Source organism: Pseudorhodobacter sp. (assembly GCF_034675685.1).
Lineage (GTDB): Bacteria > Pseudomonadota > Alphaproteobacteria > Rhodobacterales > Rhodobacteraceae > Pseudorhodobacter.
The window spans coordinates 287,088-343,286 of sequence record NZ_JAUCDA010000016.1; the positions used below are offsets into that span (position 1 = coordinate 287,088).

Consider the following 56,199-nt stretch of genomic DNA (forward strand, 5'->3'; position numbering starts at 1 on the left):
AACAACAGTATATGGACGGCCTGATCACTCAGGGCGAAAAATACAACAAGGTTGTCGATGCCTGGTCGAAGTGTTCGGACAAGGTCGCCAGCGAGATGATGGATGAAATTTCCGCCGTCCGTTACAGCGATGCTGGCGTCGAGCAAGAACCGAACTCGGTTTATATGATGTCGCACTCTGGGGCGCGTGGTTCGCCAGCGCAGATGAAACAGTTGGGCGGGATGCGTGGTTTGATGGCCAAGCCGAACGGCGAGATCATTGAAACACCGATCATCTCGAACTTTAAAGAAGGTCTGACCGTGTTGGAGTACTTCAACTCTACCCACGGTGCCCGTAAGGGCCTTGCGGATACGGCTTTGAAGACGGCCAACTCGGGCTACCTGACGCGGCGGCTGGTTGATGTTGCACAAGATTGCATCATTCGGGCGCATGATTGCGGAACAGAAAACAGCATAACCGCCTCGGCGGCGGTGAATGATGGTGAGGTCGTGTCCTCGCTGTCTGAACGTGTGCTGGGCCGTGTGGCCGCCGAGGATATCCTTGTTCCGGGTCAGGATGAGGTGATCGTGGCGCGCGGCGAGCTGATCAACGAGCGCACCGCTGATCTGATTGATATGGCTGGTGTTGCCTCGGCGCGCATCCGCAGCCCGCTGACCTGTGAAGCCGAAGAAGGGGTCTGCGCCCAGTGCTATGGCCGCGACTTGGCCCGTGGTACGTTGGTGAACCAGGGTGAGGCTGTCGGCATCATCGCCGCGCAGTCGATCGGTGAGCCGGGCACACAGCTGACGATGCGGACGTTCCACATCGGCGGTATTGCGCAGGGTGGGCAGCAGTCGTTCCTCGAAGCATCCCAGGAAGGCAAGGTTGAGTTCCGCAACGCGAACTTGCTGGAAAACCATGGGGGTGAGCAGGTTGTCATGGGCCGGGCGATGCAGATCGCCATCATCGACGAGGCTGGTCAGGATCGGGCAACGCACAAGGTTTCCTACGGTGCCAAGGTTCACGTCAAGGATGGCCAGGCGGTCAAACGTGGCGCGAAGCTGTTCGAATGGGACCCCTACACCCTGCCGATCATTGCCGAAAAAGCCGGTGTCGCGCGGTTTGTAGATCTGATTTCGGGCATTTCGGTGCGCGAAGATACGGATGATGCAACCGGCATGACCCAGCGGATCGTTTCTGACTGGCGGTCGGCGCCGAAAGGCAGCGACCTGAAACCCGAAGTCATCATCATGGATGAAAACGGTGAACCGGTGCGCAACGAAGCCGGCAATCCGATTTCCTACCCGATGTCGGTCGACGCGATTTTGTCGGTCGAAGACGGTCAGGATATTCGCCCCGGCGACGTGGTTGCGCGTATTCCGCGCGAAGGTGCCAAGACCAAGGACATCACCGGGGGTCTTCCCCGTGTGGCAGAATTGTTTGAGGCACGGCGCCCGAAGGATAACGCGATCATCGCGGAATCCGATGGCTATGTGCGGTTCGGCAAAGACTATAAGAACAAGCGCCGCATCACGCTGGAACCGCTGGATGACAGCCTTCAGCCGCTGGAATACATGGTGCCCAAGGGCAAGCATATTCCGGTACAAGAGGGTGATTTTGTCCAGAAGGGCGATTACATCATGGACGGCAACCCGGCCCCGCATGACATTCTGCGGATCCTGGGGGTCGAGGCGCTTGCCAACTACATGATCGACGAAGTGCAGGACGTGTATCGTTTGCAGGGCGTGAAGATCAACGACAAGCATATTGAGGTGATCGTTCGCCAGATGTTGCAAAAGTTCGAGGTTCTCGAACTCGGGCCAGACCACGCTGCTGAAGGGCGAAAACGTCGATAAGACGGAATTGGATGAGGCCAACGCCAAGGCGCATAAGTTGGGGGTCCGTCCCGCAACCGCCGAGCCGATCTTGTTGGGCATCACCAAGGCCAGCTTGCAAACGCGCAGCTTTATTTCTGCGGCGTCGTTCCAGGAAACCACGCGGGTTCTGACCGAGGCATCGGTTCAGGGCAAGCGCGACAAACTGGTCGGCCTGAAAGAAAACGTCATTGTCGGGCGCCTTATCCCGGCAGGGACGGGCGGGGCAACAAGCCGCGTCAAGCGGATTGCGGCAGAACGTGACCAAAAGGTCGTGGAAAACCGCCGGGCAGAAGCCGAACAGGCCGCAGCTTTGGCGGCACCTGTGCCGGTTAGTGCCGCTCCGGTCGACGGCCTCGGCGAGTAAACCTCGGCACTGAAATGAAAAGGCCTCTCGCATGAATTTGCGGGGGGCCTTTTTTCTATTTGTGCGGGATACAATAATCAGCGCGTGTGGGCCTTGACCTTGGCTGCCCGGCACTGAAATGCTTTGCCTGCGGCCAGAGGGGATTGCTTTGACTTTTACAGACAATACGCGCGGGATCATTTTCATGGCGGTGGCCATGGCCACATTTACCGTGAATGACAGCTTCATGAAGGCGGTTACGCAGGTATTGCCCTTGTCCGAGGCGATCGTGATCCGCGGGGTGATGACCCTGGCTGCGTTGCTGGTCTTGGCTTGGGCGATGGGCATGAAAAGCATCTGGATATCACCTGACGACCGTGCCCTTTTGGGCTGGCGCACGGCGGCTGAATTGGGGGCAACGATCACCTTTTTGCTGGCCTTGCGGCAGATGCCCTTGGCAAATCTGTCGGCGATCATGCAATCTTTGCCGCTGGCGGTGACGCTTGGCGCGGCGATTGCGTTGAAAGAGCCGGTTGGCTGGAGGCGGATGACGGCGATTGCCGTGGGCTTTGCGGGCGTCTTGCTGATCGTGCGGCCGGGGACCGACGGTTTTAACATCTGGTCGGTGGTGGCGCTGATATCCGTTGCCTTTGTCGTGGTGCGGGATTTGACAACGCGGCAGTTTTCAACCGGGTTGCCATCGGTGACCATTGCAATCTACACCTCGATTGCGGTGACGTTGATGGGCCTGTCCGGGTTGGCAATCGAAGAGTGGACGCCGGTTGAACCGCAGGTTCTGGCCATGCTGGCCGGGGCTTCGGTGATGCTTATTCTGGGGTATTTGTTCATCGTCATGGCGATGCGTGTGGGCGATGTGGGTGTTGTCGCACCGTTTCGCTACTCTGCGTTGATCTGGGCGATCTTGTTGGGCTGGCTGGTGTTTGACGATTTCCCAAGGGGGCTGACACTGCTGGGGGCCGCGATCATCGTTGCAACCGGGCTTTATACCTATCTGCGTGAACACCAGTTGCAGCGTCGAATTTCTGCCAGCAGGGCCTCGCTGACCGGGACCGCCACACCCGATAGATAGGGCAGGGCCCACCCGCGGGGCAAGTGTTGACATTGCTTGCGACTCCCCCTATACGCCCAGACACCTGACGTATGTGCAAGCATGTCCGAAGGTCTCAAAGACTGAAGTGGTCACGATCCGGGCCGTAAAACGCCCCGATCCTCTGGAATTCCACCGCACCGTTACCCGCAGGGGTGACGACTGCGGTTTTGGTGTTTTGTGAAGGCACAAGATGCCGTCGAGAAGCAGTGTGCCGGATATGACCGGCGCGAGTATTGACAGTTGCAACACGAGGAACGTGAATGCCAACGATCCAACAGCTAATCCGCAACCCGCGCGAACCGCGCGTGAAGCGGTCCAAGTCGATGCACTTGGAATCCTGCCCGCAAAAACGTGGCGTGTGTACACGCGTTTACACAACAACCCCGAAAAAGCCGAACTCGGCCATGCGGAAAGTCGCAAAAGTGCGTCTGACCAATGGTTTTGAGGTTATTTGCTACATTCCGGGTGAAAAGCACAACCTTCAGGAACACTCTGTTGTCCTGATCCGCGGCGGTCGTATCAAAGACCTTCCGGGTGTCCGTTATCACATCCTGCGCGGTGTGCTGGATACCCAAGGTGTTAAAGATCGTCGTCAGCGTCGTTCGAAATACGGCGCAAAGCGGCCGAAGTGAGGGGATAAGATATGTCACGTCGTCACGCCGCTGAAAAACGCGAGATTCTGCCCGACGCCAAATATGGCGATAAGGTTCTGACAAAGTTCATGAACAACCTGATGATTGACGGCAAAAAATCTATTGCCGAATCCATCGTCTATAACGCGCTGAGCCGCGTTGAAGAGCGCCTGAAGCGCGCCCCGATCGAGTGCTTCCACGAAGCGCTTGAAAACGTGAAGCCGTCCGTCGAAGTACGGTCGCGCCGCGTTGGTGGTGCCACCTATCAGGTGCCGGTTGATGTGCGCGTTGAGCGCCGCGAAGCATTGGCCATTCGCTGGCTGATCATTGCTGCCCGCAAGCGCAACGAAAACACCATGGAAGAACGTCTGGCCGCCGAGCTTTCGGATGCCGTCAACAACCGTGGTACTGCCGTTAAGAAACGGGAAGATACACACAAAATGGCCGACGCAAACAAAGCGTTCAGCCATTACCGCTGGTAAGGGGGCATCATGGCTCGCGATTTTTCAATCGACCACTACCGCAACATCGGGATTATGGCGCATATCGACGCGGGTAAAACCACGACGACCGAGCGTATTTTGTTCTATACAGGCAAAAACCACAAAATGGGCGAGACGCATGACGGCTCTGCTACCATGGACTGGATGGAGCAAGAGCAAGAGCGCGGCATCACGATCACTTCCGCTGCGACCACAACTTCGTGGCAGCGTCAGGAAGACCCGACCAATGAAGGCACCAATGAAACGAAATATCGTTTCAACATCATCGACACCCCCGGCCACGTTGACTTCACAATTGAGGTTGAGCGTTCGCTGGCGGTTCTGGATGGTGCGATCTGCTTGCTGGACGCCAACGCTGGTGTAGAGCCGCAGACCGAAACCGTTTGGCGCCAGGCTGATCGCTACAAGGTTCCGCGTATCGTCTTTGTCAACAAGATGGACAAGGTCGGCGCTGATTTCTTTAACTGCGTCAAGATGATCAAGGACCGCACCGGTGCGACCCCGCTGCCAATCGCCTTGCCGATTGGTTCCGAGGACAAGCTGGAAGGCGTCATCGACCTTTTGAAGATGGAAGAATGGGTTTGGAAGGGCGAAGATGTCGGCGCTTCCTGGACTCGTGGCCCTATCCGCGAAGAGCTCAAGGAACTTGCGGCTGAATGGCGCATGAACCTGCTTGAAATCGCTGTAGAGCAGGATGATGCTGCAATGGAAGCGTATCTGGAAGGCACTGAGCCTGATGATGCGACCCTGCGCGCGTTGATCCGCAAGGGCACATTGGCCTTGGATTTCGTTCCGGTGACTGCCGGTTCGGCGTTCAAGAACAAGGGCGTTCAGCCGCTGTTGAACGCGGTCATCGACTTCTTGCCATCGCCGCTGGACGTGCCTGCCTATATGGGCTTCAAGGCCGGTGACGAAACAGAAACCCGTGACCAGCCACGCTCGGCTGATGATGGCATGCCGTTCTCGGCGCTGGCGTTCAAGATCATGAACGACCCCTTCGTCGGCTCGCTTACCTTCACGCGGATCTATTCGGGTCAGCTGAAAAAGGGCGATCAGATGGTCAACACAACGAAAGGCCGCAAAGAGCGCGTCGGTCGTATGATGATGATGCATTCGGTCAACCGTGAAGAGATTGAAGAAGCCTTTGCTGGCGACATCATCGCTTTGGCCGGCCTGAAGGAAACCACGACCGGTGATACCCTGTCCGACCCGAACAATCAGGTCGTTCTGGAAACCATGACCTTCCCCGAGCCGGTGATTGAAATCGCCGTCGAGCCGAAGACCAAGGCTGACCAGGAAAAAATGGGTATCGCGCTGGCACGTCTGGCAGCCGAAGATCCATCCTTCCGTGTGGAAACCGATTTCGAGTCGGGCCAGACGATCATGAAGGGTATGGGCGAACTTCACCTCGACATCCTCGTTGACCGCATGCGTCGCGAATTCAAGGTCGAGGCCAATATCGGTGCGCCGCAGGTGGCTTATCGTGAAACCGTGTCGCGCGAAGCCGAGATCGACTATACGCACAAGAAGCAATCCGGCGGTACAGGCCAGTTTGCGCGTATCAAGATGATCATCTCGCCGACCGAGCCGGGCGAAGGCTATTCCTTCGAATCCAGGATCGTTGGTGGTGCTATTCCAAAAGAATACATCCCCGGTGTGGAAAAAGGTATCAAGTCTGTTATGGACTCGGGCCCATTGGCGGGCTTCCCTGTTATCGACTTCAAGGTTGCGCTGATTGATGGCGCTTTCCATGATGTTGACTCCTCTGTTCTGGCGTTCGAGATCGCGGCGCGTGCCGGGATGCGCGAAGGTCTGCGCAAAGCTGGGGCGAAACTGCTGGAACCCATCATGAAGGTCGAGGTGGTTACGCCGGAAGAATATACGGGTGGCGTGATCGGTGACTTGACTTCGCGTCGTGGTATGGTGACGGGGCAGGATAGCCGTGGCAATGCCAACGTGATTGCATCGATGGTGCCTTTGGCCAATATGTTCGGCTATATCAACACCTTGCGGTCGATGACCTCGGGACGTGCTGTGTTCTCGATGCACTTTGACCACTATGATGCGGTACCACAGACCATCTCTGATGAGATCCAGAAGAAATTCGCTTGATAGGTGTGGCGGGTGGTTTGCGTTTCGCTTGCGGCGCGCAGACATGAACCCCGCCCTACCACCCCGTAGGCCGGGGTTCACCCCGGCGCCCGATAAATGAACAGGAGGCCATTATGGCTAAGGCAAAGTTTGAACGTAACAAACCGCACGTAAACATTGGCACGATTGGTCACGTTGACCACGGCAAGACGACGTTGACAGCGGCGATCACGAAGTATTTTGGCGATTTCAAGGGCTATGATCAGATCGACAACGCGCCCGAAGAAAAGGCCCGCGGGATCACGATCTCGACCACCCATGTGGAATATGAGTCGGCAGAGCGTCACTATGCGCATGTCGATTGCCCCGGCCACGCCGACTATGTGAAGAACATGATCACCGGTGCGGCGCAGATGGACGGCGCTATCCTGGTTGTGAACGCCGCTGACGGCCCGATGCCGCAAACGCGCGAGCACATTCTTTTGGGCCGCCAGGTGGGTATTCCCTACATGGTCGTCTACATGAACAAGGTTGACCAGGTCGACGACGAAGAGCTGCTGGAACTGGTGGAAATGGAAATCCGCGAGTTGCTGTCCAATTACGACTACCCCGGCGATGACATTCCGATCATCCGTGGGTCGGCTTTGCATGCGCTGAACGGCACCCGCCCGGAAATCGGCGAAGAGTCGATCAAGGCGCTGCTTGCGGCTGTTGACTCCTATATCCCGACTCCGGCGCGCGCTGTTGACCAGCCGTTCCTGATGCCGGTTGAAGACGTGTTCTCGATCTCGGGCCGTGGCACTGTTGCGACCGGCCGGATTGAGCGCGGGATCATCAAGGTCGGCGAAGAAATGGAAATCGTGGGCATCCGCGACACCAAGAAAACCGTTTGTACCGGCGTTGAAATGTTCCGCAAGCTGCTGGATCAGGGTCAGGCTGGCGACAACGTGGGCCTGCTGCTGCGCGGTGTTGACCGTGAGGGCATCGAGCGTGGTCAGGTTCTGTGCAAGCCGGGTTCGGTCAAGCCGCACACCAAGTTTGAGGCAGAAGCCTATATTCTGACCAAAGAAGAGGGTGGCCGTCACACGCCATTCTTTGCGAACTACCGTCCACAGTTCTACTTCCGCACAACCGACGTGACGGGTACTGTAGAGCTGCCGGAAGGCACCGAAATGGTGATGCCGGGCGACAACCTGAAGTTCAACGTAGAACTGATCGCCCCGATCGCCATGGAAGAAAAACTGCGCTTCGCCATCCGTGAAGGCGGCCGTACCGTCGGCGCCGGCGTCGTTTCGAAAATTATCGCTTAATTATTGGCAGAGGGGTCGGGCCCGGTGTCGCAAGACATCGGGCCTGATTTCCCGCCAAGCCTGAAGGGCACATAACCATGTCAAGTCAAACGATCCGTATCAGGCTGAAAGCCTTCGATTACCGGGTGCTGGATGCGTCCACACTGGAAATCGTAAACACCGCGAAACGGACTGGCGCCACCGTGCGCGGCCCGATTCCATTGCCAAACAAGATTGAGAAATTCACGGTTCTGCGTGGCCCGCATATCGACAAGAAGTCGCGCGACCAGTGGGAAATCCGTACGCACAAGCGTCTTCTCGATATCGTCGATCCAACCCCCCAGACCGTGGACGCGCTGATGAAGCTCGACCTCGCTGCGGGTGTTGACGTCGAAATCAAAGTATAAGGGGGCATCAGATTATGCGCTCTGGCGTTATTGCAAAAAAGCTGGGCATGACCCGGCTGTTCCTCGAAGACGGCAAGCAGGTTCCTGTAACCGTTCTTCAACTCGACAACCTGCAGGTTGTGGCACAGCGCACCGCTGATCGCGACGGTTATACCGCCGTGCAATTGGGTGCCGGTCTGGCCAAAGCCAAGCGGACCACCGCTGCGATGCGCGGCCATTTTGCCAAGGCGAATGTTGAGCCCAAGCGCAAGATTGCCGAATTCCGTGTCACAGCCGATTGCATGATTGATGTGGGCGAAGAGATCACTGCTGACCATTACTTTGAAGGTCAGTATGTGGACATCGCCGGCACCTCGATCGGTAAAGGTTTCCAGGGTGCGATGAAGCGTCACAACTTTGGGGGTCTTCGGGCATCCCACGGTGTGTCGGTTTCGCACCGTTCGCACGGGTCTACGGGCCAGTGTCAGGATCCGGGCAAGGTGTTCAAGGGTAAGAAAATGGCGGGCCACATGGGCTCGGCACGTATCACCACGCAGAACCTGCAGGTCGTCAAGACTGACAGCGAACGCGGAATCATCATGGTAAAGGGCGCTGTGCCCGGCTCCAAAGGTGGTTGGGTGACGGTGAAGGATGCGGTGAAAAAAGCCGTTCCGGATAACGTGATCATGCCTGCGGCTTTGCGTTCGGCTGGTGAAGCAGCCAAGAAGGCCGCAGAAGCAGCGGCAGCAGCGGCAGCGGCAGAAGAAGCAGCACGCGCGGCTGAACTGGCAGCAGAGACAGCAGCAGCTGAAGAAGCGGCCTTGGCAGCAGCAGAAGCCAGCACTGGCGGCGACGATGCGGCTGCGACTGATGGAGGCGATAAAAATGAAGGCTGATGTCATCAAGCTGGACGGCGGCAGCGCCGGTTCCATTGACCTGAATGAGGCACTGTTTGGCCTTGAGCCGCGCGCCGACATTCTGCACCGTGTTGTGCGCTGGCAGCGGGCGAAAGCCCAGGCTGGTACACATTCGACGCTGGGTCGTTCGGACGTAAGCTACTCGACCAAGAAGATCTATCGCCAAAAAGGCACCGGTGGCGCACGCCACGGTGACAAGGGCGCGCCGATCTTCCGTCACGGCGGTATCTACAAGGGCCCGGTTCCGCGCAGCCATGCGCATGACCTGCCCAAGAAGTTCCGTGCGCTTGGTCTGCGTCACGCGCTGTCGGCCAAGGCCAAAGCGGGTGAGTTGATCATTCTGGACACGGCGACAATGGCCGATTCCAAAACCTCGTCCCTTGCCAAGATGGCAAAGGAATTGGGCTGGAAACGCGTCTTGATCATCGACGGTGCAGAAATTGACGGAAACTTTGCCCTTGCCGCGCGCAATATCGACAGCATCGATGTTCTGCCAAGCATGGGGGCTAACGTCTATGATATCCTGAAGCGGGATCAGTTGGTGATCACCAAAGCAGGGATCGAAGCACTGGAGGCTCGTTTGAAATGAGCGTGAAACCGAACCATTACGATGTGATCCGCAAGCCGATCATCACCGAAAAGGCAACCTTGGCCTCAGAAGCCAATGCCGTTGTTTTTCAGGTGGCGATGGATGCAACCAAGCCGATGATCAAAGAAGCTGTCGAGGCAGTTTTCGGCGTCAAGGTGAAGGCCGTGAATACGACCATCACCAAAGGCAAGGTAAAGCGGTTCAAAGGGCGCCCCGGCGTTCGTTCCGACAAGAAAAAGGCCTATGTGACCCTCGAAGAGGGAAATACTATCGACGTCTCTACCGGGCTTTGATAGAAGGCACCGAATCTTGCGGCCCCGAGTTTACTCGGGGCCGTGGATTTTTAACGGCGCAGGACGAGGATCTTTGATTTTCGGCCTGTGACGATCTCCGGGGATCTACGGAGCCCTATAACCTGGGTCACCTTATGTGACCCCCAAGCTAACGGAAGACAGAGAGCATGGCACTCAAGTCGTACAAACCGACGACGCCTGGCCAACGCGGGTTGGTTCTGATCGACCGTTCGGAGCTGTGGAAAGGCCGTCCGGTCAAAGCCCTTACTCAGGGTTTGACCAAATCGGGTGGCCGGAACAACACCGGACGAATTACAATGTGGCATCACGGCGGTGGGGCAAAGCGCCTGTACCGTATCGTAGATTTCAAACGCACCAAGCGCGACATGACTGCGGTGGTTGAGCGGATCGAGTACGATCCCAACCGGACCGCGTTTATCGCTTTGGTGAAGTATGAGGATGGTACGCTTAACTACATCCTCGCACCGCAGCGTCTGGGTGTGGGTGACAGCATTGTCGCTGGCGCCAAGACTGACGTAAAGCCGGGCAACGCAATGCCGTTTTCGGGCATGCCGATCGGTACGATCGTTCACAACGTCGAAATGAAGCCGGGCAAGGGCGGGCAGATTGCACGCGCCGCCGGGACATATGCGCAGTTCATCGGTCGTGATGGTGGCTACGCACAGATTCGTTTGTCTTCGGGCGAATTGCGTCTGGTGCGTCAGGAATGCATGGCGACGGTTGGTGCCGTTTCCAACGCGGACCATTCAAACCAGAACTTCGGTAAAGCGGGCCGCATGCGTCACAAGGGTATTCGCCCGACCGTTCGCGGTGTGGCAATGAACCCAATCGATCACCCACATGGCGGCGGCGAAGGCCGTACCTCGGGCGGTCGTCATCCGGTTACACCATGGGGCAAAGGCACCAAGGGCAACCGTACCCGTTCGAACAAGACCACAGATAAATACATCTTGCGGTCGCGTCACGCCAAGAAGAAGGGCCGCTAATCCATGGCACGTTCAATCTGGAAAGGCCCGTTCGTCGATGGCTACGTCCTGAAAAAGGCCGAGAAGTCACGCGAATCCGGCAAAAACGAAGTGATCAAGATCTGGTCGCGCCGTTCTACCATTCTGCCGCAGTTCGTCGGTCTGACGTTCGGCGTCTATAATGGTAAAAAGCACGTCCCGGTTTCGGTGACCGAAGAAATGATCGGCCAGAAGTTTGGTGAATATTCGCCAACACGGACCTATTATGGTCACGCAGCCGACAAAAAAGCCAAGAGGAAATAAGTCATGGGCAAGGCAAAAAATCCGCGCCGCGTGGCCGATAACGAAGCAATGGCATTGGCCAAGATGCTTCGGACCTCGCCGCAAAAGCTTAACCTCGTTGCTGGTCTGATCCGCGGCAAGAAGGTGGACAAGGCTTTGGCCGACCTCACTTTCTCGAAAAAGCGTATCGCTCAGGACGTTAAAAAGTGCCTTCAGTCGGCCATCGCCAACGCTGAGAACAACCACGGTCTTGACGTGGATGAGCTGATCGTAGCCGAAGCCTATTGCGGCAAGAACCTGACGCTGAAGCGCGGTCGCCCGCGTGCGCGTGGCCGTTTCGGCAAGATCATGAAGCCGTTCAGCCAACTGACGATTTTGGTTCGTCAAAAAGGGGAGTCCGCATAATGGGTCAGAAGGTCAATCCGATCGGTATGCGCCTCCAGGTCAACCGTACCTGGGACAGCCGCTGGTTCGCAGAAAGCAAAGATTACGGCAATTTGTTGCTGGAAGATCTGCGCATGCGCGAGTTCATCCACAAGGAATGCGTCCAAGCCGGCGTATCCAAAGTCATCATTGAACGCCCGCACAAGAAATGCCGTGTGACCATTCACACTGCACGTCCGGGCGTCATCATCGGCAAAAAAGGCGCGGATATTGAAGGCCTTCGCAAGAAGCTTTCGGTGTTCACCGCTTCCGAATTGCACCTCAACATCGTTGAGATCCGCAAGCCGGAAATGGACGCCAAGCTGGTCGCCGAGTCGATTGCACAGCAAATGGAGCGCCGGGTATCTTTCCGTCGTGCCATGAAGCGTGGCGTTCAGAACGCGATGCGCATGGGGGCCTTGGGCATCCGTGTGAACGTGGCTGGTCGCTTGGGTGGTGCGGAAATCGCGCGTACCGAATGGTACCGTGAGGGCCGGGTTCCCTTGCACACGCTGCGGGCTGACATTGACTATGCCCACCACGAGGCGTCCACTGCCTATGGTATCATCGGTGTGAAGGTTTGGATCTTCAAGGGCGAAATCCTTGAACATGATCCGCAGGCACATGATCGTCGTCACGCCGAGGCACAGGAAGGCGCTGTTCCGCGCCAGCCGCGCCGCGAACGCACGTAAGGGAGCAAAAAGATGCTGCAACCTAAACGGACCAAGTTCCGCAAACAGTTCAAAGGCAAGATCAGTGGCGAGGCCAAAGGCGGCTTTCTGTTGAACTTCGGTACCTTCGGCCTGAAGGCTGTCGAGCCGGAGCGCGTCACCGCGCGCCAGATCGAAGCTGCGCGTCGTGCCATCACCCGCCACATGAAGCGTCAGGGCCGCGTCTGGATCCGGATTTTCCCGGATGTTCCGGTATCGTCCAAGCCGACTGAAGTGCGGATGGGTAAAGGCAAAGGTTCTGTCGATTATTGGGCAGCCAAGGTAAAACCTGGCCGCGTGATGTTTGAAATCGACGGTGTATCCGAGGTGATCGCCCGCGAGGCCCTGCGCCTTGGCGCGATGAAGCTTCCGGTCCTGACCCGCGTCGTCCAGCGCGAAGATTGGTAAGATCGCGCTAGCGCGACCAGCGCGGCGCAGCCAGTTACGTTGGTAATTTGCCGCACGCCGCTCAGTAGAAATAAAAGCCCCGCCAGCAATGGCGGGGCTTTTTGTTTGAAACAGGCATCAAATCTTTCTATCCGGCGAAGGGCTCGCGGTGGGCGTCTTTCGCAAACATGCAATTGATGGCCTTGGTTGCGTGGGGCTGTGTTATCCGCCCCCGTTCGGATCCAAGCCAAGTGCACGGGTTCAGGGCCTTGGGGCGCATCAGTCGTATTGGTCTTGGCGCATGGTTTTGCCGCCCCGCGGTCACTGTTCGTCCGAAGGCGACGGGGGTTTTGCCTGCCGATGTTGAATACCGACGGCGCGGGTTACAGCGGCGGTTTTCGCCAGACGCCGCGGTTCCCGCGATCTGTGCCAGATCAACCCGGCCTTGATGGTTGTGAAGACCGCCTCGATGGCGGCGTGCCATAGCAGGTGCCTTGCCGCTTATTGACGCCATGGCCCCATGCTGACGCGGGATTTCGTGATGGTCACGCGAACAATATGGGCGGCCCCTGTCAGGATAAAAAAACAGGCCTCTCAGGCCTGAGTCGCGATGCCGATTGCGGTACCTGGCCTTTTGCGGCTTGCAGCTTGTGCTGCGGGCAACCCCTGCGCAACCAGGCGGGCCATTTCTTGCATCCTTTTTCCAGCATGTTGGAAAAACATCATGTAACTTTCACAAAAATAATTGTGACCGGCCTCACCGTTCCGCGCGGTGGCAAAGCGGTGCTTCGGGCATCCGCCGTTGCAGGCAAAGCGGAATGAGCATGATTGGCACTGCGCGGTAAGACCTTCGCGCTTGTCGAGGCCAAAGTTGGCCTGTCGATCCGTCCACAGCATATCTCGAAGCGGGGTGTCCAGAATGCCGCCTAGCCGGTATTCTGGGTATACATAGTGATCGCAGGAATAGAGGCTGCCATCATGTTCCAGGGCCAACCCATTGCCACAGGTTTCCGAGAAGACGCAAAGTGAAGACCGCCCATCCAGCCACAGCCCCAACTGCACATCAAAATACTGAACGGACACCTTGCCGATGTCTTTTCGAAACCATGTATCAAAAATATCGCAAAGAAACTTGCCATAAGCGCGGGGGCTGACGCTCCATTCCGTGATGCTGTTGCCAGGATCCATGTCCACCTGGGGTGCGCTGGCAAGCCCATCCGTGCCGTTGCGCTCGGCGATTGGGATGAATTGAAGGTATTCAATCCCCAATCCCTTGAGGAATGTATAGACTTCCTTTCCCTTCCCGCCATTCGCGCGATGGACGGTGCACAAGGCATTATGCTCAACTTCAAAACGCTGCAAAACATCAAGCCCGCGCATAACAGCATCAAAGGTCGGGCGCCCGGCCCTATCAATGCGGTAGCGGTCATGCAGCCTTTTGGGGCCGTCCACGCTTATCCCAACCAAGAACTGATTGTCCCTGAGGAATGCGCCCCAATTGTCGTCTAAAAGCGTCCCGTTGGTCTGAAACGCATTTGAAATCGCGATACCTGGCGGTTTATATTTATTCTGCAACTCAACGATTTTGCGGAAATAATCGACGCCCAGCATTGTGGGCTCACCGCCCTGCCAAGCGAAAGGAACCTCGCGCATTCCGGCCTCGACAGAGGTTTCGATCAACTGCCTTATATATGTTTCCAAAACCACATCGGACATGCGGAACTTCTTTTCGGACGGGTAGAGTTTTTCCTTTTCGAGGTAGTAGCAATAGGTGCAGTCAATGTTGCAACGGGGGCCGATCGGCTTGGTCATGATCACGAAAGGCAGGGGCTGGGCTGACATGTAAACACCGATTTTTTTGCAGTTTCACCGCAGCGAGTGGTATTCTTAAACGCCCCCCTAGGCAATGACTACGCGTAAAGACTGCCCGCGTCACGATCAAGGTGATCATGTTTCCAGTGGTTTGGCTTGCTTGTTCCAAGGGCAAGCCATCCGGCTGTACGTTCAAACCAGTATTCGCGGGGGCAGGCCGCAGCGACCCCATTTGTTCGGCAGGTTTGCGGCGCGGCCAAGATGTAATCGGGGTGATTTCATGCTGCCTTTTGGGTTCGTTCTGTGTCAAGGATTTCAATGCGTCATGTGATGGGTCTTTGTTCAGGTCAAAGGCGCAACGCTGTATGTGGCCGATATTTTCTGCCGGGCGGATCATGTTAGCCAGTGCAAGCCGACCAAAATGAATGCGGCAAGAAATACCGTTTCTGCAACGATCAGCACAATCGCCTGCCCGCCCACGTCTAGGATCGTGCGCAGCGAGGTCTTCATTCCCACCGCCGCGATCGCGGTCAAAAGCGCCCATCGTGACAAATCGCCCAAAAGATCGGCCACAGGTGCGGGGACCAGCCCGAGGGAATTAACAGCAGCCAGCGCCAGAAAGGCCAGAACAAAGCCGGGGACCAGTGGCGGGCGCGCACCGCCTGTGTTATCGGCATCACCCCGCGCCCGAATGGCCAGTGAAAAACACAAAACCACAGGGGCCAGCATAGTCACGCGGATCAGCTTTACCAGCGTCGCTGTGTCACCCGTTTGTTCCGAGACCGAAAAACCAGCGCCCACAACCTGTGCGACATCATGAATCGTGCCGCCCAGAAAGACGCCGGTTGCCTGCGGGTCAAGCCCGATAAAGGTGGCAAGCAGCGGATAGGCGATCATCGCGATGGTCGACAGCACGGTAACGGCCAAAACGGTAAAAATCAGGTTGCTTTCAGAATGTTTGTTCTTGGGTAAAACGGCGGCAATGGCCATGGCGGCGGAAGCACCACAAATCGCGACCGCGCCGCCTGTCAGCAAAGCGAACCGCCACCCGCGGCCCAATAGACGCGCGCCCAGAATGCCGAACAAGATTGTCAGGACAACCCCGCCGATGATCAACAGGATCAAAGGGGCCCCAAGGCCGATCAGCAGGTCAACGCTGATCCGCGCGCCCAGCAAGGCCACGCCGAGTCGCAACACCGTGCGCGAGGTGACGTTGATACCCGCAACGCAGCGCCCCTCTTCTGCCAGAAAGTGAAAAGCGATGCCCAAAAGCAGCGCCATCAGCATCGCGGGCGCGCCGTAATGGTCCGAGAGGAACTGCGAGGTGATGGCAATCACGACCGATACCGCAAATCCCGGCATCAGGGCGCCGAAGTTTGGCGAAAGGCGCAGCCGGGCGAAAAACGCCGAAGTGGGGGACTCTGACATGATGACCTCGGGGCGGATTGAGGGAAAAAACAAGGCGGCCCGGGCGCGCGGGCAGGGGCCGCCTTCTGCGTTTAGGCGCGGTCGGTCCAGCGGTCGGCGTAATCGAACGCTTTGGTATAGCCGAACAGGGCAGCCGACCCACCTGTATGCAAGAAGATGACGCGTTCGCCCTTTTTGAAGTGGCCCTTGCGGATCAGGTCAATAAGGCCGGCAGCCCCTTTGGCGGAATAGACCGGGTCCAACAGGATGCTGTCCAACTCTGCGAACATCTGGATCGCTTCCATGCCGCTTTGCGTCGGGATGCCATAGCCTTCGCCGACATAATCGGTGTTGGCGACCACATCTTCACGTTTTACCACACCGCTGCACCCTAACCTATCTGCAGTGGCGCAGGCCAGTTTGAATACATTTGCCTCTTGCGCCTCTTTCGGCGCACGCACGCCAATGCCCAAAAGCGGGATCTGCGCGTTCATGGCCTTCAGGCCAACAATCAGCCCGGCCTGCGTTCCCGCACTGCCGGTTGCGGTGACGATATGGTCAATTTTTGTGCCGCTGTTGTTGACTTGCGCCAACATTTCAAACGCGCAATTCACGTAACCCAAAGCGCCTGTCGGGTTTGAGCCGCCGCCCGGAATGATATAAACCTTGCGGCCATCAGCGCGCATCTTTTCGGCGGTCTTTTCCATTTCGGCTTGCATATCGGTGCCGCCAGCGCGCTTTTCGGTCGTAGCGCCATGCAAATGATCCAGCAGCACGTTGCCGCTATGGTTGTAGTTGGTGTCGTTTGAACCAGTGCGGTCTTCCAGCAGGATATGGCAATCCATGCCGATCTTGGCGGCAAAAGCAGCGGTTTGACGGGCGTGGTTTGACTGGGTAGCACCTTGTGTGATCACCATGTCTGCCCCTTCAAGCTCGGCCTCGGCCATCAGGAACTCCAGCTTGCGGGTCTTGTTGCCGCCGGTGCTAAGACCGGTGCAATCGTCGCGCTTGATCCAGATTTCGGGGCCACCAAGCTCTTTGGTCAAGCGGTCCATCCGCTCCAGCGGGGTGGGCAGGTGGGCGATGAAGCGGCGGGGGAAACGGGCAAGATGCATGGGGAACTCCTCAAGTTGACATAATGGACGGTTACAGCAGTTCAGATTCATTTGGTAATGCGAAATTTCCACTCTATAATGCACAAAGTGCAAGTTGGGGGGCGGCGATGCGGCTTGAATGGATAGAAGATATACTGGCCGTTTTGGACACGGGGTCACTTGCGCGGGCAGCGGATCGGCGTTTTGTGACCCAGTCGGCCTTTACCCGCCGTATCCGCATGATCGAAGACAGCCTTGGGGCCACGCTTTTCGACCGCAGTCGCAAACCGATAGAGGCGCTGCCATCTGTTCGCGCCCTGGAACCAGACTTGCGCGATGCAGCGGCCCGGCTGGTGGCGCTGCGTGCGGGGCTAGGGGGCGGCGTTGGCAGTGCGATTGCGTTTGCCTGCCAGCACGCGATCACCGCCACCGTGTCGCCCCGTATTGTCGCCGCCTTGACCGAGCAAGACAATTTGTCGGTGCGGGTCCGGTCGGGCAACCGTGACGAATGTCTGATGATGCTGCTGTCCGGAGAGGTCGACTTTGCGCTGATGTATGAATCGCCCGCGGCCCGAACCGCCGCGATTCCGCGCGCCTTTGAAAGCGTCTTGTTGGACACAGAGCGGTTGGTCCCGGTTTGCATGCCTGCCTTGCGCGCCGCCGCCAACGGCCCCGTGGTTCCGATCGTCAGCTATCCGGCAGAGGTGTTTTTGGGGCGGGTCTTTGCGCTTGGCCTTGCGCCACGGTTGCCCGAGGGCATCACGACGCTATCCAAGGCGGAAACCGCGCTGACCTTGGCCGCCTATCGCTATGCGATAAGCGGGATTGGGGTTGCCTGGTTGCCCCTCTCTTTGGTGCAAGACGCGCTGGACAAGGAAGAGCTGTGCTTGCTGGAGGATATTCTGCCCGCGAGTGAGCTGGATCTTGTGATGATCTGGCTGCCGGAGCCGCGCCAGCCACAGGTCCAGCGCATCCGTCAGGGCTTGTTGGACAGCCTCTATCCCGATGCAGGTTCAAAGCGCCGTCCAGACCTGCTTGCCGACGCGGTCCAACCGGTCGACCGAACAGAACAGGGATAGTGTCAGCGTTGTCTGCCATTCAGCGCCGCCGACAGCCATCAGCAAACCCCGCGCGATTTCATCCGAAACGGCCCGTTCCGGCAGCCATGCGACCCCACTTCCCGCCAGCGCCCTTCGTTTAAGCGCCTCGGCCAGCGCATCCATGTAACACAGGGCCAGTCGTGGCTTGCGCGTGCCGATGATCTGATCGACGACGGTTCCAAGGAAACTTGCCGGGTCATAGCTGAGATAGGGTATATCGCCGCCAGTCTGCGCCGACAGATTCCACCCACCGGCCAAAGCCGCCTGAGTTTCAGCCACTGGGATGAACCGTTCCACCCCGATATCCTTGCGTTCAAACTGACGTTCGTCGAACACCGGCATCACGTCTTTGTGGCGGTAATACAGCAAAAAATCGCAATTGCCTTCCTGCAAGAACTGGCAGCAGGTGCGCAGGTTGTCAGAATAGACGCGAACCCGCAGGCCGGGAATGTCGTTTTCCAGCTCGGCGATACGGCCCGACAGGTAGTGGACGGAAATCGTGTGCAATACGGCAAAACGCTGAAAGGCTGTCGTGCCGCGTTCCGCCGCGCGGATGGTTTGGCGGATGTCGGTCAAGGTGGTGACCATCTCTCGCGCGACAGGAAGGAATTGAACCCCCGCATCCGACAATTGCACCGGATAGGTAGAGCGTTTGACCAAAGGCGTGCCAAGCCAGATTTCAAGCGATTTTATGCGCCGACTGAATGCGGGCTGGGTGATGTTTCGTTCTTCGGCGGCACGGGTGAAGTTCAACACGCGCCCCAAGCAGACAAAATCCTGTAACCAGTTCAGATCCATGCCAATGCCCCCTGACCCCATCCTTGGCCACGTTAAATGAAACCATACCGATTCTGCATTGTTTAATTCCATGTTTTTATTGGCACGGTTTACGGGTCGTGGATTACCTTGCGTAACATGATCCGCCTTGAGGAGGAGCCAAGGGGCGCATGCTGTCTGATACTGCTCACGCCATGATCGGGGCGTCAGGGCCGCATAAATCAAGCATCTGATTTCAATGGGAGAGAGAACTATGAAAAGAACCTGGACCACAACAGCCATCACGCTGGCACTGGCTGCCACCGCCGGTTTTGCCAATGCCGAAACGACAATTCGTCTGTCCACCTATGTCAACGAATCCGATGTGCGCTATCAGGGCTTTCAGCATTTTGCCGAATTGGTTGCCGAAAAGACCGGCGGCAGCGTCAAGGTAGATATTTTTCCGTCTTCAACCCTGCACGGCTGGTCCGAAGGCGTCGATGCGCTGCAAGGTGGCGTGTCCGATATCAGCTGGATCAACGCCGACACCCGCCTGCCTTGCTACGTTGCAACCTCGCTTTACCCGGCCAACGTGAATCTTGATCAGCAGCCTGCGCTGGACGCCGCCTATGCCGACCTGATTCGCGATGAGGCCGCGAATGTGGGCCTCGTCCCGCTTATCAATTCCAACTACTCCTACGATCAGGAATGGTGGTTTGATGAAGAAAACACGGATCTGAGCAAACTTGACGGCAAGCTTGTGCGTTCCATTGGGCCGCTGGTCAGCATGATGATCGAAACATGGGGTGGCCAGCCCGTTTTTGTCGCCCCGAAAGAAGTGTTCCAATCGGCAGAGCGTGGTGTGGTCGATGGCATCAATATGGGTGTTGCGACCTATAGCTCCTGGAAGCTGTGGTCGGTTATGCCCCATATGATCAATGCCAACCTGTTTTATGGCAACATCATCTACATGATGAACAAAGACAAATTTGACAGCCTGACTGCCGATGAACAGGCAGCCTTGACCGCCGCCGCATCAGAAACCGAAACCTGGCTTCAGCCGCTGTATGAAACCTGGGTGGATGAACAGGTTGCCGCTGCGGTCAAGGAAGGCGGCACCGAATTGACGCTGAGCACCGAAAAAACGGCAGAGCTGCTTGGTGTCATTGGTGAGAAGTGGAAGCCTGAAGTCGATAAATCCTGTGGGGCTGAAAAGGCCGATGCGTTCCGCGCCCTGATGGCACAACACGCAAACTGACCCCCCTGATTGCCCGCCATAGCTGGCGGGCAATTCCCTTTATTTACCCACAAATGAGGTGCGTGATGACCGATGGATTGGATCGCCTGATTTCCGCCGTCGAGCGGCTTGTTGTCTGGATGGCCGGGGCCGGGGCAGTGATTGTTCTGGTGCAGATGGTCTGGATTTCTTACGGCGTGTTTGTGCGCTATGCCTTGGGTGCGCCTGACCGATTGGTGACCGAGGCGACTGCGTTGCTGTTGTTTCCCGTGGCCTTTGCCGGCCTTGCCTTTGCCATGCGCGAAGATGCCTATCCCAAGGTCACGATGGCCACGGATTTGCTGGGGGCTGGGCCGCGCAAGGGGGTGGCGATTGTAAACCACCTGCTGATGATCGGCGTGGGCGGGTTTTTTGCCTATGCGGGCGTCAGCGCCACAATCCGTTCATTCAATTCAGGTGCCGCGTCCGAAATCCTGCACTGGCCGCGCTATCTGTTTTGGGCGCCGGGGGCTTTGGCGCTTATCCTTTTCACTTTTTACGCAGTCTTGCGGTTGATCAGATTGATCCGCACGCCAGCCGAATAAGGGGCACGACTATGGAATGGTATACTGTCGGGCTGGGGCTGTTGGGCCTTTTGATGCTCTTCATCGTGATCGGCTTGCCGATCCCCTTTGCTCTTGCGGCCGCTTCGCTGCCGTTTCTCTGGAATATTCAGGGGTTTTCGACCTCCGTCGTCTCCTCCGAGCTGAAACTCTGGGGGGTGTGGATCGACTATATCTTGCTGGCGGTGCCGCTTTTCGTGTTTTTGGGCGAGTTGATCGGAAAATCGCAGATCGGGCCCAATCTCTATCAGTTTTTGCACCAGGGCGTGCGGATCAGGGGCTCTGCGGCTTATGGGTCCATCGGCGCAAGTGCCGGCTTTGGCGCGGTGTGTGGGTCGTCCATGGTGGGCGCGCTGACCATCGGCGGCGTTGCCTTGCCTGAAATGCTGCGTCTGGGCTATGGCAAGCGTCTTTCCAGTGGCGTTCTGGCCGCAGGGGGCACGCTGTCGGTGCTTATCCCGCCCAGCCTGATTTTGCTGTTTTACGGTATTGTCGCAGATCAAAGCATCGGTGACCTGTTCATCGCGGGCGTTATCCCCGGCTTGCTTCTTGTGTCGAGCTTCGTCGTTATCGTGCTGATCTGGGGCATATTGAAACCAGAGGATATCCCCAATCAGGAAGAAGCCGACAAGATGCCGATGCGGATGATTCTGGCCACTGTTGGGCCTGTCGTCTTGATCGGCCTTGTTATCACGGTTGCCATCTATGCCGGTATCGCCACACCCACAGAAGCTGCGGCCATTGCGGCGCTGCTGACCGTTATCCTTGCCTTTGGTGTTGGCGGGTTGACGTGGAAAGGCTTTGTCGATTCAATTTTTGCGACGATGCGCACCATGGGCTATCTGGGGCTGCTTTTGTCGGCGGGCGTCTTGTTCGGATTTGTGTTGACCTATTACCGCGTTCCCCAGCAATTCACCGAATTGTTCATGTCCTTCGATCTGTCACCTTACACGGTGCTGGTCATTGTTCTGGTCTTTTACATCATCCTTGGAATGTTTCTGGAGCCGGTGTCGATGACCTTCATCACATTGCCGACAATCTATCCGCTGATGGATGCGGCGGGCTTTGATCTGATCTGGTTCGGTGTCATCTATACCATCACGATGGAGATTGCGGTGCTGACGCCACCTGTCGGGCTTAACCTTTATGTCATACAGGCAATCAGCCGTGATCAGGTGACAATCGGCGATGTTATCATAGGGTGTTTGCCCTTTATCGGCGCGATGATCCTGCTGATCGCGGTTTTGATTGCGGCCCCGCAGATTGCCCTGTGGTTGCCAGAGCAGATGCGCTGATGCCCGCGCTTTTGCCCCATCGCCGCCAAGGGCGCGGCCCCACGCTGGTTCTTGTCCATGGGTATTTGGGCGGGGCCGCACAATGGGAAGCGGAAATTGCCCGCTATAGCGCAAATTATGACGTCATCGCGCCAGACCTTCCGGGGTTTGGTGCGGCGGCAGACCGGCCGGGATGTGACCGGATAGAGGGGTTCGCACAGGCGGTGATTGACCTGCTTGATCAACTCGGTGTCGATCGGTTCATCCTGCTTGGTCATTCGATGGGCGGTATGATTGCACAGGAAATGGCGGCGCATAACGCCGCGCGGGTGATCCGGCTTGTTCTGTATGGAACCGGGCCGCTAGGGGCCATGCCGGATCGGTTTGAACCCATAGATGTTTCGCGCCAAAGACTTTTGGAGGAGGGGGTCGCTAAGACGGCCCAGCGGATTGGTGCCACATGGTTTTGCACGGGCGAAGACGCGCCCGGCTTTCCCGCGATCCGTGATATTGGCGCGCAAGCCAGCGTTCAGGCGGCAGGCGCCGCCCTTAATGCCATGGCCCAGTGGGATGGGCGCCCCGCGCTCAATAAACTTACCATGCCGACTTTGGTTGTGTGGGGTGATTCCGACCGCTCTTACCGCTGGCAACAGGTCGAGTCGCTTTGGCGCAATCTGGCCAATGGTGAGCTGGCCGTTATTCCAGGGGCTGCCCACGCCGCCCATCTGGAAAAACCCAAGTTGTTCCACCTGATTCTTGATGGGTTCTTTGCCGAAATCACGGTCAGGCCCGCCCCCGGATAGTGCGTTCTTTCTGGAATCGCAGATGTCTAAAGCGTTTCGCCTTAAAGCCTTCCTCACATATCGCGGCCTGAAATCAAAGGTTTCAGCGCGTTATGTGGCAGGCCTTGCCTCAACCTAAAGGCAAGGCGCTATTTCTTCGGCAGTTCACGAAGGGGCCCTGACTGGCGGCCTTCACGCGCTGCGGCCAATACCTCTGCCAGCGCCAACCTCATCTGTTTGATGCCGCGCTGGAGCTAATTGGAAAGCGTAAGCACCGGGGCGTTTCCCACCCCAGAATGGCATGACGATAGGGGCCTGCTTTGCTGCTTGGCAACGCAGCATCGACTGAAAGATGTGGGCCCACTGCGTGTCGATCATTTGGGCTGGGTAACGCCGAATGATTTGCCAATACCTAAGTCAACACATGGTCTACCGCGGACAAGGCAGCAGGCGGTTGGCGACCCAAAGCTTCGCACGCCGAAATTTCAATCATCCGGCACATCGAATCCAATGGCAGCCCGTTTTGCACATTGCGAAACGGCAGTTCCAATTCATTGGTCACGGCTTGCAGGCCAAAGAACACATAGGCAACGACGGCCGCAAATACCGGCGCGAACCAGATTGTGGATTCGATCAGCGCAAAAGGCAGCAACCCGCAGTAAAGATAGGTCGTTCGGCGCACCAGCAGCGAATACACGAACGGCAGCGGTGTTGTCACGATCCGCTCACACCCCGCCTGCGCCAGCGCCAATGAAGACAGGGTTTGCGAAATGGTCATTTGGCCAAACCCGCTAATCGCGTCTTGTTTGGCCAATTTGCCGACTTGATCGGCCATAGACCGCAAAGCCGCATCCGCGGGGTTTTTCTGGGCGATCATTGCCGCCGATTTCTCCTCGCCAATCCAGCCAACAATATCAGTGCGCACATCTATATTTCGCAAGAACCCACGATGAAGATGGGCAAATGCGACGGCGCAGGAAAGGATGTGATCGCGCTCGGACCCTTTGCCGACAAAGATGCTCAGGTTCCGGCCAAGATTGCGCACATCGGCAATCATGGTGCCCCACAGCTTGCGCGCCTCCCACCAGCGATCATAGGCCGCATTATTGCGAAACCCAAGAAACAGCGACAAAGCAACGCCGAATACCCCCATGGCCCCGATCGAAATATGTGGCAGCGTGATGACATGATGGTCGATCAGCAGAACCAACACCGACAACAGCGCAACGCCGATAATCCGGCCAATAATTTTCGGCACAACCGATCCTTGCACGACAAAGAACAGCTTTAGCGAGGATGGAGAGTCCCGGACGATCATCTGATTTCCCACTTCGATTGTTTTTTCACAAGACGCAAGGTCAGCCCAATCCCTGACCCAAATGCCTGAGCAGCAACCGCACCCTTGGCGACAGATGCCGGTTGTGCGGATAGATTGCCCATATACCATTGTCCGGCGCGCGAAACGGGTCGAGAATCGGCACCAGCCGCCCCGCCTCTAAATGCACGTGAACATAGTAGTCTGGAAGGTGAATAATCCCGAGAATGGCCAAAGCCAGCCGGATCATCGTGATCGACATCAACGAGAACAAGTTTGATCTGGCCCGCAAGCTGGGCGCGACCGACTTCGTCAACCCAAGAACTGCGACAAGCCGATTCAGGATGTGATTGTCGAAGTTACTGACGGCGGCGGTGATTATTCGTTTGAATCTATCGGCAACGTCAATGTCATGCGCTCGGCGCAGGAATGTTGCCACAAGGGCTGGGGTGAATCGGTTATCATCGGCGTTGCGGGCGCGGGTTGGTATTTGGTGGCGCGATTGTCGCCCCGGATACCAGCCCGCGCGGCGCGGATGTGGCCGATGATGACGGCTATGATCTGGGGCAGGGCGCAGGGTTTTATGTCAATGCCACCCAATCACCATAGGGCCGCCACTACCATATGCATGATTATGTCTTGGACGAGTTGCCGCAATTGATTGCGGCGACCCTTCCGGTCAGTGACAAGCGTTCGATTTTTGGCCATTCGATGGGCGGCCATGGCGCGCTGGTTCTGGCGCTGCGCAATCTCGATCGTTTCAAATCCGTCTTGGTGTTCAGCCCGATTGGCAATCCCTCCAATTGCCCGTGGGGTCAAAAAACCTTTACCGCCTATCTGGGCAAGGACAGCGCCGCATGGGCCGACCATGATGCAAGCCTGCTGAGGGGCAACGCCGCGCGAGGCGTTCCGGCGCTTGTGGGTCAGGGCGAGGCCGATGATTTTCTTGAGGAGCAGTTGAAGCCTGAAACGCTGGAAGCGGCGACCAATGCGTGGTTATCCGTAGGAGCTGAACCGCCGCTAAGGCTATGATCATAGCTACCACTTCATCGCCAGCTTTATTGATGATCACCTGCGGTTTCACGCCAAGCATCTGAACGCTTAACGCGCTTTGCCTTGAACCTGCCTCGCACATCACTGCCTGAAATCAAAGATTGCAACACGTCAAGTGATAGGCCTTGTTTCAAGTCAAAGGCGAAACGCTATAATGCCTTGGGGATATGGTTCAGCAGCTTTTCGGTCACTTCAAACACCCGCCCGATATCACGATAGCGCGGGCAAGCACTTTTGCAAGAAGGCGTCTGCATAGGGCATCTGCTGGCCGCGTGGATAATTTGTGCCCCGCGAAGACCGCATAGGCAGACCGTTTGATATTGTCGTGACGCTGCCGACCGATGATCTTGGCCTGGCCGGATACAGAGTCTGTGCCTGCACTCCGCTTGGTCATAGATCGCCTGGGCTGGCGTGTCTGGCGCGGCCCAAAAACCTGAATCGGGGTATCGTGTCGCTTGTTTGCCAGAACCGCTATTGGTGGCTGGAACTGACCCCCATGCTGCGCTAGCCTTTGGCGCAACAGGTAGGCGCGGCAATCAAGGAGATGCGGGATGCAAGGCAAGGTCGTGGCGATAACAGGCGCGAGTCGGGGCATTGGCGCAGCAACCGCGCGGGTGTTTGCAGATGCAGGTGCGCGGGTGGTGTTGCTGGCGCGGTCAGAGGCAGAGATTACGGCCTTGGCAACCGAGATCGGGCGCGATGCCTTGGCGATTGCCTGTGATGTGGCTGATGGGCCTGCGGTTGCGGCGGCAATAGCGCGGATTGCAGCAGAGTGTGGTGGTTTGGATGTGCTGATCGGCAATGCCGGTGTCATAGAGCCAATTGCGCGCATTGGCGATGCCTCGCCAGACGCCTGGTCACGCGCCATCGACATCAACCTGAAAGGCGTTTTTTATGGCATGCGTGCGGCAATTCCAGTGATGCGGGCGCTGGGGGGGGGAACGATTATTACCGTGTCGTCAGGCGCGGCGCATGGCCCGATGGAGGGCTGGAGCGCCTATTGTGCCGCAAAGGCCGGGGCGGCGATGCTGACCCGCGCGGCGCATCTGGAAGAGGGCGGCAATGGCCTGCGGATCATGGGCATGTCGCCCGGTACGGTGGCGACCGAAATGCAGGTGAAAATCAAGGCAAGCGGTATAAACCCCGTTAGCCAGCTTGACCCTTCGGTGCATATACCTGCCGATTGGCCTGCGCGGCTGATGCTTTGGATGTGCGGGCCGGGGGGGGATGATTGGCTGGGGCAAGAGGTTTCCTTGCGCGATGCGGCGGTGCGCCGGGCGGTGGGGTTGGTGGCATGATAAAACTTGACTGCGATGGTGGAATTTGGACCGCTACCATCAATCGCCCCGAAAAGGCCAATTCACTGACGGCGGCAATGCTGGGCGAATTGGCGGATGTTGCCGAACGTGCGGCCATTGGCGGGGCGCAGGCCTTTATTCTGACCGGCGTGGGGCGGGTGTTTTCTGCCGGGGCGGATCTGCAAGAGGCGCATGCCGGACTGGCGGTAAGCCCGGTATGGGAACGGCTGTCAGCTGCCATTGCCGCCTTGCCCTGCCTGTCGATTGCGGCGCTGAATGGGACTTTGGCCGGGGGAGCCATGGGGATGGCACTGGCCTGTGATATCCGTATAGCGGTGCCGGGGGCGCGGGTGTTCTATCCGGTAATGAAGCTGGGCTTTTTGCCGCAACCGTCCGATGTGCCGCGGCTGGTGCGCTTGGTCGGGCCGGCGCGGGCCTCTATGATTTTGATGGCGGGGCAAAAGGTTGATGTTGCCGAAGCCCAGACCTGGGGCTTGATTGACCGTATCGTTGAACCGGGGGCGCTGCCCGAGGCGGCGCGGGCGCTTGCTGCGGATTCGGTGGCCGCCATGCCGGCCCATGCGAAGGCGATCAAGCGGATGATCTGGCTTGAAAGCCGTTCGACTTTGGCTTGAACCATTGCACAGCACGAATTCGGGTTCGCGCCAAGGGCCGAGATGCCTGAGCCAGCGACAGCCCAAAATGCCACAACCCCGGTTCATGTCGACGGGTTTCCGGCATTTTTGACAAGATGAAATGGCCCGAATGGCGCCGTGTTGCCGTGGGATTGCGGTGCTGCCGGGATTCAGGCACAAGCAGGCCAGCCGCAAGAGGAGTGAAACATGGACTATAACGCATCGGGAGCTGCCAAAATGGGCAAAAACACGCCACGCTATTCCGAACATAACGCCAAGGGCAGCGACAAGAACCCCTATGGTGCACAGCCCCAAAAGGCCGAATTGGTCGCCCGGATGAAGGCGGCTGCCGAGGCCAAGAAGGCTGCCAAGAAAGAGGCTTAAATCTGTTGCCCTTGCAAAAGGCGCGGCACATCGCCTTCCAAACCTGCGGCGGTACGGATGAAGCAGCGGCGCAGGCCCGGAAGGGCGTTGATCGCCCCCATACCCAGGTCACGGCCCAGTCGCAGGATGGGGTTATCATTTGAAAACAGACGGTTGACAGCATCCATGCCCAGCGCAAGGGCTGTCACGTCAAACCGCCGCCAGTGTTGATAGCGCTCCAGCACAGCAACGCTGCCGATATCTTCGCCAAGCCGCTGCGCCTCTATCACGATCTGTGCCAAGGCGCCGACATCGCGCAAGCCAAGGTTAAGCCCTTGACCCGCGATCGGGTGCACGCCATGCGCCGCATCGCCCACCAAGGCCAGACGCGGGGCAACAAAGCTGTTGGCCAGAGTCAGCGACAGCGGGTAAGTGAACCGCGTACCGGCCAGTTTGATCGCGCCCAGAAAATCGCCAAAGCGGGGGCGCAGGGCGGTCAGATAATCGTCATCGTCCAATGCCTGGATCTCGGCGGCACGCGCTGTCCCCTCGCTCCATACGATGGATGAGCGATTGCCGGGAAGCGGCAGAATGGCAAGCGGGCCTTCGGGCATGAAAAGCTGGTGGGCGATGCCGTTATGCGGCAGCGCATGGTCGACGGCGGTGACGAGGGCGGTTTGACCATAGCCCCAGCCCGTGCGTGAAATACCCGCGCGCTGGGCGGTGCCGCTGGTGCGGCCGTCACAGCCAATCAGCAGCCGCGCGCCAAGTTGACGACCAGAGGCAAGCGTCACAGAGACGCCTGTTGCCTCTGTTGCTTGTGCCGTAACGGTTTCGCCGGACAGCAAGGTGATATTCGGTTCCATCTGCATTCTGGCCAGAAAGGCGGCGTAGAGGTGGCGGTCTTCGACCATGAAGCCCATCGGGCCTTCCTCAATCTCGGCGTGATCGAAATGCAGGAAAAACGGCGCTGCCCCCATGCCTGCATGGCCATCACTGGCTTTGACTTGCAAGATCGGCTGGGCGTGATCAGCGACCTGTGGCCAGACCCCGATCACCGACAGCAGCCGTTTCGATGCCAGCGCCAGCGAATAGGCGCGACCGTCAAACCCGGTTTGCGCACGGGCAGGGGCGGGGCGGGCATCGACCACGGTAACGCGCAAGCCGCCGCTTGCCAAAGCCAACGCCAAAGCGGGCCCGTTCAGCCCACCACCAACAATCAAAATATCTGCATTCTGTTTCATAGGGGTAAATATGAGCTTTTGTAGCGCTTTGTCCATGCGCCCCATTGTCCGAAACGCAGCTTGGCGCTAGCCTTTGCGCAACAAATGCAAAAGGTGTGGAATGGCGGGCAATTGGCTTTGGATGACGGCGGCAGATCTGGGCCGTGGAATTGAGGCGGGCAAGATCAATCCGGTAGAGTTGACAGAGGCATTTCTCGACGCGATTGAACGGCATCCGGAGGCTGGCCGCATCTATTCGCGCACCACACCGCGCCGCGCCAGGTCGATGTCGATGGCTGCGGCAGATCGGGCCAGGACAGGGCAGCGGATAGGCCTGCTGGATGGGGTGCCGATTTCGTGGAAAGACCTGTTTGATGCCGCAGGTGCGCCCTGTGAGGCCGGATCAGCCTTGTTGAAGGGCAGGGTGCCAGTGACCGATGCCGAGGTGCTGACCACCGCAACGGCGCAAGGCTTGGTCTGTTTGGGCAAAACCCATATGTCCGAGCTGGCATTTTCAGGGCTGGGGCTGAACCCGGTTACCGCGACACCGCCGAATGTGAATGACCCTGCGGCCGTGCCGGGGGGGTCGTCTTCGGGTGCGGCGGCCTCTGTTGCCTTTGGGCTGGCGGCTGCCGGGATCGGGTCGGATACGGGCGGGTCGGTGCGTATTCCGGCGGCCTGGAATGATCTTGTCGGGTTGAAGACGACGCCGGGGCGGTTGTCGCCACGCGGGGTCGTGCCGCTGTGTGAGCGCTTTGATACGGTTGGCCCGCTGGCCCGTAGCGTGGAAGATTGCGCCTTGCTATTGGCCGCGATGGAGGGGGGCAAGCCTGCGGATCTGGCCGGGGCAAGCCTGAAGGGGATGCGGCTTTTGGTTTTGGACACTGTGGCCCTGGATGATCTGCGCGATGCGCCCGCCCGCGGATTTGAAGGCGCGGTAGAGGGATTGGCCCGAGCCGGGGCGCGGATTGAAACCGGCAAAATCCCCGAGGTGGTAGAGGCGATGAGTTTGGCCGGCATCACCTTTACCGCCGAGGCCTACGGTATTTGGCGCGATGTCATCGAAAAAGCGCCTGAAAAGATGTTTCCGCGTATTCTGGAACGGTTCCGCAGCGGGGCTGCCATTGCGGCGGCGGATTATGTGGCCGCGTGGCGGCGGCTGGAGGAGCTGCGCCTGATCTGGGCAGCAAGGACGGCCGCCTATGATGCCGTGATCTTGCCCACCGCGCCGATACTGCCGCCTGATGCGCAGCGCCTGTTGGATGATCACGACTACTATGTGACCGAAAATCTGCTGGCGTTGCGCAATACCCGGATTGGCAACCTGTTCGGTCTGTGCGGGGTGACGTTGCCCACGGGCCAACCATCTTGCGGGATCAGCTTTTTGGCCGGGCCGGGGCAAGAGGAACGGCTATTGCGTCTGGGCTCGGCGGCGGAACGGGCCTTGGGTTAGCCTGCCCGCAGCCGTTGATGATTGGCCAATCGTTTCGCGTGTTCGGGGGCAAAGGGGCGCAAAAGACACAATCGCATCCTCCAAGCGCACATGATCAAAGCGTTTTTCTGGACCAAGCGGCAATCCCTTGTTATCGTAGCCCCAAACGGGGCGACATGACCCCGAAGATGTGAGGCAGTATGGCATTCCCTGAGCGGTTCTCGAACCTGCCAGAATACGCGTTTCCACGGTTGCGCGCGCTTCTGGATCCCATTCCTTCGGGCGGCACGCCTATCGCCATGACGATCGGCGAACCGCGACACCCGATGCCCGATTTTGTCGGGCCGATTCTGGCAGCAAATCTGGATGGGTTTGCGATTTATCCGCCGAATGACGGCACAGCCGACTTGCTTGCGGCCATCGCGGGCTGGGTGCAGCGGCGCTATGACGTGGGGCTGAACCCCAATCAGATCATGGCTTTGAACGGCACGCGGGAAGGGTTGTTCAATGCCGCCGTGGCCCTTTGCCCTGAAACCAAAGGCGGCAAGCGGCCAGTCGTGCTGATGCCGAACCCGTTTTATCAGGTCTATGCCGTGGCCGCCTTGGCGATGGGCGCCGAGCCGGTCTATGTGCCGGCTACCGCTGCGACCGGCTTTTTGCCCGATTACGCCAGCCTGCCGCGTGAGCTGCTGGACCGCACCGCGATTGCCTATCTGTGTTCGCCCGCGAACCCGCAGGGCGCGGTGGCAAGCAGCGATTATTGGGCCGATTTGCTGGCACTGGCGGAAAAGCATGATTTCCAGATTTTCGCGGATGAATGCTATGCCGAGATTTACCGCGACACGCCGCCCCCCGGCATTTTGGCGGTTGCCAAGACCACTGGCGCAGACCCCGAACGCGCCTTGACCTTTCATTCGCTGTCAAAGCGGTCCAACCTGCCGGGCCTTCGGTCCGGGTTTGTCGCGGGGGGCGTGCAATCAATCACCCGCATTCGTCAGCTTCGCGCTTTTGCCGGTGCGCCGTTGTCGCTGCCGGTGCAGATGGTTTCTGAGGCCGCGTGGAAAGATGAGGCGCATGTCACAGCATCGCGTGCGATGTATGTCGAAAAATTTGCCCTTGCCGACCGCATTTTTGCCGGGATGCAGGGGTACAGCCCGCCGCAAGCCGGGTTTTTCCTGTGGCTTCCGGTGCAGGACGGCGAAGCCGCGGCGGTAAAGCTGTGGCGTGAAACAGGGGTTCGGGTTTTGCCCGGTGCGTATCTTTCGCGCGATGTGGCGGGCGAAAACCCCGGTGCCGGTTATATTCGGGTGGCGCTTGTCGCCCCAATGGAAGAAACGCAGCGCGGGCTTACCTTGCTTCGCGACTGTCTCTATGGGCAAGGACGGTAACTCATGGCATCTTATCAGGTCAGGCAGCACGATCCGCTGGTGGATCAAAACACCGCAGCGATGCTTGAACGGCGTGGCCGAGAGTTGCTGGGCGTAGGGCTTATCGCGCTGGCGCTGACCTTTGCTGCCATGCTGGCCAGCTATTCGGCCAATGATCCGGGCTGGATGGTGGCCACGGATGACCCTGTGAACAACTGGTTAGGGCGGTTCGGGGCGTCAGTATCCTCGACCTTGTTTATCATTGGCGGTCTGGGGTCATGGGGTATTCCGCTGATCCTTGGGGTCTGGGGTATGCGCTTCATCACGCATCGGGGCGAAGATCGCGCCATGGGGCGCGTGGTGTTTGCCGTGATTGCGATTGCCTTGGCCTCGGTCTTTGCCGCGACCCATGTGCCGGGGCCAAACTGGCCGCATGCCGCGATTGGGCTTGGCGGGTTGTTTGGCGATACGGTTTTGGGCGCGATGCTTATGGTTTTGCCAATCGGGGCGGGGCTTGGCCTGAAGGTGATGTCAATCTTGTTTGGTCTTGGCCTGCTGGCGATGGGCCTGTATGTCACCGGCTTTGATTGGCGCGAATTACGCGCGATCTGGCGCTTTGTGATCTTGGGCGCGGTGTCAATCTATGCGATGGGCCTGTCTATGGCCGGTAAATCTGCGGCAGGGACGGCCCGCGCAGCCCAGGCGCTGGCCGAAAAGAACCGTGCGCGTCGTGATGTGGCGGCAAGCCGGATGCAGCAAGATGATCTGGTGTATTCCGAGCCTGCTCCGCTTCGGGCAAACACCTCGGTTGGCCTGACCGGGGCTGCCTTTGGCCGCCCCGCATCCCTGCGCGCCGAGACCAGACGAGAGCCAGAGATGCAGAGCCATGCGCCTGCCCATTTCCCCACCCATTCCGCGCCGCAGATGGTGGCCGAGCGCTACCCCGAAAAAGCGCCCGAAAAAACCGGGCTGTTGGCGCGTGTGCCACAGATGATCCGCCGCGCGGCCACGCATCAGCAGCCGCAACCGGACCCGGCCGCACAGGCGCAGCCTAATGTAACCAGCGAAGACCGCATCAAATCGCGGATCAATGACGTTATCCGGTCGCGTGTGCGGCAGGTGCCCGCAAATCAGCCGGCAACGGTGCAAACGGCTGTGCAGGCCGCGCTGGCCCGCCGCGAACCCCCGGTTATGGGGCGGCGTGGCCCTGTGCCCCTGATCGCCACCCCCCGCAGCAAGCAGGTTACGGACCTGCCAGTTGACCCGCCAGTGATGGCGCAGCAGCCGGGGCAATTTGGCCCGAACATGGCCCGCCTTTCTGTCACTGCGCCCAGCCGCCCGCACCTGCCCCCGGCCCCACCGCAGAGCCCGGAAAATGGGTTCACCGATGCGCAAGACGATTGGCACCATGGTAACGACAGCATCGAGTCCCCCCTATGCAGAGGAGGGCGCAGAAAGCGCCTATGACTTTGAGGATTACGCGCCGGAACCAGAGATTATTCGCGTCTCGTCCTCGCATTCCCGCCCTGCTGCGCCGGAACAGCGCCGCATCGTGCAGCCAGCGATGAAAAAGCCTGCCCCCCCGTCGCGTCAGGCCATAGCCGAGGCGCAACCGCGTTTGAAGTTTGAAGACAAGATTGAAACCTATGAATTGCCGCCGCTGAGCCTGTTGGCCAGCGCCGATACCGTGCAGCGCCATACCTTGTCCGAGGACGCGCTGGAAGAAAACGCGCGGATGCTGGAATCGGTGCTGGATGATTACGGCGTGAAAGGCGAAATTGTTGCCGTGCGCCCCGGCCCCGTGGTCACGCAATATGAGCTGGAACCAGCGCCGGGCCTGAAGGCCAGCCGGGTCATTGGCTTGGCCGATGATATCGCACGGTCGATGTCGGCGCTGTCGGCGCGGGTTTCTACTGTGCCGGGGCGGTCGGTGATCGGGATTGAACTGCCAAATTCATGGCGTGAAAAGGTTGTGCTGCGCGAAATTCTTGCCGCGCGCGATTTTGGCGACAGCGCGATGAGCCTGCCGCTGGCGCTGGGCAAGGATATTGCCGGCGAGCCGATTGTGGCCAACCTTGCCAAAATGCCCCACCTGCTGATTGCCGGGACCACGGGTTCGGGCAAATCAGTGGCGATCAACACGATGATTCTGTCACTGCTGTACAAACTGTCGCCCGCAGAATGCCGGATGATCATGATTGACCCCAAGATGCTGGAACTGTCGGTGTATGACGGTATTCCGCACCTGCTGTCGCCGGTTGTGACCGACCCGAAAAAGGCGGTCGTGGCCCTGAAATGGGTCGTCGGTGAAATGGAAGAACGCTATCGCAAAATGTCCAGAATGGGCGTGCGCAATATTGAAGGCTATAACGGCCGCGTGCGTGAGGCGCTGGCCAAGGGCGAAATGTTCAAGCGCACCATCCAGACCGGGTTTGACGATGATACCGGCGAGCCGGTGTTTGAAACCGAAGAAGACACACCCGTTTCCCTGCCCTATATCGTCGTTATCGTCGACGAGATGGCCGATCTGATGATGGTTGCGGGCAAAGAGATAGAAGCCTGTATTCAGCGCCTTGCGCAGATGGCGCGCGCCTCGGGTATCCACCTGATAATGGCCACGCAGCGCCCGTCTGTGGATGTGATTACAGGCACGATCAAGGCGAACTTTCCAACGCGGATCTCGTTCCAGGTCACCTCTCGAATCGACAGCCGCACGATTTTGGGTGAAATGGGGGCCGAGCAACTGCTTGGCATGGGCGATATGCTTTACATGGCCGGAGGGGCCAAGATCACCCGGATTCACGGGCCGTTCGTCTCGGATGAAGAGGTTGAGGAAATCGTCAATCACCTGAAAAGCTTTGGCCCGCCGTCCTATATGTCGGGCGTGGTTGAAGGCGTGGATGACGACAAGGAAAGCGATATCGACCTGGTTCTGGGCCTCGGCTCGGGCGACAGCAGCGAGAATGAGCTGTATGATCAGGCCGTGGCTGTGGTCGCAAAAGACCGTAAATGCTCTACCTCTTACATTCAGCGCAAACTGGGGATCGGCTATAACAAAGCCGCGAAACTGGTAGAGCAGATGGAGGAAAATCAGGTCATCACTGCGGCAAACCATGTCGGAAAACGTGAGGTCTTGTTGCCGGAACATTGATTTTCAGGCAAGCGCGATGCGGCAAGGCACAGCCTGCAGCCCCTGACGCAAGGGGGGCTTTGCGCCCGATTATTGATTTTGGCGCAGGCTGGGTAACCCCGTCATGCGCTGGTGCCCGCTCACATCCTCGTGTCGTTGCTGCAAAAGGGATGCAGCCGTGCGGTCCAGGCCCTATATGAAAAGACTGAGGCTGAATGAGTGGGAACCACCAAAATGAATCGCAGATCTTTTATCCGTTCGCTGGGGCTGCCCTTTGTGGCAATGGCAATGCTGACCGCGTTGGCAGTGCCTGCTGCCGCTGAAAAAATCTCGTTGAAAGAGTTGTCGCGCTACCTGAACAGCCTGACGACAGCCGAGGCAGAGTTTACCCAGATCAATTCGGATGGGTCAATTTCTACTGGCAAGCTGTACATTCAACGCCCCGGTCGTGCGCGGTTTGAATACAACCCGCCAGACAAGAACCTTGTGCTGGCTGGTGGCGGCCAGGTTGCCATCTTTGACGCAAAATCCAACCAGCCGCCCGAGCAATACCCGCTGGCCCGCACGCCCCTGTCCATCATTCTGGCCGGAAATGTAGATCTGGGCCGCGCAAAAATGGTTGTCGGTCACAAGGTTGATGGCAACACCACCCGCGTCCGCGCCCAAGACCCGGAAAACCCGGAATATGGGTCGATTGAGATGGTCTTTACCGCTGGCCCGACCGAGCTGCGGCAATGGGTGATCCGCGATGACAGTGGCGCGGAAACAACGGTGATTCTGGGTGAAATGAAAAAAGGCGCCAAACTGGCCGCGTCGCTGTTTGATATTACGGTTGCCACCAGACAGCGGAAATAGGGCGGGCTATGGCTAGGCGCTGCCGCCAGCGATGGGGGTGACTGTTTGTGCCACAGCAGCCTCGCGGAAATTTTGCCGTGCGGCGACTGGCCGTTTTCGCCAAGTGGGCAAAAACCTTCAACAACTGCTGAGTTTAGAACGGGGTTTTAGGACGCGCAAAATAGAGTGTTTGCTGCATGTGCTGAAAACGAGCTTTTCTGCAAAATAGCTGTATGTCGCCGTCCTGCCACCGATTACGGTCATTTTCCCGCGACCATACTATCCGAGGCTAAAAATGCTTGATCCCAAGGCCTGGCGAGGTAACACTGTCCAAGTTCGACAGACTACTTTGGGAATGTCCGGTGGAGGTTGGTAAGATGCTCATTCGCAATGTTTTGATGGCCGCGATGACGGGACTTTGCGTTAGTGTTGCGCCCGTTTACGCTGATACCTGCGATTATCGTCCGTCGCGCATTCTTGGTGATACTGGAAGTAAAGCAGCTATTGGTGGTGCCCTGGGTGTTTCTTCAGCCACTGGGGCAGCTACGGCGATGGGCGTTTATACGCTGGTGAATGCTGGCAGCGGGTTGACAATGTTAGGTTCGACTTTGGCCGGGGGATCGGCCGCTGGCACAATTGGTATTATTGCTGGAACTGGTGGCGCACTAGGAACGGCTGGAGCTATCATTCTGAATCCACTTGTCTGGGTCCCTGCTGCAATTGTGGGCGTAGGAGGTGGTGGGTTTGAGGCGGTGTGTGCCTTCCTCGTGGATGAGCGAATAACGGAATACGAAGAAGTCCTAGCGGTAATGAAATCTTTTGCAGCACACGCCGACACAGAATATTTTCGCATTGTAACAAACGCTATCCCAGCGTTTATCAGTCTGTCTGATGGAAAAGGATCATGGACACGTTACGATATTGAAGACCTGTATATCGTTGACGGTATGTTAATAAATAGGGACTGGGGACCTAACACAAATATTGGGCGAGTTGTTCTTCTAAACAACGATGGCGTTGTGCAGAGCGAAATTAAGAAGGAATAGACACGCTTTTATCTTACATTCCCCAAGTATATTGCTTTCTCATGCAGGTTCTGGCTGTTTTTCATAACCCTCTCACAACGTCTCTGATGTTGACCAAAACCACCATTTTTGGAAACGCATAGAAATGCTTTCGGCGGGAGGCCTGTTTCTCCGAAACGGCCAGTCGCAGACCCCACGCCAAAACCAGCCTTGGCGGCACAGCCCTTATCGCCTGCAACTCGCCAACTGGCTGCGGTACAGATCTGCCCGGTCGGCTACCTTTTGTGACACCGCCAAAAGCCACGGCTTGTCGTTATAGGTGCCGCGGGCATAGCCGGTGCGGCCTTCGTGATAGGCAAGGTAATGGGCGCGGGCATCCCATTTGGAAATGCCAAGCCCTTTTTCGGTTTGGTCCATATACCAGCCCATGAAATCGGTGGCGTCATCTATCCGGTCACGGCGGGCCGACCCGCGGCGCTGCTCTTTCTGGTATTCCTCCCAGGTGCCATCAAGCGCCTGACTGTAGCCATAGGCCGAACTTTGGCGCCCCAACGGAATGATTCCCAGCGCAAATTTATGCGGGGTTTTGGCGTCGCCGATGAATTTCAATTCCTGATGAATCGTTGCCATCTGCACATGAACCGGGATGCCCCATTTACGCTCGGTCGCCTTCATGGCGCTGTAATATCGTGGACGTTCACGCACAATACTGCATGCATTGTCCAAATCACGGGGCGCCGAAAAGTTGCCGCTGCCACAAGAGGCCAGCAACAACAAAAGGATCGACGCGCGGAGAAACCTGCTCATTATGCCCCTCGCACATTCTTGTTTTCAGTGACTATAGGGCAAAGCGGTGCAAAGGGAAATGGGGCAGGCACGGCACCCAGATCAGAAAAGCGAGAGTGGGCGGCGTTGTCTTGAACCGGCGGGCCGGGGGGGGCGGGTAATAGCAACCCGGCCCGTACCGTCAGGCCGCGCCTGGCCAAAAAGCCAGCAGGGGCCTTGGCTTGCAGCACTGTAAGGACGCGGTTCACAAACTGTTTCCCTATTTTGCCGCTTGGACCGATGGACAAGACCTGCCCCATGGGGGTATTAAGCACAGTCGGGGGATGCAACATATGCTGAAAACACGCGCAAAATATCACTTGGGCCAAGTTCTGCGCCATCGCAAGCATCCTTTCCGGGGTGTGGTGTTTGATGTCGATGCGATGTTTTCCAATACCGACGAATGGTATGAAAACATTCCCGAAGATAGCCGCCCGCCCAAGGATCAGCCATTCTATCATCTGTTGGCCGAAAATGATCAAAGCTATTATGTGGCTTATGTATCGGAGCAAAATCTGATCCCGGATGAAACCGGCGAGCCAGTAGACCATCCCGACCTGTCCGACCTGTTCGGAGATTTTGAAGACGGGCGCTATCCGCTGCAGTTTCAATTGAATTGAATTGAATTGAATTGAGCGATGCGGGCGGGATGATTGCCCCGCGCGCCCGGCACGCACGCGTTTCATGGCCCCGGATGCAGCGCCACCTTTTTTGCGTTAGGTTGCCCGGCTTGCGCGGGCCAGTTGTACCGCCAAGATCCCGGCAGCGATGATGATGACGCCGATCACATCCCAACGCGTCAGCGCCTCGCCCAGAAAAACCGCAGCGATGACGACACCGAAAAACGGGTTGAGAAAGTGGAACGCTGCCGCCCGTACCGCCCCGATCCGCGCCACCAGCAAGAACCAGACCCAGGTTGCCAACAGCCCCGGCACCAGGGTCGTATAGGCAAAGGCAAGGCCAAGCCGCGGCGTCCAATGCACATCCCAGCTTTCCAGCGCCACCGCCGCGACTGCCAACAGGCTGGATCCGACCAGCATTTGCAAACCGACCACCATCAGCAGGTTGCCCCCGCCCGAGGCGCTGCGCACCGACAGCGTGGCAAAGGTAAGCGCCAGTACGCCGATGCCGCAAAACACCAGCCCCAACAGGTCCACCCCCCCCCGAAAGCCGCGAGCCCATGATGATGGCCACGCCTGCAATGCCGGCAAACAGCCCGGCATAGCCAAGGGCCCGCAGCCGCTCTCCAAAATATAGCCACCCGGCCAGGGCCACCAGCAACGGCATGGTCGAGGCGACAATGGCGGCCAATGAGGCCTCGACCCATTGCATCGCGACAAAGTTGAACCCCAGATACAACGCGTTCTGGCAGATACCAAAGAGGATCGTCGCGCGCCATTGGCCCCGTGTCAGCCGCGTGGTTTGCCCAAGGGCCGTGGCCATGGCCACCCCGATCAGCCCCGAGACGAAAAACCGTAGCGCCAGCGCGGTAAGCGGCGGCGCATCCATCACGATCATTCGCGCCGAGGTGAATGCCGAAGACCACATCAGGGCAAAAGCCAGCCCCATGAACAGCGCGCGCAGGTCCATCCTGTCGTCCTTTTACAATGCGTCAAACCGGGCGGGCATGAATGGCACATCGGTATCACCGGGCCGGGCGCCCGCAGCCGTCAGCATGGCATGGATCTGGCCGCGATGATGGGTTTGATGGTTGAACAGTTGCAACACCAAGATGCGCTTTGGCTTTGTTATTTCACGGCCCAGCGCACCGGAAAACCAGCACAGATCACCGTCAAACCATTCCGGGTCTATGGTATGGGCCCAGCCGAGTATCTGGCCGTCAAGCGCTGCGCGCGTGGCACAAAATGCGGCCCAGCTTTGGCCCATCATAACCGACTCTGCTATCCCGACGCTGGGTGCTTCTGTTTTTGTAAAACGGCTTAACCAAATGCGGTCGCCCCATAGAATATGGGCAAAGGTTTTCTCGATCGAGCCAAAGAATGCCCCACGTTCGGCCCTGCGTGTGGCGTCATCCAAGCCACTGGCGGCGTCGGTCAGGTTCTCATTTTGCCAGGCATTATAGCGCGCCATGGCAACGGCATAATCTTTGTTCGGCATTGCCGCCCCCATCAAGTGTTGTGGCCACAAAACCCCACAGCAATGAAAAAGGCCACCCCAAATCCGGGATGGCCCATAAACACCGGCAAAGCCGAGGGTTTGTATCAGTCGTTAACCGAATCCTTCAATGCCTTGGCAATCGTGAACTTCACCTGCTTGTCGGCGGCTTTGGTCATGGTTTCGCCGGTGGCCGGGTTACGCACCTGACGCTCTGGGCGGGCGCGGCAAGCCATCTTGCCGAGGCCCGGCAGCGTGATCGCGCCGCCTGCGGCGACCTCACGGGTGACAAGCGTTGCAACAGCGTCAAGCGCTGCGGTGGCGGTTTTCTTGTCTGCACCCATTTCTTCGGCCAGCGCTGCAATCAACTGCGTCTTGGTCATTGGCTTGTTCATATGTCCTGTCTCCATGTTCCTGCCCTGTCCGTCGGACAGGGCCTTTGCAGCCCATCGGGCAGATGCACCCGCTACATAGGTTTTCTGGCCCTAAATCAAGGGGAAATTCCAGCAAAGCCACAGCTTTCGGCGGGATTTCCCCTTCTTGAATGTAGATTTCAGGCCCGACTACAAGAAAGCGGTTTCCTCAAAGCTGCGTAACTTGCGGCTGTGAATCCGCTCCAACGGCATTTCTCGCAGCCGTTCCATCGCGCAAATCCCGATTTTCAAATGCTGCGCCACTTGGGTTTTGTAAAAGTCCGAGGCCATTCCCGGCAGTTTCAATTCGCCATGCAGCGGCTTGTCAGAAACACAGAGCAGCGTTCCATAAGGCACGCGAAACCTGAAACCATTTGCCGCGATCGTGGCGCTTTCCATATCCAGCGCTATCGCCCGGCTTTGGCTAAGCCGCATCACAGGGCCAGAATGGTCGCGCAATTCCCAGTTGCGATTGTCGATGGTCGCCACAGTGCCGGTTCGCATGATGCGCTTCAGGTCAAACCCCTGCAATTGCGTCACCTCGGCGACCGCCTGCTCCAGCGCGATCTGAATTTCTGCCAGCGCCGGGATCGGCACCCATACCGGCAGGTCGTCATCCAGCACGTGATCCTCGCGCAGATAGGCATGGGCCAGCACGAAATCCCCTAGCCGCTGGCTGTTGCGCAAGCCCGCGCAATGGCCGACCATAATCCAGGCATGTGGGCGCAGCACGGCAATATGGTCGGTCGCGGTTTTGGCATTACTTGGCCCAACCCCGATATTGACCAGGGTAATTCCCTGCCCATCGGGGCGCTTCAAATGATAGGTCGGCATCTGCGGCAGTTTTAGCGGTGCCTGCAAATCGCCATCCGCCGTGGTCAAGACAGCATTTCCTGTGCCGACAAATTCGCTATAGCCACTTGCAGGGTCGGCCAGGGCTGCCCGTGCATAGGCTTCAAACTCCTCAACATAAAACTGGTAGTTGGTAAACAGCACATGATTCTGGAAATGCTCGGGATCTGTTGCGGTGTAATGGCTAAGGCGTGCAAGGCTGTAATCCACCCGCTGCGCCGTAAAGGGCCCCAGCGGATAAGACCCATCGGCAAGCGCTGCCCGCGTGCCGTTTACAATATCGTCATTGGTTGTCACCAGGTCAGGCACATCAAACACATCGCGCAGGTTGAATTCCAGCACCCCTTCTTGCGGGACCGACACGCCGGGATTTCCGGCCACAGCAAAATGCACCGGGATCGGCGTATCCGACGGCCCGATTTGCACAGTAACCCCGTGGTTCTTCATCAACAGTTCAATCTGCTGAATAAGGTATTTGCGAAACAGGTCAGGCCGGGTGATCGTGGTCGAATAGGTGCCGGGCTGTGCCACATGACCAAAGCTAAGCCTGCTGTCGCTTTTGGTGTAACTGGTCGTGGTCAGCCTGATTTCGGGGTAATAGGCGCGCACCCGCGTTACCGGCTTTTCGCCAAGCACCGCAGCGCTGAAATGCTGCGCCAGAAATTCGGTCGCCGTCGCATAAAGCTGTTCCAGCCGATCAACGGCCTTTTCGGCCGAGGTAAAGCTGTCACTCACCGGGTGTTGCGGTGTCAAAATAGGCAAGAGAGAATCGTCGTTCATTTGTTTTTTCTTTTTCTTGTTGAAAATGATCCAGTAGTTAGGGCGATTTGGGCCTGAGCTGCAAGCAAGTTCGAACCATGCATCCCCCTGATTTCGCAGGCATCAGGCACCCAAAGTACAGGCGCGGCGGTGGTTCTGGGCCAGCGCCGCGCCATGAAATACCGCAGTTGCCAAGCCGTTCCGGGCCATTGCGTACAGCAAACGCGCCGCCCTGAGCCAGAGTTCGTATAGGCCGAGCCAGAATAGAATGAGCCCGCCCGATGGCCCTGTCGCGTCTGCGTCGCGCCCCCTTGGTCAAGGCTTGGGGTGGCAAGATTGGGGTGATTATCGCTCATTTCGCAATCAAGCCGCAAATCACCCTGAAAATCAAGTTGCACACATGGCCTGCCCCGCCGATAAACAAACCATGAAAACGCTCCTCTCACTCGGTCACGGCTATTCGGCCCAAGCCCTGGCCACGCTGCTGGTGCCGCAAGGCTGGCACATCATCGGAACCACACGCAGCGCCGCAAGTTGCCAAAGGCTGAAGGATAGCGGCGTAGAGCCCCTGGTCTGGCCCGGCAACCCGCTTGGCCCGGCGCTGGCAAGGGCCACGCATCTGCTTGTCTCTATTGCCCCCGATGCCGCAGGCGATCCGGTGCTTGCCAACTACGGCAGTCAAATCGCGGCAGCAAACTTGAACTGGGTCGGCTACCTCTCGACCACCGGGGTTTACGGCGATCATCAGGGCGGGTGGGTTGATGAAGATACCCCGCTGGCCCCCAGCACCAAACGCGGCCAACAGCGTGTAATGGCGGAACGCCAGTGGCAGGCGCTGGGCCTGCCGCTGCATATTTTTCGCCTCGCCGGCATCTATGGCCCCGGACGCGGCCCCTTTGCCAAGGTGCGCGATGGCACGGCCCGCCGCATCCTGAAACCAAATCAGGTCTTCTCGCGCATCCATGTCGCGGATATTGCCCAAACCCTTGCCGCCTCCATCGCCCAGCCCAACCCCGGCCAGATCTACAATGTCTGCGACAATGATCCGGCACCGCCCGAAGATGTGATTGCCCATGCCGCCAGTCTCCTCGGCTTGCCGATTCCCCCCGCTGAAAGCTGGGATACCGCCGAAATGACCCCGATGGCCCGCAGCTTTTATGCAGAAAGCAAACGTGTCCGGAATGATCGGATCAAATCCGAGCTGGGCGTGAAACTCGCATATCCTGACTATGCGGCGGGCCTTCGCGGCTTGCTGGAACAAGACAGTCAAGGCGAATCGCTTTAGCGCTGCGTGCCGTGTTTCGGCTTCGGCGCAAAGGCCCCGCCATCCGCACAGATGTTTTCCCGCGCAAGACTGCTATACCCTTTCCAGATCAGATTGAATCGCCAGCCAGCCCCGAACAGCCGTGCAAACAAGACCCGCCTCGGGATCTGCGATAACCAGGCTGGTTTCAACAACAAGAGATATTTTATACCCCCGCTTTCTTTTCGGCAAAAATATCCTCAGGGGGGAATTGCCCTTAAGGGCAAGGGGGGCGCGAGCGCCCCCACTACCGCCAACCAACAGGCACAACGTCAGATCACGCAGACCGAATGAACACCGGCGCCTCAGGGGCAGAGCGACCAGCGTCAAACACATAGCCCCCCGTATCAAAATCCCGCAAACTGTCCGGGTCGGTCAATCGGTTCTCGGCAATAAACCGTGCCATGGCACCCCGTGCCTTTTTGGCAAAGAAGCTTACAATCTTCGCCTCGCCGTTCTTATCCTCAAGAAACATGGGGGTAATCACGGGTATCATCAGCGTTTTTGTATCCACAGCGCCAAAATACTCAACCGAGGCGCAATTCACCAAGGCGCGCGCGCCGGTCTTCTCGGCCAGATCATTCAGCGCCGCAGCCAGTTGCCCGCGCCAATAGGCATATAAATCCGCGCCGCGCGGGTTTTTCAGCTTGCTGCCCATTTCAAGCCGATAGGCCTTGATGTCGTCCAAAGGTCGCAACAGGCCATAGAGCCCTGACAGAATGCGCAGATGGTCCTGCGCCCAGCGCAGCGCGTCGGGTTCCAGCGTCTTTGCCTCTAGCCCCGCATAGGTATCACCCGCAAAGAACAGCGCGGCAGGTTTGGTGGCGGCCTCTTCAAATTCAGCAAACCGCGTCACGTTCAGCTTGGCCAGGGGCTCGGAAATATCCATCAGCTTTCGCAGCCTGGCTGCGCTCAGCTTGCGCGCGACGCGCGCCAGAACATCCGCATCGGCGCCAAATACTGGCTGGGTTGCGGCAAACCCGGCGGGCAGGGTGGCTTTGTCATCCAGCCGTTTGGCGGGGGAAATCACGGTTATCATGGATTACCATCTAAGGCTGAAATGCGGCAAATCAAGGGGTTATTCCCCTGCTATCACGGCCAGGAACGCCTTGCCAAAGCGTTGCGTCTTGGCTGGCCCCATGCCTTGAATCCGGTCAAGATCGGCCAATGAGGCGGGCCGCTTTTCGGCGATATGGCGCAAGGTGGTCTGGGTGCAGGACAGGGGCTTGTCAATTCCGTCCGGCCCGCGCTGCAAGTCCAGATGCACCTGCGCCAAGCGGTCAAACACCGCCCCCCGCATCCCGGCCTGCAAGCCGCATGCGTTGCGGGTGCAGCGCCTCGGTCTCGGCCCCGGTAATCACCGCCAGAAATGCCGCACCATAGCTTTCCAGCTTTTTCGCGCCAATCCCGTTAATCCGCGCCATTCCGTCCAGATCACGCGGTCTCGTCTCGGCCATCTCGATCAGCGTGCGGTCGGGAAAAATAACATAGGCCGGCACGCGTGCCGCCTCGGCTAGCGCGCGGCGCTTGGCTTTCAGCGCTGACATCAGCGGCGCATCCTCATCCGATACAAGCGTTTTCACCACAGGCCGCGAACTGGCCGTCTGAATTGTATCCTTGCGCAGGGTGATGCTTTGCTCACCCCGCAAAATGGGGCGCGCGGCATCGGTCATGCGCAGCGCGCCGTAACGCTCGGTATCCGGGCGCACCAAGTCGCGGCCCATCATCTGCCGAAACACCGCCCCCCATGCGGGTTTTGTCAAATCCTTGCCCACCGCAAAGGTCGGCAACTGGTCATGGCCGCGCTGCACCACTTTGGCGGTGGCATTGCCGGTCAGAATATCAATCAAATGCCCCGCGCCAAACGACTCGCCGGTGCGCAATATGGCCGACAGCGCCTTGCGCACCGCATCGGTCGCATCAAACACCAGTGCGGGGCGGTCACAAATATCGCAATTGCCACAGGGGGTGGACGACTCGCCAAAGTAGCGCAGCAGCACCTCACGCCGACAGCCAGTCGCCTCGGCCAGCCCCAACAGGGCGTTCAACCGGCCATGATCCGCGTCTTTGCGTTCAACCGGGGCGGCCCCTTCATCTATCTGGCTGCGGCGCAGGCGAATATCATCGGGGCCATAGAGCGTCAGGGTTTCGGCAGGGGCAGAATCGCGCCCCGCGCGGCCAATTTCCTGATAGTAGCCTTCGATGCTTTTGGGCAAATCGGCATGGGCAACCCAGCGGATATCGGGCTTGTCTATCCCCATGCCAAAGGCGACCGTGGCCACCACGATCAAGCCGTCGTCACGCTGAAACCGGGCCTCGGTGGCGCGGCGGTCCTCGGCATCCATGCCGCCGTGATAGGCGGTGGCCGGATGCCCCGCCTCGCGCAGCGCTTGCGACAGGGTTTCCGTCTTGGCCCGCGTGCCGCAATAGACAATCCCCGATTGTCCTTTGCGCGCGGCTGCAAAATCCAGGATTTGCCTGCGCGGATTGTCCTTGACCGCAAAGGCAAGGTGAATATTCGGCCGGTCAAAACCGCGCAGAAAGGTTGATGGTGCCACACCATCAAACAATCGCGTTACAATCTCGGCGCGGGTTTCCTCATCTGCTGTTGCGGTAAAGGCCGCCAAGGGCACGCCAAGGGTGCGGCGCAGCTCGCCTATGCGCAGGTAGTCGGGGCGGAAATCATGGCCCCATTGGCTGACGCAATGCGCCTCATCCACCGCAATCGCGGAAACCCCGACGCGGCGCAGCATTTGAACGGCCGCACTGGATGCAAGACGTTCTGGCGCCAGATACAACAGCTTTAACCGCCCCGCATCGAGGGCTGCAAAAACCTCTTCGGTTTCTTCATCGGTATTGCCCGATGTCAGCGCGCCCGCCTCAACCCCGGCCGCCTTTAGCGCGCGCACCTGATCACGCATCAACGCAATCAGCGGCGAGACAACAACCGTCACCCCGTCACGGCACAGCGCAGGCAGTTGGAAACACAAGGATTTTCCGCCGCCCGTCGGCATGATCGCCAGCGTGTTCTGCCCCGCCAGCACGGCCTCCACGATCTCGGCCTGGCCGGGGCGAAATTCGGAAAAGCCAAAGACAGAGGCAAGAAGGTCAGTGGGTGTGGGCATCAGGGATCAGTAAAACGCGTTGACGTTGTTTTGCAGGATGATGCGCAAACCATAGATTACCAGAATTGCGACCAATGGCGCAAAATCTATGCCCAGGCCCTGCGGCAGAAATGACCGGATGCGCCCGTAAACCGGTTCCAGAACCCTATTCAGCCCGTCCCAGAGTTGCGCAACCAAGGGTTGACGCAGGTTCAGAACCTGAAAGTTTATCAGCCAGCTCATGATGATATGAGCGATGATAATGAACTGCGCGACTTGCAAGATCATCATCAGAATTTGGAACAAAGAGGTCATTCTGCGGGCTCCGGCCACTAGGGATTGTGGATAGGTACTGCGCACGCAGCCAAAGGGCAACCGTTTCCGCAGCGTTTCGCTTGACCATGGCGCAGCACTGCGGCATCCCGCGGGAAAAGGAGCCCGCAATGTACCCCTACCTGCGCATGTTCAAAGAGCTGTTCAAATTTCGCAACGCCCCCGCCTTGCCCATTCTTGGCAACCATATCAGCCATCATCGCTGCTGGCCGCAAGATATTGATCCCTGGCGGGAACTGAACAATGGCCGTACCCTGACGTTGTATGATCTGGGGCGTATTCCCCTGGGGCAGCGCACAGGGCTGCACAAAGTGCTGAAGCGCAACGCCTGGGGTATGACGGTGGCCGGGGCCAGTACGCGCTATCGCCGCCGGGTCCGGTTGTTTGACCGGGTGGAAATGCACAGCCGTTGCATCGGCTGGGATGATCGCTTTATCTATATGGAGCAAAGCATGTGGAAAGATGGTGATTGTACCAGCCATATGCTGCTGCGTTCGGCCATCACCTCAAAATCCGGGATCGTCGCGCCAATGCAGGTGCTTAAATTGCTGGGGCAAACCACACAAAGCCCCGCGCTGCCCGATTGGGTGCAGGCGTGGATCGCCGCCGATGCCGAGCGCCCCTGGCCACCGCGAACGAGCTAGCCGAAATCGGCCCCCGATTTTTCTACGAAAAATCCCGCCTTGGCCGGCGGCATGCCCGAAACTGTCAGAGCGGCCCTTTGCGCCAGAATGCTTGCGTTGCGGGCCGCTTTCGGGCTTGATCGGAACAGAAAACAGGGGGCGCTATGACATCGGCAAAGAAACGCATCTTGGGCTGGTACTTTTTTGATTGGGCCAGCCAGCCCTATAACACTTTGCTGATCACCTTTATCTTTGCCCCCTATATCAAAGACCTGCTGGGCGATGGCAGCCGGGCACAGGCGGTTTGGGGTTACGGTGTCGGGCTTGCCGGGTTGTTTATCGCGCTGCTTGCGCCTTTGCTGGGTGTGATTGCCGATAAGGCAGGCGGACGGATGCGGTTTATCGTTCTGTTTTCGGTGCTTTATGTCGCTGGGTCTTGGGGGTTATGGTATGCGGCCCCGGATGATTTCAATCTGTTCGTGGTCATGTTTTCCTTTGCCCTGGGTCTTGTCGGGATGGAGTTTGCGACGATCTTTACCAATGCCATGCTGCCCAGCCTGGGCGATGAAAAAGAGATCGGCAAAATCTCGGGCTCCGGCTGGGCCTTTGGCTATGTTGGCGGGTTGATTGCGCTGATCATCATGCTGCTGTTGCTGGCCGAGAGCAAAACGACCGGCAAAACCCTGCTTGGCATTTCGCCCCTGTTGGGGCTGGATGCTGCGGCGCGTGAAGGCACGCGCGCGGTCGGGCCGCTGACGGCGCTGTGGTATGCGGTCTTCATGATTCCGTTTTTCCTCTGGGTCAAAGAGCCACCGCGCAAACCCGCGATGGGCGTATGGGCCGCTGTGAAAACGGCCATCCCGGATCTGAAGCACAGCTTGCGGGGGTTGCCGAAACAGCGCAGCCTGTTTGCCTATCTCGGATCCTCCATGTTTTACCGTGATGCGTTGAACGGCATGTATGTCTTTGGCGGTATTTATGCGGCGGGGGTGCTGAACTGGCAGGTCACGCAAGTCGGCGTGTTTGGTATTCTGGCCTCGGTGACCGGGGCGTTGTTTGCATGGCTGGGCGGCAAGGCCGATAGCCGCTTTGGCCCCAAACCAGTGATAACCGCCTGTGTTTTGGTCCTGACATTGGTTGCGATCGGCGTGATCATGGTTTCGCGCAACTCGGTTTTCGGTATCCCTGTCGAGGCGACAAGCAAGCTGCCGGATATTGCGTTCTATTGCCTTGGCGCCGTGATCGGGGCGGCAGGCGGGGCGCTGCAAGCGGCCAGCCGCACCATGCTTGTGCGCCAATCGGACCCGGCGCGGATCACCGAGGCTTTTGGCCTTTATGCGCTGGCGGGCAAGGCCACATCCTTTGTCGCACCGCTGACGATTGGTTTGGTGACGGATATCACGGGCAGCCAGCAGCTTGGCATTTCTCCGCTTATCCTACTGTTTCTTATTGGGCTGCTTCTGCTATTGTGGGTAAAACCGCAGGGTGACCGCAGCGTAGGATGATGTGATGTTCAAGAAGATTTTCTATATCCTGCCATTGGTTGCGGCCCTTGGCCAGCCTGCGGCAGGCCAGGCCGAAAGCCTGGCGAACCAGTTGTTCGGCGCCAAGAAAGAGGGCTCAAACCAGGCCGCCATGCCGATTGGCAGCTATGCCAAGGGCTGCGGCGCGGGGCAGGTGGCGCTGCCCGAAACCGGGCCAACCTGGCAAGCGATGCGCCTGTCGCGCGGTCGCAACTGGGGCCAGCCAATCATGATCAACTTTCTTGAAGATCTTAGCCGAACTGCGGTCTCTATCGGCTGGAAGGGGCTTTATATCGGTGACATCTCGCAGCCGCGCGGTGGGCCGATGACCAGCGGTCATGCCAGCCACCAGATCGGGCTGGATGCCGATATCTGGATGCTGCCGCCCAGCCGGCTGAACCTGAGCCGGGCTGAACGGGAAACCATCAGCTCTATCCCGGTGCGGTCAAGCGACCAGCGGTCGGTTACCAGAAACTGGACGCCCAGCCACCACGCGTTGATGAAGGCCGCCGCATCGGACAGCCGTGTGGACCGGATTTTCGTGGCCGCTGCCGTAAAGCTGGAAATGTGCAAAACCGCCCGCGCGTCGGATAAATCCTGGCTGCAAAAAATTCGCCCGATTTACGGCCATGACACGCATTTTCATGTCCGGCTGAAATGCCCGCCCGGTGCCTCATCTTGCCAAACGCAAAAGCCGACGGTAGAGGGTTTGTCAAACGGCGGTAATGGCTGCGACGACACTTTGAAGTGGTGGGTGACCGATTACCTGAACCCGCCCAAGGTCAAGAACCCGCCCAAGAAACCCAAGCCTACCCCGCCCAAACGCGGCCCAAGGCAATACACAATGGCGGATCTTCCGGGCCAATGCAAAGACGTACTCGCCGCGCAGTGATTGCGGGCTTGGCAATGGTACTGGCGCTGGAAAGCAGCGCCGCGCCTGTGCAGGCCCCCAATTTCATCTCTACCTATGTTTGGACCAGCGATGACCCCAAGCATGGCGGCTTTTCGGGGCTGGAGATGTCAGCCGATGGGCTGGAGTTTACCGCGATCAGTGACCGCGTCGGTTGGAGCCGGGGCAAGATTCTGCGCGATGGAAATGGCCGGATCACCGCGGTTTCTGCCGCGCCTGTGATCCCCTTGCTTGATACCGGCAGCCGCCCGCTGGCCGGCCTGCGCGCCGATAGCGAAGGGCTGGCGATTGGCCCCGATGGCACCGCCTATATCAGCTTTGAAGGCAAGGCTGTGGCGCGGGTGATGGTGTTTCCCAGCCTCGACAAGCCCGGCAAAGATTTGCCGCGGCCGCCCGAATTTGCCAATTTTACCGCAAATGGCGCCCTTGAGGCGCTGGCAATTGATGCGCAAGGGACGCTGTACACCCTGCCCGAACGCCCGCGCGGTGCTGGTGCGCTGCCGGTGTATCGGTATCGCAAAGGAACATGGGACCAGACCCTGACCCTGCCGCGCCGCCCGGGTTTTGATGCGGTTGGCGCCGACTTTGGCCCTGACGGGCGGCTTTATCTGTTGGAGCGTGGCTTTCATGGCATGGCGGGGTTTTCCAGCCGGGTGCGCAGTTTTGCGTTGAAAAATGACATTTTCACCGATGAACGGCAGGAATTGCAAAGCCCGGCGGGCATGCATGACAACCTGGAAGGTATTGCGGTGTGGCGCGACCCCAAGGGAGACATTCGCCTGACCATGATCGCGGATGACAATTTCTTTTGGCTGCAGCGTACCGAATTCGTGGAATACCGTGTGCAGCCGTGACGCGCAGCCGATCTTGACAAGACCGCCGCACAAGGCGTAAGGCCCGCCCGTCCCTGTTCTTGGGGCCAAGTCTCCGCGACCTTGTTAAAACGGAACAAAATACATGACTCGACTTATCCCCGGCATCCTTGCCATGGCGGCCATTGTTGTGGCGTCAAATATCCTAGTGCAATATCTGTTCGGCCAATGGCTGACATGGGGTGCATTTACCTACCCTTTCGCCTTTCTGGTTACCGACCTGACGAACCGCTTTTACGGTGCAAAAGCCGCGCGGCGCGTGGTGCTGGTGGGGTTTTTGGTTGGGCTGGCCTGCTCATTCATCGGCACGCAGATCATGGGCGAATTTGGCCCGCTGGTGACGCTGCGCATCGCCGCAGGCTCTGGTCTGGCGTTTCTGACCGCGCAACTTCTGGATGTTGCAATTTTTGACCGCTTGCGCGCGGGCAAGTGGTGGCGTGCGCCTCTGGCGTCAACCTTGGTGGGGGCCAGCGCCGATACTGTGATCTTTTTCACGGTTGCGTTTTCGGCAGGGCTGGCCTGGCTGGAGCCGGGCAATGATGTGGCCTGGGCGAATGAGATGCTGCCCCTGTTGGGCATCGGCCCCGGTTTGCCGCTTTGGGTCTCATTGGCGCTTGCCGATTGGGGGGTCAAACTCATGCTGGCGATTCTGGCATTGATGCCATTTCGCATGATGACGCGGCGTTGGGGGTGACAGTGTGACGGCTGCGTTGCATGGTGGGGCACGCAATTTCGAAAGGGCTTTCCATGTCGTCTTACCCCCATCTTTTGGCACCGCTTGATCTGGGCTATGTCACCTTGCCGAACCGGGTTTTGATGGGGTCGATGCATACGGGCCTTGAGGAAACCGGCGATTGGGCGCGGGTGGCAGAATTTTATGCCGCACGGGCGCGGGGTGGGGTGGCGCTGATCGTGACCGGCGGCATGGCCCCCAACGCTGAGGGGGGCGTCTTTCCGGGGGCTGCCGGACTGTTCTCAGCGAAAGATATTGCCAACCATCGCGGCGTGACCGATGCGGTGCATGCGGCGGGCGGGCGCATAGCAATGCAGATTTTGCATGCGGGGCGCTATGCCTATAGCAAGGATTGCGTGTCGGCCAGCCCGATCAAATCGCCCATCTCGCCCTTTGTGCCGCGCGAATTGGATGAAGACGGGATCGAGGCGCAAATCGCCGCTATCGTTACCGCCGCTGCCCGCGCGCAAGAGGCGGGCTATGACGGGGTGGAAATCATGGGGTCGGAAGGGTATTTTCTGAATCAGTTCCTTGCCCGTCACACCAACAAACGCACAGATCGCTGGGGGGGTGATTATGCCAACCGCATGCGTTTGCCGGTTGAGGTGGTGCGCCGGGTGCGCGAAGCCGTTGGCCCGGATTTCATTCTGATTTACCGCATCAGCCTGATTGATCTGATTCCGGATGGCTCTACCTGGGAAGAGGTGGTGCAGCTGGCGCGCGCGATTGAGGCAGCAGGCGCGACGCTGCTGAACACCGGGATCGGCTGGCATGAGGCGCGGGTGCCGACGATTGCGACATCCGTTCCGCGCGCGGCCTTTGCGTGGTTGACGGCGCGTTTGCGCCCCGAGGTTTCGATTCCCGTCATCACCTCGAACCGGATCAACACCCCCGATGTGGCCGAGGGCATTCTGGCCGACGGGCAGGCAGATATGGTGTCGATGGCGCGGCCTTTCCTTGCCGATGCGGATTTTGTGGTCAAGGCAGCGGCCGGGCGGGCGGCAGAAATTGCGCCCTGTATCGCCTGCAATCAGGCCTGTCTTGACCATACATTCAGCGGCAAGCTGACATCATGCCTTGTGAACCCGCGCGCCTGTGCGGAAACCGAGCTGCGCTATGACCCCACGACCACACCCAAGACCGTGGCGATTGTGGGGGCAGGGGCTGCGGGCATGATGTGTGCCATTGTCGCGGCGCAGCGCGGGCATCAGGTGGAATTGTTCGAGGCATCCGGGCAGGTGGGCGGGTTGTTGAACCTTGCCAAGGTTATCCCCGGCAAGGAGGAGTTTCGCGGGCTGGTGGATTGGTTTGCAGGCATGCTGACCGTTGCCGGGGTGAAACTGCATCTGAACCACCGCGCGACCGCCCAGGATTTGGCCGGGTTTGACGAGGTGGTCGTGGCCACTGGCGTTATGCCGCGCGACCCCGGCATCGCGGGCCAGGATGCGCCCAATGTGCTGGGCTATGAGGCGGTGCTGACCGGCGCGCCCGTGGGCAAACGGGTGGCGATTATCGGCGCGGGGGGGATTGGCTTTGATGTGGCCGAGTATCTGGTACATTCCGGCATCTCGCCGACCGAAGACTTGGCCTTGTGGAAACGCGAATGGGGGGTGGGCGACCCGGCGGATGTGGCGGGTGGTTTGGCGGCTGCGGGCCCGCAACCCGAAGCCCCCGCGCGGCAGGTTGCCTTGTTGCAACGCAAGGCGGAAAAGCTGGGGCGACGTTTGGGCAAAACCACCGGCTGGATTCATCGCGCCGCCCTGCAGATGAAAAATGTCGAGATGCGCGGCGGTGTTTCTTATGAAGCCGTGGTGCCGGAGGGGTTGGAAATCGGTACGGCCGATGGGCCGGAGTTGCTGGCTGTGGATACGATCGTGTTATGTGCGGGCCAAGTGCCAAACCCTGTGCTGGCCGATGCCTTGGGCGCCGCTGGCATTGCGCATCACGTCATTGGTGGCGCCGATGTTGCAGCAGAGCTGGATGCAAAGCGGGCCATTGACCAGGGCGCGCGCCTGGCGGCGGCATTTTAACCCCCGATACCTATAGCGTTTCGCCTTTGACTTGAAACAGGGCCTATCACATAACGCGTTGAAATCTTTGATTTCAGGCAGCGATTTGTAAGGGGGCTTCAAGGCGAAACGCTTTAGGCTGGCCGGAAATTTGTTCCGCATATCGCACATATGGTTGCGGATTTTTGCCAAAACAGCGCCGATCCGGCCCTCAACCGGAAACAAAATTCCGTCCGGCGGCTTTCGCGGCCCCCTTTTTCGCCCCCAAAAGCCGACCAAATCCGCGCCTTTTTGCGACTTTCGCTGTTTCCCCTTCATTAACGATCCGCGCAAATACCCCGGACTGGCCGCGCGAGCGCCCCTATCTTGCCCGATTTGGGGAACAGTAATGGCAATAGACCTGCACTTACCGCATGGGGAAAACAATGGACCGACTAACCGAAATGGAAGCTTTTGCCACTGTGGTGGATCAAGGGGGCTTTACTGATGCGGCCAAAAAGATGGGGATTTCCAAATCTGCCGTCTCCAAGCACGTCTCAGCGCTGGAGGCCCGGCTGGGTGCGCGTCTGCTGAACCGTACCACGCGCCGGGTCAGCCCGACCGAAATTGGCCTTGCCTATTATGACCGCGCCCGTCGGGTGCTGAATGATGCAGGCGAGGCGGATGCGCTGGTTACCTCGATGCAATCTGCGCCCTCGGGGCTGCTGCGTATCAGCGTGGCGACGGATTTTGGCGTTAATCTTTTGTCGCCGATCTTGGGGGATTTCTTGCTGGAATACCCTGATATCACCGTGAATATGGTGCTGAACAATCGCTATGTCGAACTGATTTCCGAAGGCTTTGATATGGCTGTTCGGATCGGCGACCTGGAAGACAGCAGCCTGCGCGCCCGTAAATTGACGGAAACAACCAAGCGGATGATCGCCGCGCCAAGCTATTTTCAGAAATTCGGACGCCCGATGAAAATCGACGATCTGAACGACCACAAGCTTTTGCATTACTCGAACCAGGCCAATGGCAATGTGTGGAAAATTCCTGCGCCCTCGGGTGAGAAGCGCCAGGTGCGTACCGCAGGTTGGTTGACGGTCAACGATGGGCAATCGCTGCTGAATGCCGCTATCTCGGGCCTTGGTATCGCCTATCTTCCCTCGTTCTTATATGCCGAGGCGTTGCGGCAGGGCCAGGTGGAAGAGGCAATTCCCGGCCTTCCGATTGAAACCCTTGGCGTCTATGCGGTCTATCCGCCGGGCCGCTTTACCCAGCCAAAAGTGCGCGCCTTCATCGACTTTCTGGCGCGGCGCTATTCCGACAAGGGGCCGGATAGCTGGTGATCTGCCGGCCAGCAAGGTGATTGATCTGAAAAAGCACGGGGCTGTGGCCAACATGGCCTTGCCCCCTGCCTATAGATGACGGGGCTGAATTTTCAGGAATAGGCCTTTGTGTCAGTGCTTTGTTTGTTTGGCCGCGCAGCCTCAGCGTTCGAATGCGTCTTTGTACAGGCCCGCAGGCGAAAGCGTGAAAATCTCGGCGCCGGTGGCGGTCACCCCGATCGAATGTTCATACTGCGCGCTTAATTTTCCGTCGCGGGTGATCGCTGTCCAATCGTCTGAAAGCACTTTTGTTTCAGCGCGGCCCATATTGACCATCGGTTCAATCGTAAAGAACATGCCTTCTTCCAGGACCGCTGTAGGGTCTTTCACCGCGCGACCCGTGAGTGAAACTTTGTTTCCCGCCGCATCTTTACGAAAATTTGCATAATGCAGCACATTTGGCGGCGCATGAAACACCCGCCCCAACCCGTGCCCACAAAAATCGCGGACCACCGAAAGCCCTTGCTTTTCAACATAGGATTGGATCGCATAACCGATATCACCAAAGGTATTGCCCGGCTTTACCGCCTCGATGCCCAGCATCAGGCTATCATGCGTTACCTTCATCAACCGCTGGGCAAAGGGTTTGGCCGTGCCGGCCACATACATCCGACTGTTATCGCCAAACCAGCCATTCAGAATGATTGTGACATCAATGTTCAGAATATCCGCATCCTGGATGACATCATTGGACCGTTTCGGAATTTTACCGCCCGGAATACCGTGGCAAACCACATGGTTGACCGAAATACAGGATGCGTGCTGATAGCCACGATAGCCGATGGTGGCCGAGGTAACGCCGCGCCGCTCTACCTCGGCGGTGATGAAATCATCCAGCGCTGCGGTGGTCACACCCGGCACGACCAAAGGGCCGACCATATCCAGAATTTCGGCGGCAACTTTGCCCGCCGCATGCATGCCCGCGAAATCCGCGTCTTCATAGATGCGAATGCCGTCTTTGGTAATCCGTCCGCGTGTCTCGTCCAAACCTGGGCCTCGTTTCACATAATTTCCCCCTGAATACTGCCACTGTGCCAAAAAGGCCAGACCCCGGCGAAAATCTGGGTTTGAAACCGCGCGGCACGGCCCTATACCAAACCATAGCCTTTTCGAAGGAGACGGAAATGACAAACCCGACCGCCGCGATGCTGGTCATCGGTGATGAGATCCTTACGGGGCGCACCCGTGACAGCAACATGCATTTTCTGACGGGCGAACTGACCCGCCACGGCATCACCATGGCCGAGGCGCGGGTGGTTCAGGATGATGCGCCAGCAATCATTGCGGGCGTCAATGCGCTGCGTGCAAGCTATGACCATGTGTTCACCTCGGGCGGCATTGGCCCAACCCATGATGACATCACCGCAGACGCGATTGCGCAGGCCTTTGGCGTGCGAATCAGCCAGCGCGCCGATGCAATGGCACTGCTGGCCGCGCATTACCAGCGGTCAGGGATGCCGTTCAATGAGGCGCGGCAGCGGATGGCGCGAATCCCTGACGGGGCGGTGTTGATTGAAAACCCCATCTCTACCGCGCCGGGGTTCACGATTGGCAATGTGCATGTGATGGCGGGTGTGCCGAATGTTTTTCAGGCCATGGTCGCCAGTGTCTTGCCAAGGCTGACCGGGGGCGCACCGCTGCTCAGCCAATCTTTGCGGGTGGACCGGGGCGAGGGCGAGGTAGCCGAGACTTTTGGTGCCTTGGCGGCAGATTTTCCGGATCTGTCGATGGGCTCGTATCCGTTCGTGGTGAACGGGGCTTATGGCACCAATCTGGTGATCCGCGGCACCGATGCGGGCCAGATTGCCGCAGCAATGACCCGGCTGGCCGCGCTGTTTCCAGCATGACGCCTGACCTGATTTATGACGTGCTTGATCACACTTGGCCTGCGGCCAGCTATCGGCATGTTGGCCCCTGG

Annotated in this window: 53 protein-coding genes and 5 pseudogenes (2 of these 58 running past the window's edge); 42 read left to right on the forward strand and 16 right to left on the reverse strand. The window is 58.4% G+C overall.

The genetic code is table 11. The features are described from left to right. From rpoC to rplP, 15 genes and pseudogenes are all read left to right on the forward strand, one after another. Window positions 1-2,220: pseudogene (gene rpoC, locus VDP61_RS12775) on the forward strand (DNA-directed RNA polymerase subunit beta') (it extends 1,996 nt beyond the left edge of the window). 148 nt (window positions 2,221-2,368) lie between these two features. Next, complete coding sequence (locus VDP61_RS12780; protein WP_323007259.1) at window positions 2,369-3,289, forward strand: DMT family transporter; 921 nt, start codon at window positions 2,369-2,371, stop codon at window positions 3,287-3,289. Between the two features lie 281 nt (window positions 3,290-3,570). Further along, window positions 3,571-3,942 carry a 30S ribosomal protein S12 gene (gene rpsL, locus VDP61_RS12785; RefSeq protein WP_323007260.1) on the forward strand — a complete coding sequence of 124 codons (372 nt, stop codon included), beginning with the start codon at window positions 3,571-3,573 and terminating at the stop codon, window positions 3,940-3,942. Window positions 3,943-3,953: 11 nt separating this feature from the next. Next, window positions 3,954-4,424 (forward strand): 30S ribosomal protein S7, encoded by a 471-nt coding sequence (rpsG, locus tag VDP61_RS12790; RefSeq protein ID WP_323007261.1) that lies wholly within the window; start codon window positions 3,954-3,956, stop codon window positions 4,422-4,424. 9 nt (window positions 4,425-4,433) lie between these two features. After that, window positions 4,434-6,557, forward strand: a complete 2,124-nt coding sequence (gene fusA, locus VDP61_RS12795) for an elongation factor G (protein WP_323007262.1) — start codon at window positions 4,434-4,436, stop codon at window positions 6,555-6,557. Window positions 6,558-6,670: 113 nt separating this feature from the next. After that, a complete protein-coding gene (gene tuf / locus VDP61_RS12800; RefSeq protein ID WP_323007263.1) occupies window positions 6,671-7,846 on the forward strand; it encodes an elongation factor Tu in 1,176 nt (391 codons plus the stop codon). A 77-nt stretch (window positions 7,847-7,923) separates the two neighbouring features. Next, on the forward strand, window positions 7,924-8,232 hold the full coding sequence (gene rpsJ, locus VDP61_RS12805) for a 30S ribosomal protein S10 (RefSeq protein ID WP_323007264.1): 309 nt from the start codon (window positions 7,924-7,926) through the stop codon (window positions 8,230-8,232). A gap of 11 nt (window positions 8,233-8,243) precedes the next feature. Next, complete coding sequence (rplC, locus tag VDP61_RS12810; protein ID WP_323007545.1) at window positions 8,244-9,107, forward strand: 50S ribosomal protein L3; 864 nt, start codon at window positions 8,244-8,246, stop codon at window positions 9,105-9,107. Further along, window positions 9,097-9,717, forward strand: coding sequence for a 50S ribosomal protein L4 (gene rplD, locus VDP61_RS12815; protein WP_323007265.1), 621 nt, complete (start codon window positions 9,097-9,099; stop codon window positions 9,715-9,717). Before rplC ends, rplD begins: the two co-directional genes overlap by 11 nt. After that, window positions 9,714-10,010, forward strand: a complete 297-nt coding sequence (locus VDP61_RS12820) for a 50S ribosomal protein L23 (RefSeq protein WP_022705633.1) — start codon at window positions 9,714-9,716, stop codon at window positions 10,008-10,010. Before rplD ends, VDP61_RS12820 begins: the two co-directional genes overlap by 4 nt. Window positions 10,011-10,177: 167 nt before the next feature. Then, complete coding sequence (rplB, locus tag VDP61_RS12825; protein ID WP_323007266.1) at window positions 10,178-11,017, forward strand: 50S ribosomal protein L2; 840 nt, start codon at window positions 10,178-10,180, stop codon at window positions 11,015-11,017. Window positions 11,018-11,020: 3 nt separating this feature from the next. Continuing rightward, a complete protein-coding gene (gene rpsS, locus VDP61_RS12830; protein ID WP_323007267.1) occupies window positions 11,021-11,299 on the forward strand; it encodes a 30S ribosomal protein S19 in 279 nt (92 codons plus the stop codon). 3 nt (window positions 11,300-11,302) lie between these two features. Next, the gene (gene rplV, locus VDP61_RS12835; RefSeq protein WP_050524392.1) at window positions 11,303-11,683 is read left to right on the forward strand and encodes a 50S ribosomal protein L22; all 381 of its coding nucleotides are present in this window, start codon (window positions 11,303-11,305) and stop codon (window positions 11,681-11,683) included. Beyond that, window positions 11,683-12,393: a 30S ribosomal protein S3 gene (gene rpsC, locus VDP61_RS12840; RefSeq protein ID WP_323007268.1), complete on the forward strand. Its 711-nt coding sequence runs from the start codon at window positions 11,683-11,685 to the stop codon at window positions 12,391-12,393. Before rplV ends, rpsC begins: the two co-directional genes overlap by 1 nt. Window positions 12,394-12,405: 12 nt before the next feature. Continuing rightward, window positions 12,406-12,819, forward strand: coding sequence for a 50S ribosomal protein L16 (gene rplP / locus VDP61_RS12845; protein ID WP_323007269.1), 414 nt, complete (start codon window positions 12,406-12,408; stop codon window positions 12,817-12,819). Between the two features lie 573 nt (window positions 12,820-13,392). Here the strand turns inward: rplP and VDP61_RS12850 are convergent. The 3 genes from VDP61_RS12850 to VDP61_RS12860 form a co-directional block, all read right to left on the reverse strand. Further along, window positions 13,393-14,640 (reverse strand): anaerobic sulfatase maturase, encoded by a 1,248-nt coding sequence (locus VDP61_RS12850; RefSeq protein ID WP_323007270.1) that lies wholly within the window; start codon window positions 14,638-14,640, stop codon window positions 13,393-13,395. Between the two features lie 363 nt (window positions 14,641-15,003). Next, a complete protein-coding gene (locus VDP61_RS12855; RefSeq protein WP_323007546.1) occupies window positions 15,004-15,972 on the reverse strand; it encodes a YeiH family protein in 969 nt (322 codons plus the stop codon). A 137-nt stretch (window positions 15,973-16,109) separates the two neighbouring features. Then, window positions 16,110-17,132 (reverse strand): D-cysteine desulfhydrase, encoded by a 1,023-nt coding sequence (locus tag VDP61_RS12860; protein ID WP_323007271.1) that lies wholly within the window; start codon window positions 17,130-17,132, stop codon window positions 16,110-16,112. Between the two features lie 107 nt (window positions 17,133-17,239). On the opposite strand from VDP61_RS12860, the gene VDP61_RS12865 reads away from it, so the two are divergent. Then, window positions 17,240-18,190 carry a LysR family transcriptional regulator gene (locus VDP61_RS12865; RefSeq protein ID WP_323007272.1) on the forward strand — a complete coding sequence of 317 codons (951 nt, stop codon included), beginning with the start codon at window positions 17,240-17,242 and terminating at the stop codon, window positions 18,188-18,190. On the opposite strand, the gene VDP61_RS12870 is transcribed toward VDP61_RS12865, so the two are convergent. Next, entirely contained in the window at window positions 18,125-19,009 is an 885-nt protein-coding gene (locus tag VDP61_RS12870) for a LysR family transcriptional regulator (RefSeq protein WP_323007273.1), read from the reverse strand. The two genes, VDP61_RS12865 and VDP61_RS12870, sit on opposite strands and share 66 nt — an antisense overlap. 232 nt (window positions 19,010-19,241) lie before the next feature. Between VDP61_RS12870 and VDP61_RS12875 the strand changes: the two genes are divergently transcribed. From VDP61_RS12875 to VDP61_RS12890, 4 genes are all read left to right on the forward strand, one after another. Then, a complete protein-coding gene (locus tag VDP61_RS12875) occupies window positions 19,242-20,225 on the forward strand; it encodes a C4-dicarboxylate ABC transporter substrate-binding protein (RefSeq protein WP_323007274.1) in 984 nt (327 codons plus the stop codon). Between the two features lie 65 nt (window positions 20,226-20,290). After that, window positions 20,291-20,788: a TRAP transporter small permease gene (locus tag VDP61_RS12880; RefSeq protein WP_323007275.1), complete on the forward strand. Its 498-nt coding sequence runs from the start codon at window positions 20,291-20,293 to the stop codon at window positions 20,786-20,788. A gap of 11 nt (window positions 20,789-20,799) precedes the next feature. After that, complete coding sequence (locus tag VDP61_RS12885; protein WP_323007276.1) at window positions 20,800-22,101, forward strand: TRAP transporter large permease; 1,302 nt, start codon at window positions 20,800-20,802, stop codon at window positions 22,099-22,101. Further along, complete coding sequence (locus tag VDP61_RS12890) at window positions 22,101-22,883, forward strand: alpha/beta hydrolase (RefSeq protein WP_323007277.1); 783 nt, start codon at window positions 22,101-22,103, stop codon at window positions 22,881-22,883. The genes VDP61_RS12885 and VDP61_RS12890 overlap by 1 nt, the downstream gene beginning before the upstream one ends. Before the next feature lie 391 nt (window positions 22,884-23,274). Here VDP61_RS12890 and VDP61_RS12895 read toward each other — a convergent pair whose 3' ends face one another. Beyond that, on the reverse strand, window positions 23,275-24,180 hold the full coding sequence (locus VDP61_RS12895) for a bestrophin family protein (protein ID WP_323007278.1): 906 nt from the start codon (window positions 24,178-24,180) through the stop codon (window positions 23,275-23,277). Between the two features lie 40 nt (window positions 24,181-24,220). Beyond that, the gene (locus VDP61_RS12900; protein WP_323007279.1) at window positions 24,221-24,439 is read right to left on the reverse strand and encodes a LysR substrate-binding domain-containing protein; all 219 of its coding nucleotides are present in this window, start codon (window positions 24,437-24,439) and stop codon (window positions 24,221-24,223) included. On the opposite strand from VDP61_RS12900, the pseudogene VDP61_RS12905 reads away from it, so the two are divergent. From VDP61_RS12905 to VDP61_RS12930, 6 genes and pseudogenes are all read left to right on the forward strand, one after another. After that, window positions 24,408-24,665, forward strand: a pseudogene (locus VDP61_RS12905) (zinc-binding dehydrogenase); the annotation flags it as partial. The gene VDP61_RS12900 and the pseudogene VDP61_RS12905 sit on opposite strands and share 32 nt — an antisense overlap. Next, window positions 24,661-24,786, forward strand: a complete 126-nt coding sequence (locus VDP61_RS12910; RefSeq protein WP_323007559.1) for a hypothetical protein — start codon at window positions 24,661-24,663, stop codon at window positions 24,784-24,786. The pseudogene VDP61_RS12905 and the gene VDP61_RS12910, both read left to right, overlap by 5 nt. Window positions 24,787-24,801: 15 nt before the next feature. Further along, a complete protein-coding gene (locus tag VDP61_RS12915) occupies window positions 24,802-25,209 on the forward strand; it encodes an alpha/beta hydrolase-fold protein (protein WP_323007280.1) in 408 nt (135 codons plus the stop codon). A gap of 572 nt (window positions 25,210-25,781) precedes the next feature. Further along, entirely contained in the window at window positions 25,782-26,528 is a 747-nt protein-coding gene (locus tag VDP61_RS12920; protein ID WP_323007281.1) for an SDR family oxidoreductase, read from the forward strand. Continuing rightward, window positions 26,525-27,163 carry an enoyl-CoA hydratase/isomerase family protein gene (locus VDP61_RS12925; protein ID WP_323007282.1) on the forward strand — a complete coding sequence of 213 codons (639 nt, stop codon included), beginning with the start codon at window positions 26,525-26,527 and terminating at the stop codon, window positions 27,161-27,163. Before VDP61_RS12920 ends, VDP61_RS12925 begins: the two co-directional genes overlap by 4 nt. 207 nt (window positions 27,164-27,370) lie before the next feature. Next, entirely contained in the window at window positions 27,371-27,547 is a 177-nt protein-coding gene (locus tag VDP61_RS12930) for a hypothetical protein (protein WP_323007283.1), read from the forward strand. Here VDP61_RS12930 and VDP61_RS12935 read toward each other — a convergent pair. Next, entirely contained in the window at window positions 27,544-28,770 is a 1,227-nt protein-coding gene (locus VDP61_RS12935) for a UbiH/UbiF/VisC/COQ6 family ubiquinone biosynthesis hydroxylase (protein ID WP_323007284.1), read from the reverse strand. The two genes, VDP61_RS12930 and VDP61_RS12935, sit on opposite strands and share 4 nt — an antisense overlap. A gap of 100 nt (window positions 28,771-28,870) precedes the next feature. Here VDP61_RS12935 and VDP61_RS12940 point away from each other — a divergent pair, with 100 nt between their 5' ends. The 5 genes and pseudogenes from VDP61_RS12940 to VDP61_RS12960 all read left to right on the forward strand — a co-directional run bounded on the left by VDP61_RS12940 (window position 28,871) and on the right by VDP61_RS12960 (window position 36,558). Then, the gene (locus VDP61_RS12940; RefSeq protein WP_323007285.1) at window positions 28,871-30,202 is read left to right on the forward strand and encodes an amidase; all 1,332 of its coding nucleotides are present in this window, start codon (window positions 28,871-28,873) and stop codon (window positions 30,200-30,202) included. A 179-nt stretch (window positions 30,203-30,381) separates the two neighbouring features. After that, window positions 30,382-31,569: an aminotransferase class I/II-fold pyridoxal phosphate-dependent enzyme gene (locus VDP61_RS12945; protein WP_323007286.1), complete on the forward strand. Its 1,188-nt coding sequence runs from the start codon at window positions 30,382-30,384 to the stop codon at window positions 31,567-31,569. Window positions 31,570-31,572: 3 nt separating this feature from the next. After that, window positions 31,573-34,699: pseudogene (locus VDP61_RS12950) on the forward strand (DNA translocase FtsK 4TM domain-containing protein). A gap of 261 nt (window positions 34,700-34,960) precedes the next feature. Continuing rightward, window positions 34,961-35,533 (forward strand): outer membrane lipoprotein carrier protein LolA, encoded by a 573-nt coding sequence (locus VDP61_RS12955; RefSeq protein WP_323007547.1) that lies wholly within the window; start codon window positions 34,961-34,963, stop codon window positions 35,531-35,533. Window positions 35,534-35,889: 356 nt separating this feature from the next. Beyond that, entirely contained in the window at window positions 35,890-36,558 is a 669-nt protein-coding gene (locus tag VDP61_RS12960; RefSeq protein ID WP_323007287.1) for a hypothetical protein, read from the forward strand. Window positions 36,559-36,762: 204 nt separating this feature from the next. Here VDP61_RS12960 and VDP61_RS12965 read toward each other — a convergent pair whose 3' ends face one another. Next, window positions 36,763-37,344: a lytic transglycosylase gene (locus VDP61_RS12965; protein WP_323007288.1), complete on the reverse strand. Its 582-nt coding sequence runs from the start codon at window positions 37,342-37,344 to the stop codon at window positions 36,763-36,765. A gap of 311 nt (window positions 37,345-37,655) precedes the next feature. Here VDP61_RS12965 and hspQ point away from each other — a divergent pair, with 311 nt between their 5' ends. Further along, entirely contained in the window at window positions 37,656-37,982 is a 327-nt protein-coding gene (gene hspQ, locus VDP61_RS12970; protein ID WP_323007289.1) for a heat shock protein HspQ, read from the forward strand. Window positions 37,983-38,078: 96 nt separating this feature from the next. On the opposite strand, the pseudogene VDP61_RS12975 reads toward hspQ, so the two are convergent. The 4 genes and pseudogenes from VDP61_RS12975 to VDP61_RS12990 form a co-directional block, all read right to left on the reverse strand. After that, a pseudogene (locus tag VDP61_RS12975) lies at window positions 38,079-38,952 on the reverse strand (DMT family transporter). A 12-nt stretch (window positions 38,953-38,964) separates the two neighbouring features. Continuing rightward, window positions 38,965-39,480, reverse strand: a complete 516-nt coding sequence (locus VDP61_RS12980; RefSeq protein WP_323007290.1) for a DinB family protein — start codon at window positions 39,478-39,480, stop codon at window positions 38,965-38,967. A 104-nt stretch (window positions 39,481-39,584) separates the two neighbouring features. Continuing rightward, window positions 39,585-39,872, reverse strand: coding sequence for an HU family DNA-binding protein (locus VDP61_RS12985; RefSeq protein WP_323007291.1), 288 nt, complete (start codon window positions 39,870-39,872; stop codon window positions 39,585-39,587). Window positions 39,873-40,040: 168 nt separating this feature from the next. Next, window positions 40,041-41,522 (reverse strand): AMP nucleosidase, encoded by a 1,482-nt coding sequence (locus tag VDP61_RS12990; protein WP_323007292.1) that lies wholly within the window; start codon window positions 41,520-41,522, stop codon window positions 40,041-40,043. A gap of 406 nt (window positions 41,523-41,928) precedes the next feature. Here VDP61_RS12990 and VDP61_RS12995 point away from each other — a divergent pair, with 406 nt between their 5' ends. Then, window positions 41,929-42,786: an SDR family oxidoreductase gene (locus VDP61_RS12995; protein WP_323007293.1), complete on the forward strand. Its 858-nt coding sequence runs from the start codon at window positions 41,929-41,931 to the stop codon at window positions 42,784-42,786. 295 nt (window positions 42,787-43,081) lie between these two features. Here VDP61_RS12995 and yaaA read toward each other — a convergent pair whose 3' ends face one another. From yaaA to VDP61_RS13010, 3 genes and pseudogenes are all read right to left on the reverse strand, one after another. Continuing rightward, entirely contained in the window at window positions 43,082-43,843 is a 762-nt protein-coding gene (gene yaaA / locus VDP61_RS13000) for a peroxide stress protein YaaA (protein WP_323007294.1), read from the reverse strand. 39 nt (window positions 43,844-43,882) lie between these two features. Next, window positions 43,883-45,929: pseudogene (recQ, locus tag VDP61_RS13005) on the reverse strand (DNA helicase RecQ). Between the two features lie 6 nt (window positions 45,930-45,935). After that, the gene (locus VDP61_RS13010; protein WP_323007295.1) at window positions 45,936-46,223 is read right to left on the reverse strand and encodes a YggT family protein; all 288 of its coding nucleotides are present in this window, start codon (window positions 46,221-46,223) and stop codon (window positions 45,936-45,938) included. A 128-nt stretch (window positions 46,224-46,351) separates the two neighbouring features. Here VDP61_RS13010 and VDP61_RS13015 point away from each other — a divergent pair, with 128 nt between their 5' ends. The 7 genes from VDP61_RS13015 to VDP61_RS13045 all read left to right on the forward strand — a co-directional run bounded on the left by VDP61_RS13015 (window position 46,352) and on the right by VDP61_RS13045 (window position 54,242). After that, window positions 46,352-46,885 (forward strand): acyl-CoA thioesterase, encoded by a 534-nt coding sequence (locus VDP61_RS13015; RefSeq protein WP_323007296.1) that lies wholly within the window; start codon window positions 46,352-46,354, stop codon window positions 46,883-46,885. A gap of 143 nt (window positions 46,886-47,028) precedes the next feature. Further along, window positions 47,029-48,369, forward strand: a complete 1,341-nt coding sequence (locus tag VDP61_RS13020) for an MFS transporter (protein WP_323007297.1) — start codon at window positions 47,029-47,031, stop codon at window positions 48,367-48,369. A 4-nt stretch (window positions 48,370-48,373) separates the two neighbouring features. After that, window positions 48,374-49,279, forward strand: a complete 906-nt coding sequence (gene mepA, locus VDP61_RS13025; protein WP_323007298.1) for a penicillin-insensitive murein endopeptidase — start codon at window positions 48,374-48,376, stop codon at window positions 49,277-49,279. Further along, window positions 49,252-50,151, forward strand: coding sequence for an esterase-like activity of phytase family protein (locus VDP61_RS13030; protein WP_323007299.1), 900 nt, complete (start codon window positions 49,252-49,254; stop codon window positions 50,149-50,151). Before mepA ends, VDP61_RS13030 begins: the two co-directional genes overlap by 28 nt. A 103-nt stretch (window positions 50,152-50,254) precedes the next feature. Next, window positions 50,255-50,863 (forward strand): queuosine precursor transporter, encoded by a 609-nt coding sequence (locus VDP61_RS13035; RefSeq protein WP_323007300.1) that lies wholly within the window; start codon window positions 50,255-50,257, stop codon window positions 50,861-50,863. 53 nt (window positions 50,864-50,916) lie between these two features. Next, window positions 50,917-52,932: an NADPH-dependent 2,4-dienoyl-CoA reductase gene (locus tag VDP61_RS13040; protein ID WP_323007301.1), complete on the forward strand. Its 2,016-nt coding sequence runs from the start codon at window positions 50,917-50,919 to the stop codon at window positions 52,930-52,932. A gap of 404 nt (window positions 52,933-53,336) precedes the next feature. Continuing rightward, window positions 53,337-54,242: a LysR family transcriptional regulator gene (locus VDP61_RS13045; protein WP_323007302.1), complete on the forward strand. Its 906-nt coding sequence runs from the start codon at window positions 53,337-53,339 to the stop codon at window positions 54,240-54,242. A gap of 141 nt (window positions 54,243-54,383) precedes the next feature. On the opposite strand, the gene map is transcribed toward VDP61_RS13045, so the two are convergent. Further along, window positions 54,384-55,268 (reverse strand): type I methionyl aminopeptidase, encoded by an 885-nt coding sequence (gene map, locus VDP61_RS13050; RefSeq protein WP_323007303.1) that lies wholly within the window; start codon window positions 55,266-55,268, stop codon window positions 54,384-54,386. Window positions 55,269-55,405: 137 nt separating this feature from the next. On the opposite strand from map, the gene VDP61_RS13055 reads away from it, so the two are divergent. Continuing rightward, a complete protein-coding gene (locus VDP61_RS13055) occupies window positions 55,406-56,128 on the forward strand; it encodes a competence/damage-inducible protein A (RefSeq protein WP_323007304.1) in 723 nt (240 codons plus the stop codon). Continuing rightward, window positions 56,125-56,199, forward strand: the 5' portion of a protein-coding gene (locus VDP61_RS13060; protein ID WP_323007305.1) for a GNAT family N-acetyltransferase. The gene runs 642 nt beyond the window's last position; the window shows 75 of its 717 coding nt (coding positions 1-75); its start codon is at window positions 56,125-56,127; its stop codon lies off the right edge, out of view. The genes VDP61_RS13055 and VDP61_RS13060 overlap by 4 nt, the downstream gene beginning before the upstream one ends.

Bases quoted from the DNA above. Each gene is read 5' to 3' on its own strand.
- VDP61_RS12940 (WP_323007285.1), top strand. From the start codon at position 28,871: ATGGCGGGCAATTGGCTTTGGATGACGGCGGCAGATCTGGGCCGTGGA.
- rpsL (WP_323007260.1), top strand. From the start codon at position 3,571: ATGCCAACGATCCAACAGCTAATCCGCAACCCGCGCGAACCGCGCGTG.
- rpsC (WP_323007268.1), top strand. From the start codon at position 11,683: ATGGGTCAGAAGGTCAATCCGATCGGTATGCGCCTCCAGGTCAACCGT.
- rpsG (WP_323007261.1), top strand. From the start codon at position 3,954: ATGTCACGTCGTCACGCCGCTGAAAAACGCGAGATTCTGCCCGACGCC.
- VDP61_RS13040 (WP_323007301.1), top strand. From the start codon at position 50,917: ATGTCGTCTTACCCCCATCTTTTGGCACCGCTTGATCTGGGCTATGTC.
- VDP61_RS13045 (WP_323007302.1), top strand. From the start codon at position 53,337: ATGGACCGACTAACCGAAATGGAAGCTTTTGCCACTGTGGTGGATCAA.
- VDP61_RS13035 (WP_323007300.1), top strand. From the start codon at position 50,255: ATGACTCGACTTATCCCCGGCATCCTTGCCATGGCGGCCATTGTTGTG.
- VDP61_RS13055 (WP_323007304.1), top strand. From the start codon at position 55,406: ATGACAAACCCGACCGCCGCGATGCTGGTCATCGGTGATGAGATCCTT.
- mepA (WP_323007298.1), top strand. From the start codon at position 48,374: ATGTTCAAGAAGATTTTCTATATCCTGCCATTGGTTGCGGCCCTTGGC.
- VDP61_RS13030 (WP_323007299.1), top strand. From the start codon at position 49,252: ATGCAAAGACGTACTCGCCGCGCAGTGATTGCGGGCTTGGCAATGGTA.
- VDP61_RS12965 (WP_323007288.1), bottom strand. From the start codon at position 37,344: ATGAGCAGGTTTCTCCGCGCGTCGATCCTTTTGTTGTTGCTGGCCTCT.
- rpsJ (WP_323007264.1), top strand. From the start codon at position 7,924: ATGTCAAGTCAAACGATCCGTATCAGGCTGAAAGCCTTCGATTACCGG.
- VDP61_RS12980 (WP_323007290.1), bottom strand. From the start codon at position 39,480: ATGCCGAACAAAGATTATGCCGTTGCCATGGCGCGCTATAATGCCTGG.
- VDP61_RS12960 (WP_323007287.1), top strand. From the start codon at position 35,890: ATGCTCATTCGCAATGTTTTGATGGCCGCGATGACGGGACTTTGCGTT.
- VDP61_RS12865 (WP_323007272.1), top strand. From the start codon at position 17,240: ATGCGGCTTGAATGGATAGAAGATATACTGGCCGTTTTGGACACGGGG.
- rplV (WP_050524392.1), top strand. From the start codon at position 11,303: ATGGGCAAGGCAAAAAATCCGCGCCGCGTGGCCGATAACGAAGCAATG.
- VDP61_RS12870 (WP_323007273.1), bottom strand. From the start codon at position 19,009: ATGGATCTGAACTGGTTACAGGATTTTGTCTGCTTGGGGCGCGTGTTG.
- VDP61_RS13015 (WP_323007296.1), top strand. From the start codon at position 46,352: ATGTACCCCTACCTGCGCATGTTCAAAGAGCTGTTCAAATTTCGCAAC.
- tuf (WP_323007263.1), top strand. From the start codon at position 6,671: ATGGCTAAGGCAAAGTTTGAACGTAACAAACCGCACGTAAACATTGGC.
- VDP61_RS12925 (WP_323007282.1), top strand. From the start codon at position 26,525: ATGATAAAACTTGACTGCGATGGTGGAATTTGGACCGCTACCATCAAT.
- hspQ (WP_323007289.1), top strand. From the start codon at position 37,656: ATGCTGAAAACACGCGCAAAATATCACTTGGGCCAAGTTCTGCGCCAT.
- VDP61_RS12855 (WP_323007546.1), bottom strand. From the start codon at position 15,972: ATGCCGGGATTTGCGGTATCGGTCGTGATTGCCATCACCTCGCAGTTC.
- VDP61_RS12990 (WP_323007292.1), bottom strand. From the start codon at position 41,522: ATGAACGACGATTCTCTCTTGCCTATTTTGACACCGCAACACCCGGTG.
- VDP61_RS12875 (WP_323007274.1), top strand. From the start codon at position 19,242: ATGAAAAGAACCTGGACCACAACAGCCATCACGCTGGCACTGGCTGCC.
- VDP61_RS12860 (WP_323007271.1), bottom strand. From the start codon at position 17,132: ATGCATCTTGCCCGTTTCCCCCGCCGCTTCATCGCCCACCTGCCCACC.
- VDP61_RS13010 (WP_323007295.1), bottom strand. From the start codon at position 46,223: ATGACCTCTTTGTTCCAAATTCTGATGATGATCTTGCAAGTCGCGCAG.
- yaaA (WP_323007294.1), bottom strand. From the start codon at position 43,843: ATGATAACCGTGATTTCCCCCGCCAAACGGCTGGATGACAAAGCCACC.
- VDP61_RS12820 (WP_022705633.1), top strand. From the start codon at position 9,714: ATGAGCGTGAAACCGAACCATTACGATGTGATCCGCAAGCCGATCATC.
- VDP61_RS12885 (WP_323007276.1), top strand. From the start codon at position 20,800: ATGGAATGGTATACTGTCGGGCTGGGGCTGTTGGGCCTTTTGATGCTC.
- VDP61_RS12955 (WP_323007547.1), top strand. From the start codon at position 34,961: ATGGCAATGCTGACCGCGTTGGCAGTGCCTGCTGCCGCTGAAAAAATC.
- VDP61_RS12850 (WP_323007270.1), bottom strand. From the start codon at position 14,640: ATGTCAGCCCAGCCCCTGCCTTTCGTGATCATGACCAAGCCGATCGGC.
- rplP (WP_323007269.1), top strand. From the start codon at position 12,406: ATGCTGCAACCTAAACGGACCAAGTTCCGCAAACAGTTCAAAGGCAAG.
- rpsS (WP_323007267.1), top strand. From the start codon at position 11,021: ATGGCACGTTCAATCTGGAAAGGCCCGTTCGTCGATGGCTACGTCCTG.
- VDP61_RS12915 (WP_323007280.1), top strand. From the start codon at position 24,802: ATGCATGATTATGTCTTGGACGAGTTGCCGCAATTGATTGCGGCGACC.
- rplD (WP_323007265.1), top strand. From the start codon at position 9,097: ATGAAGGCTGATGTCATCAAGCTGGACGGCGGCAGCGCCGGTTCCATT.
- VDP61_RS12900 (WP_323007279.1), bottom strand. From the start codon at position 24,439: ATGTCGATCACGATGATCCGGCTGGCTTTGGCCATTCTCGGGATTATT.
- fusA (WP_323007262.1), top strand. From the start codon at position 4,434: ATGGCTCGCGATTTTTCAATCGACCACTACCGCAACATCGGGATTATG.
- VDP61_RS12935 (WP_323007284.1), bottom strand. From the start codon at position 28,770: ATGAAACAGAATGCAGATATTTTGATTGTTGGTGGTGGGCTGAACGGG.
- VDP61_RS13020 (WP_323007297.1), top strand. From the start codon at position 47,029: ATGACATCGGCAAAGAAACGCATCTTGGGCTGGTACTTTTTTGATTGG.
- VDP61_RS12880 (WP_323007275.1), top strand. From the start codon at position 20,291: ATGACCGATGGATTGGATCGCCTGATTTCCGCCGTCGAGCGGCTTGTT.
- VDP61_RS12895 (WP_323007278.1), bottom strand. From the start codon at position 24,180: ATGATCGTCCGGGACTCTCCATCCTCGCTAAAGCTGTTCTTTGTCGTG.
- VDP61_RS12985 (WP_323007291.1), bottom strand. From the start codon at position 39,872: ATGAACAAGCCAATGACCAAGACGCAGTTGATTGCAGCGCTGGCCGAA.
- VDP61_RS12930 (WP_323007283.1), top strand. From the start codon at position 27,371: ATGGACTATAACGCATCGGGAGCTGCCAAAATGGGCAAAAACACGCCA.
- VDP61_RS12890 (WP_323007277.1), top strand. From the start codon at position 22,101: ATGCCCGCGCTTTTGCCCCATCGCCGCCAAGGGCGCGGCCCCACGCTG.
- rplB (WP_323007266.1), top strand. From the start codon at position 10,178: ATGGCACTCAAGTCGTACAAACCGACGACGCCTGGCCAACGCGGGTTG.
- VDP61_RS12920 (WP_323007281.1), top strand. From the start codon at position 25,782: ATGCAAGGCAAGGTCGTGGCGATAACAGGCGCGAGTCGGGGCATTGGC.
- VDP61_RS12995 (WP_323007293.1), top strand. From the start codon at position 41,929: ATGAAAACGCTCCTCTCACTCGGTCACGGCTATTCGGCCCAAGCCCTG.
- VDP61_RS12945 (WP_323007286.1), top strand. From the start codon at position 30,382: ATGGCATTCCCTGAGCGGTTCTCGAACCTGCCAGAATACGCGTTTCCA.